Source organism: Lentzea alba, assembly GCF_011067745.1.
Classification (GTDB): domain Bacteria; phylum Actinomycetota; class Actinomycetes; order Mycobacteriales; family Pseudonocardiaceae; genus Lentzea; species Lentzea alba.
In genome coordinates this window covers 623207-679462 of the sequence record NZ_JAAMPJ010000002.1, presented here as the reverse complement: position 1 = coordinate 679462, position 56256 = coordinate 623207, and the positions used below count along the sequence as shown (strand labels likewise).

57 protein-coding genes and 1 tRNA gene (2 of these 58 only partly in view) are annotated in these 56256 nt (G+C 67.8%); 34 read left to right on the top strand and 24 right to left on the bottom strand.

Annotation, left to right across the window (positions count from 1 at the left end):
* The 3 genes in view from G7043_RS11630 to G7043_RS11620 are tightly spaced (at most 49 nt apart) and all read left to right on the top strand, a layout consistent with a single transcriptional unit that may run on beyond the window.
* On the top strand, window positions 1–1962 hold the 3' portion of the coding sequence (locus tag G7043_RS11630) for a bifunctional MFS transporter/dTMP kinase (RefSeq protein ID WP_166045559.1). It extends 75 nt beyond the left edge of the window; only the last 1962 of its 2037 coding nucleotides appear in the window; its start codon lies beyond the left edge, outside the window; it ends in the stop codon at window positions 1960–1962.
* A gap of 24 nt (window positions 1963–1986) precedes the next feature.
* Entirely contained in the window at window positions 1987–3183 is a 1197-nt protein-coding gene (locus G7043_RS11625) for a DNA polymerase III subunit delta' (protein ID WP_166045558.1), read from the top strand.
* Between the two features lie 49 nt (window positions 3184–3232).
* Complete coding sequence (locus G7043_RS11620; protein ID WP_166045557.1) at window positions 3233–4153, top strand: toll/interleukin-1 receptor domain-containing protein; 921 nt, start codon at window positions 3233–3235, stop codon at window positions 4151–4153.
* A gap of 22 nt (window positions 4154–4175) precedes the next feature.
* Here the strand turns inward: G7043_RS11620 and G7043_RS11615 are convergent, their stop codons facing one another.
* The 3 genes from G7043_RS11615 to G7043_RS48225 are packed head-to-tail and all read right to left on the bottom strand — an operon-like array spanning window position 4176 to window position 5850.
* On the bottom strand, window positions 4176–4913 hold the full coding sequence (locus G7043_RS11615; protein WP_166045556.1) for an IclR family transcriptional regulator: 738 nt from the start codon (window positions 4911–4913) through the stop codon (window positions 4176–4178).
* Window positions 4910–5635, bottom strand: coding sequence for an SDR family oxidoreductase (locus G7043_RS11610; RefSeq protein WP_313887811.1), 726 nt, complete (start codon window positions 5633–5635; stop codon window positions 4910–4912). The genes G7043_RS11615 and G7043_RS11610 overlap by 4 nt, the downstream gene beginning before the upstream one ends.
* Entirely contained in the window at window positions 5632–5850 is a 219-nt protein-coding gene (locus G7043_RS48225) for a hypothetical protein (protein WP_242642105.1), read from the bottom strand. Before G7043_RS48225 ends, G7043_RS11610 begins: the two co-directional genes overlap by 4 nt.
* 138 nt (window positions 5851–5988) lie before the next feature.
* Here G7043_RS48225 and G7043_RS11605 point away from each other — a divergent pair, with 138 nt between their 5' ends.
* Window positions 5989–7197, top strand: coding sequence for a glycoside hydrolase family 88 protein (locus G7043_RS11605; protein ID WP_313887810.1), 1209 nt, complete (start codon window positions 5989–5991; stop codon window positions 7195–7197).
* Here G7043_RS11605 and G7043_RS11600 read toward each other — a convergent pair.
* Window positions 7151–8527 (bottom strand): hypothetical protein, encoded by a 1377-nt coding sequence (locus tag G7043_RS11600; protein WP_166045554.1) that lies wholly within the window; start codon window positions 8525–8527, stop codon window positions 7151–7153. The two genes, G7043_RS11605 and G7043_RS11600, sit on opposite strands and share 47 nt — an antisense overlap.
* Window positions 8528–8636: 109 nt before the next feature.
* Here G7043_RS11600 and G7043_RS11595 point away from each other — a divergent pair.
* Window positions 8637–8710, top strand: a tRNA-Thr gene (locus tag G7043_RS11595).
* A 19-nt stretch (window positions 8711–8729) separates the two neighbouring features.
* On the opposite strand, the gene G7043_RS11590 is transcribed toward G7043_RS11595, so the two are convergent.
* Window positions 8730–10322, bottom strand: a complete 1593-nt coding sequence (locus tag G7043_RS11590; RefSeq protein ID WP_166045553.1) for a site-specific integrase — start codon at window positions 10320–10322, stop codon at window positions 8730–8732.
* A complete protein-coding gene (locus G7043_RS11585; RefSeq protein WP_166045552.1) occupies window positions 10319–11128 on the bottom strand; it encodes a helix-turn-helix domain-containing protein in 810 nt (269 codons plus the stop codon). The genes G7043_RS11590 and G7043_RS11585 overlap by 4 nt, the downstream gene beginning before the upstream one ends.
* Window positions 11129–11209: 81 nt before the next feature.
* Between G7043_RS11585 and G7043_RS11580 the strand changes: the two genes are divergently transcribed.
* The 3 genes from G7043_RS11580 (at window position 11210) to G7043_RS11570 (ending at window position 12815) form a co-directional block, all read left to right on the top strand.
* Entirely contained in the window at window positions 11210–11371 is a 162-nt protein-coding gene (locus G7043_RS11580) for a hypothetical protein (RefSeq protein WP_242642104.1), read from the top strand.
* Complete coding sequence (locus tag G7043_RS11575; protein WP_166045550.1) at window positions 11368–11745, top strand: hypothetical protein; 378 nt, start codon at window positions 11368–11370, stop codon at window positions 11743–11745. The genes G7043_RS11580 and G7043_RS11575 overlap by 4 nt, the downstream gene beginning before the upstream one ends.
* Window positions 11746–11825: 80 nt before the next feature.
* Window positions 11826–12815, top strand: coding sequence for an AAA family ATPase (locus tag G7043_RS11570; protein WP_207310941.1), 990 nt, complete (start codon window positions 11826–11828; stop codon window positions 12813–12815).
* Between the two features lie 142 nt (window positions 12816–12957).
* Here the strand turns inward: G7043_RS11570 and G7043_RS11565 are convergent, their stop codons facing one another.
* The 4 genes from G7043_RS11565 to G7043_RS11550 form a co-directional block, all read right to left on the bottom strand.
* Complete coding sequence (locus tag G7043_RS11565; RefSeq protein ID WP_207310940.1) at window positions 12958–13506, bottom strand: hypothetical protein; 549 nt, start codon at window positions 13504–13506, stop codon at window positions 12958–12960.
* A 122-nt stretch (window positions 13507–13628) separates the two neighbouring features.
* On the bottom strand, window positions 13629–14354 hold the full coding sequence (locus tag G7043_RS11560) for a hypothetical protein (RefSeq protein ID WP_166045547.1): 726 nt from the start codon (window positions 14352–14354) through the stop codon (window positions 13629–13631).
* Window positions 14355–14624: 270 nt separating this feature from the next.
* Window positions 14625–15764, bottom strand: coding sequence for a helix-turn-helix transcriptional regulator (locus G7043_RS11555; RefSeq protein ID WP_242642103.1), 1140 nt, complete (start codon window positions 15762–15764; stop codon window positions 14625–14627).
* Window positions 15765–15890: 126 nt separating this feature from the next.
* Window positions 15891–16304, bottom strand: coding sequence for an NUDIX hydrolase (locus G7043_RS11550; RefSeq protein WP_166045545.1), 414 nt, complete (start codon window positions 16302–16304; stop codon window positions 15891–15893).
* Window positions 16305–16466: 162 nt separating this feature from the next.
* Here G7043_RS11550 and G7043_RS11545 point away from each other — a divergent pair, with 162 nt between their 5' ends.
* The 3 genes from G7043_RS11545 to G7043_RS11535 all read left to right on the top strand — a co-directional run bounded on the left by G7043_RS11545 (window position 16467) and on the right by G7043_RS11535 (window position 19482).
* Window positions 16467–17210: a TauD/TfdA family dioxygenase gene (locus G7043_RS11545; protein WP_166045544.1), complete on the top strand. Its 744-nt coding sequence runs from the start codon at window positions 16467–16469 to the stop codon at window positions 17208–17210.
* Window positions 17207–17551, top strand: coding sequence for a hypothetical protein (locus tag G7043_RS11540; protein WP_166045543.1), 345 nt, complete (start codon window positions 17207–17209; stop codon window positions 17549–17551). The genes G7043_RS11545 and G7043_RS11540 overlap by 4 nt, the downstream gene beginning before the upstream one ends.
* 575 nt (window positions 17552–18126) lie before the next feature.
* Window positions 18127–19482 carry a hypothetical protein gene (locus G7043_RS11535; protein WP_166045542.1) on the top strand — a complete coding sequence of 452 codons (1356 nt, stop codon included), beginning with the start codon at window positions 18127–18129 and terminating at the stop codon, window positions 19480–19482.
* Window position 19483: 1 nt separating this feature from the next.
* Here G7043_RS11535 and G7043_RS11530 read toward each other — a convergent pair whose 3' ends face one another.
* Window positions 19484–20158 carry an HNH endonuclease family protein gene (locus tag G7043_RS11530; RefSeq protein WP_166045541.1) on the bottom strand — a complete coding sequence of 225 codons (675 nt, stop codon included), beginning with the start codon at window positions 20156–20158 and terminating at the stop codon, window positions 19484–19486.
* Window positions 20159–20222: 64 nt separating this feature from the next.
* On the opposite strand from G7043_RS11530, the gene G7043_RS11525 reads away from it, so the two are divergent.
* Complete coding sequence (locus G7043_RS11525; RefSeq protein ID WP_166045540.1) at window positions 20223–23216, top strand: DUF885 domain-containing protein; 2994 nt, start codon at window positions 20223–20225, stop codon at window positions 23214–23216.
* On the opposite strand, the gene dctA is transcribed toward G7043_RS11525, so the two are convergent.
* From dctA to G7043_RS11510, 3 genes are read right to left on the bottom strand one after another with little or no spacing between them, the layout of a single operon-like run.
* On the bottom strand, window positions 23106–24440 hold the full coding sequence (dctA, locus tag G7043_RS11520; RefSeq protein WP_313887809.1) for a C4-dicarboxylate transporter DctA: 1335 nt from the start codon (window positions 24438–24440) through the stop codon (window positions 23106–23108). The genes G7043_RS11525 and dctA overlap by 111 nt on opposite strands.
* Window positions 24441–24487: 47 nt before the next feature.
* Window positions 24488–25219 carry an SRPBCC family protein gene (locus tag G7043_RS11515; RefSeq protein WP_166045538.1) on the bottom strand — a complete coding sequence of 244 codons (732 nt, stop codon included), beginning with the start codon at window positions 25217–25219 and terminating at the stop codon, window positions 24488–24490.
* A complete protein-coding gene (locus G7043_RS11510; RefSeq protein ID WP_207310939.1) occupies window positions 25216–25812 on the bottom strand; it encodes an ArsR/SmtB family transcription factor in 597 nt (198 codons plus the stop codon). The genes G7043_RS11515 and G7043_RS11510 overlap by 4 nt, the downstream gene beginning before the upstream one ends.
* 144 nt (window positions 25813–25956) lie before the next feature.
* On the opposite strand from G7043_RS11510, the gene G7043_RS11505 reads away from it, so the two are divergent.
* Window positions 25957–26130, top strand: coding sequence for a hypothetical protein (locus G7043_RS11505; RefSeq protein ID WP_166045537.1), 174 nt, complete (start codon window positions 25957–25959; stop codon window positions 26128–26130).
* Here G7043_RS11505 and G7043_RS11500 read toward each other — a convergent pair.
* From G7043_RS11500 to G7043_RS11490, 3 genes are all read right to left on the bottom strand, one after another.
* Entirely contained in the window at window positions 26112–27074 is a 963-nt protein-coding gene (locus G7043_RS11500; protein WP_166045536.1) for a TIGR03617 family F420-dependent LLM class oxidoreductase, read from the bottom strand. The two genes, G7043_RS11505 and G7043_RS11500, sit on opposite strands and share 19 nt — an antisense overlap.
* An 18-nt stretch (window positions 27075–27092) precedes the next feature.
* Window positions 27093–27785, bottom strand: a complete 693-nt coding sequence (locus G7043_RS49840; protein WP_166045535.1) for an excalibur calcium-binding domain-containing protein — start codon at window positions 27783–27785, stop codon at window positions 27093–27095.
* Window positions 27786–27903: 118 nt separating this feature from the next.
* On the bottom strand, window positions 27904–28356 hold the full coding sequence (locus G7043_RS11490; RefSeq protein ID WP_166045534.1) for a DUF4442 domain-containing protein: 453 nt from the start codon (window positions 28354–28356) through the stop codon (window positions 27904–27906).
* Window positions 28357–28530: 174 nt separating this feature from the next.
* On the opposite strand from G7043_RS11490, the gene G7043_RS11485 reads away from it, so the two are divergent.
* Window positions 28531–29046 carry a MarR family winged helix-turn-helix transcriptional regulator gene (locus tag G7043_RS11485; RefSeq protein WP_166045533.1) on the top strand — a complete coding sequence of 172 codons (516 nt, stop codon included), beginning with the start codon at window positions 28531–28533 and terminating at the stop codon, window positions 29044–29046.
* 2 nt (window positions 29047–29048) lie between these two features.
* A complete protein-coding gene (locus tag G7043_RS11480; RefSeq protein ID WP_166045532.1) occupies window positions 29049–30689 on the top strand; it encodes an MDR family MFS transporter in 1641 nt (546 codons plus the stop codon).
* A 73-nt stretch (window positions 30690–30762) separates the two neighbouring features.
* Here G7043_RS11480 and G7043_RS11475 read toward each other — a convergent pair whose 3' ends face one another.
* Complete coding sequence (locus G7043_RS11475) at window positions 30763–31269, bottom strand: inorganic diphosphatase (protein WP_166045531.1); 507 nt, start codon at window positions 31267–31269, stop codon at window positions 30763–30765.
* A gap of 444 nt (window positions 31270–31713) precedes the next feature.
* Here G7043_RS11475 and dacB point away from each other — a divergent pair, with 444 nt between their 5' ends.
* From dacB to hpt, 4 genes are read left to right on the top strand one after another with little or no spacing between them, the layout of a single operon-like run.
* Complete coding sequence (gene dacB, locus G7043_RS11470; protein ID WP_166045530.1) at window positions 31714–33474, top strand: D-alanyl-D-alanine carboxypeptidase/D-alanyl-D-alanine endopeptidase; 1761 nt, start codon at window positions 31714–31716, stop codon at window positions 33472–33474.
* 28 nt (window positions 33475–33502) lie between these two features.
* A complete protein-coding gene (locus G7043_RS11465; RefSeq protein ID WP_166045529.1) occupies window positions 33503–34546 on the top strand; it encodes a zinc-dependent metalloprotease in 1044 nt (347 codons plus the stop codon).
* Window positions 34543–35454: a tRNA lysidine(34) synthetase TilS gene (gene tilS / locus G7043_RS11460; RefSeq protein ID WP_166045528.1), complete on the top strand. Its 912-nt coding sequence runs from the start codon at window positions 34543–34545 to the stop codon at window positions 35452–35454. The genes G7043_RS11465 and tilS overlap by 4 nt, the downstream gene beginning before the upstream one ends.
* Before the next feature lie 17 nt (window positions 35455–35471).
* On the top strand, window positions 35472–36020 hold the full coding sequence (hpt, locus tag G7043_RS11455) for a hypoxanthine phosphoribosyltransferase (protein ID WP_166045527.1): 549 nt from the start codon (window positions 35472–35474) through the stop codon (window positions 36018–36020).
* Window positions 36021–36080: 60 nt separating this feature from the next.
* Here hpt and G7043_RS11450 read toward each other — a convergent pair whose 3' ends face one another.
* A complete protein-coding gene (locus G7043_RS11450) occupies window positions 36081–37742 on the bottom strand; it encodes a substrate-binding domain-containing protein (RefSeq protein WP_313887808.1) in 1662 nt (553 codons plus the stop codon).
* A 366-nt stretch (window positions 37743–38108) separates the two neighbouring features.
* Between G7043_RS11450 and ftsH the strand changes: the two genes are divergently transcribed.
* From ftsH to G7043_RS11415, 7 genes are read left to right on the top strand one after another with little or no spacing between them, the layout of a single operon-like run.
* A complete protein-coding gene (ftsH, locus tag G7043_RS11445) occupies window positions 38109–40295 on the top strand; it encodes an ATP-dependent zinc metalloprotease FtsH (protein ID WP_166045525.1) in 2187 nt (728 codons plus the stop codon).
* On the top strand, window positions 40292–40939 hold the full coding sequence (gene folE, locus G7043_RS11440) for a GTP cyclohydrolase I FolE (RefSeq protein ID WP_390827109.1): 648 nt from the start codon (window positions 40292–40294) through the stop codon (window positions 40937–40939). Before ftsH ends, folE begins: the two co-directional genes overlap by 4 nt.
* Before the next feature lie 32 nt (window positions 40940–40971).
* Window positions 40972–41757, top strand: coding sequence for a dihydropteroate synthase (gene folP, locus G7043_RS11435; RefSeq protein WP_166045751.1), 786 nt, complete (start codon window positions 40972–40974; stop codon window positions 41755–41757).
* Window positions 41750–42142: a dihydroneopterin aldolase gene (folB, locus tag G7043_RS11430; protein WP_166045524.1), complete on the top strand. Its 393-nt coding sequence runs from the start codon at window positions 41750–41752 to the stop codon at window positions 42140–42142. Before folP ends, folB begins: the two co-directional genes overlap by 8 nt.
* Complete coding sequence (gene folK, locus G7043_RS11425) at window positions 42139–42636, top strand: 2-amino-4-hydroxy-6-hydroxymethyldihydropteridine diphosphokinase (protein WP_166045523.1); 498 nt, start codon at window positions 42139–42141, stop codon at window positions 42634–42636. The genes folB and folK overlap by 4 nt, the downstream gene beginning before the upstream one ends.
* Window positions 42633–43085, top strand: a complete 453-nt coding sequence (locus tag G7043_RS11420) for a DUF3180 domain-containing protein (RefSeq protein WP_166045522.1) — start codon at window positions 42633–42635, stop codon at window positions 43083–43085. The genes folK and G7043_RS11420 overlap by 4 nt, the downstream gene beginning before the upstream one ends.
* A gap of 50 nt (window positions 43086–43135) precedes the next feature.
* A complete protein-coding gene (locus tag G7043_RS11415) occupies window positions 43136–44653 on the top strand; it encodes a DUF6779 domain-containing protein (RefSeq protein ID WP_166045521.1) in 1518 nt (505 codons plus the stop codon).
* A 641-nt stretch (window positions 44654–45294) separates the two neighbouring features.
* Here the strand turns inward: G7043_RS11415 and G7043_RS11410 are convergent.
* Genes G7043_RS11410 through G7043_RS11400 form a run of 3 tightly spaced genes read right to left on the bottom strand, consistent with a single transcriptional unit; the run spans window position 45295 to window position 47768 of the window.
* Window positions 45295–46380 carry an NADH-quinone oxidoreductase subunit D gene (locus G7043_RS11410; RefSeq protein WP_166045520.1) on the bottom strand — a complete coding sequence of 362 codons (1086 nt, stop codon included), beginning with the start codon at window positions 46378–46380 and terminating at the stop codon, window positions 45295–45297.
* A gap of 33 nt (window positions 46381–46413) precedes the next feature.
* On the bottom strand, window positions 46414–46836 hold the full coding sequence (locus G7043_RS11405; RefSeq protein ID WP_166045519.1) for a DUF1203 domain-containing protein: 423 nt from the start codon (window positions 46834–46836) through the stop codon (window positions 46414–46416).
* A gap of 17 nt (window positions 46837–46853) precedes the next feature.
* The gene (locus G7043_RS11400) at window positions 46854–47768 is read right to left on the bottom strand and encodes an SAM-dependent methyltransferase (RefSeq protein ID WP_313887807.1); all 915 of its coding nucleotides are present in this window, start codon (window positions 47766–47768) and stop codon (window positions 46854–46856) included.
* Window positions 47769–47798: 30 nt separating this feature from the next.
* Between G7043_RS11400 and G7043_RS11395 the strand changes: the two genes are divergently transcribed.
* From G7043_RS11395 to G7043_RS11375, 5 genes are all read left to right on the top strand, one after another.
* The gene (locus G7043_RS11395; protein ID WP_166045517.1) at window positions 47799–48944 is read left to right on the top strand and encodes a PrsW family intramembrane metalloprotease; all 1146 of its coding nucleotides are present in this window, start codon (window positions 47799–47801) and stop codon (window positions 48942–48944) included.
* 102 nt (window positions 48945–49046) lie between these two features.
* Window positions 49047–49937, top strand: a complete 891-nt coding sequence (locus G7043_RS11390) for a Rossmann-like and DUF2520 domain-containing protein (RefSeq protein ID WP_166045516.1) — start codon at window positions 49047–49049, stop codon at window positions 49935–49937.
* Between the two features lies 1 nt (window position 49938).
* Complete coding sequence (gene panC / locus G7043_RS11385) at window positions 49939–50829, top strand: pantoate--beta-alanine ligase (RefSeq protein ID WP_166045515.1); 891 nt, start codon at window positions 49939–49941, stop codon at window positions 50827–50829.
* 10 nt (window positions 50830–50839) lie between these two features.
* Entirely contained in the window at window positions 50840–51322 is a 483-nt protein-coding gene (panD, locus tag G7043_RS11380; protein ID WP_166045514.1) for an aspartate 1-decarboxylase, read from the top strand.
* A 10-nt stretch (window positions 51323–51332) separates the two neighbouring features.
* Complete coding sequence (locus tag G7043_RS11375) at window positions 51333–52124, top strand: type III pantothenate kinase (RefSeq protein ID WP_166045513.1); 792 nt, start codon at window positions 51333–51335, stop codon at window positions 52122–52124.
* Here G7043_RS11375 and G7043_RS11370 read toward each other — a convergent pair.
* The gene (locus G7043_RS11370) at window positions 52114–52869 is read right to left on the bottom strand and encodes a class I SAM-dependent methyltransferase (RefSeq protein ID WP_166045512.1); all 756 of its coding nucleotides are present in this window, start codon (window positions 52867–52869) and stop codon (window positions 52114–52116) included. The genes G7043_RS11375 and G7043_RS11370 overlap by 11 nt on opposite strands.
* 136 nt (window positions 52870–53005) lie before the next feature.
* Between G7043_RS11370 and lysS the strand changes: the two genes are divergently transcribed.
* Window positions 53006–54460 (top strand): lysine--tRNA ligase, encoded by a 1455-nt coding sequence (gene lysS, locus G7043_RS11365; RefSeq protein ID WP_166045749.1) that lies wholly within the window; start codon window positions 53006–53008, stop codon window positions 54458–54460.
* A gap of 114 nt (window positions 54461–54574) precedes the next feature.
* On the top strand, window positions 54575–54922 hold the full coding sequence (locus tag G7043_RS11360; RefSeq protein WP_030471050.1) for a histone-like nucleoid-structuring protein Lsr2: 348 nt from the start codon (window positions 54575–54577) through the stop codon (window positions 54920–54922).
* A 70-nt stretch (window positions 54923–54992) separates the two neighbouring features.
* Here the strand turns inward: G7043_RS11360 and G7043_RS11355 are convergent, their stop codons facing one another.
* The gene (locus tag G7043_RS11355; RefSeq protein ID WP_166045511.1) at window positions 54993–55961 is read right to left on the bottom strand and encodes an ABC transporter substrate-binding protein; all 969 of its coding nucleotides are present in this window, start codon (window positions 55959–55961) and stop codon (window positions 54993–54995) included.
* 74 nt (window positions 55962–56035) lie between these two features.
* On the opposite strand from G7043_RS11355, the gene G7043_RS11350 reads away from it, so the two are divergent.
* Window positions 56036–56256 carry the 5' portion of a FecCD family ABC transporter permease gene (locus G7043_RS11350; RefSeq protein WP_242642102.1) on the top strand. The gene runs 775 nt beyond the window's last position, so 221 of the gene's 996 nt are visible here — the first part of the coding sequence; it begins with the start codon at window positions 56036–56038; the stop codon falls past the right edge of the window.

Below are 56256 nucleotides of genomic sequence, written 5' to 3'. Positions count from 1 at the left end.
ACGGTCCACCGGCTGCGCTCGGTGCTGGCCATCCGGCCGTTCCGCCGGCTGTGGCTCGTCACCTACCTGTGCAGCGTTGGTGACTGGCTGTCACTGCTCGCGTTGACCGGTCTGGTCTCCGAGATGATGAACAGCTACCAGTGGCAGTCGTTCGCGCTGTCGCTGGTCGTGCTCACCCAGCTGCTGCCGGGCATCCTGTTCGCGCCCATCGGTGGCGTGCTCGCGGACAAGTTCGACCGCCGCAAGGTGATGGTCGTCTGCGACGTCCTGCGCGGCTCGCTGTTCATCTCGATCGCGCTGATCGGGTCGCCGATCTGGCTCTTCGTCGCGAACTTTCTGGTCGGCTGCTGCGCGATGCTGTGGATCCCGGCCAAGGAGTCGGCGGTCCCGAACCTGCTGCGCCGCCCGGACCAGGTGGAGTCGGCGAACCAGCTCGGCCTGGTGATGACCTACGGCATCTCCACGATCAGCGGTTTCGGCCTGTACTCGCTGATCGCGGGCATCCCCGCCTACCTGAACCTGCAGGGCGGGAACCTCGAGTTCAACATCGCGACCATCGCGGTGATCATCAACGGCCTGCTGTACTTCACCTCCGCGATCCTGATCGCGACCCGCCTGCCGGAGCTGTCCGGCCGGGTCGCGGCCAAGAAGAAGGAGGTCGACGCCGACAAGCCGGGCTTCGTCGCGATGTTCCGCGACGGCATCCGGTTCGCCGCCGCGACGCCGCTGGTCCGCGGCCTGGTGATCGGCATGATCGGCGCGTTCGCCGCGGCCGGTGTCGTGATCGCGACGGCGAAGCTCTACGCGCAGTCGTTGCTGGGCGGCGCCTCGACGTTCGGCCTGCTGTTCGTGGCCGTGTTCGTCGGCCTGGCGATCGGCATGGCGACCGCGCCGCGGCTGGCCCGGCGGCTCGCCTACAACCGGCTGTTCGGCGTCACGATCGTGGGTGCCGGCGTCACGCTGGTGATGGTCGCGCTGGCTCCACACCTGTGGATCGCGCTGCTCACGGTGGCGCTGGTCGGCACGTGCGCCGGCGTTGCGTTCCTGACCGGCCTGACGATCGTGGGGTCGCAGGTCGAGGACGAGATGCGCGGCCGCACGGTCGCGCTCATCCAGTCGTTGCTCAAGATCGTGCTGTTCGGTGCTTCCGCCGGTGCGCCGTTGCTGGTCGCGTTGCTGCAGAAGCGCACGGTCAGCGTCTTCGGCCACCCGATGGAGGTCGACGCGACCCGTCCGGTCATGCTCGGTGGCGCGGCGATCGCGATCGTCCTCGGTCTGGTCGCGTACCGGCAGATGGACGACCGCCGCGAGGAGCCGGTGCTGTCGTCGCTGTTCGCGGCGATCCGCGGCCGCCGGGCCACCAAGGGCCTGCTGATCGCGGTCGAGGGCGACACCCGCGAGGACACGTCCGTGCAGGCCCGCCGCCTGGCCGCCGCGTTGCGTGCCGAGGGCGTCGAGGTGCTGCTGGCCGCCGACCCCGAGCACGACGAACGCCGCCTGCGCACGATGCTGTCCTCCGTCGAATTGGCCGGCGTGCGTGCACAGGCTCTCGTAGCCGCCGCCGTCCGCGCCGATGTCGTCGAACGGCAGGTGCGCCCCGCTCTGGACGAGGGTTCCGTCGTCGTGATGGAGCGCTACGTCGACTCGCCGCTGGCGCACTTCACCGCGACCAGTTCGCTGGAACACCAGGAACTCGAAGGGCTGGTCGACTGGGCCACCGGCCGGTTGCGGCCCGACCTGACGATCCTGCTGGACCGCCCGGTCGCCGACGGCAAGGCGATCGGCCTGGAACACCACTGGCGCGTCCAGCGGCTGCTGAGCGAGATGGCCGCCGCCGACCCGGACCGCTACGTCGTGGTCGAGGCCGACGGTGACGCCGACGTCGTGGCCGACCGAGTCCGCTCCGCCATCCTGCCGCTGCTCGCGACCCGCAGGCGCGCGGTCCCCCAAGCCGCGGTCTGACCGTTCGCTGGAAGACTGCTACCCATGAGCGTGTGGGACGAGGTCGTCGGCCAGCCTGACGCGGTGGCCACGCTGTCGGCGGCCGCGGAGGCGGCGGCCATGATCGTTGCGGGCGGCACTCCCGCGCCCGGCGTGATGACCCACGCCTGGCTCTTCACCGGCCCGCCCGGCTCCGGCCGTTCGTCCACCGCGCGTGCGTTCGCCGGGGCTTTGCAGTGCGTGGTGACGGACGACCGTCCCGGCTGCGGCGAGTGCACCGGATGCCGGACGTCGTTGCACGGCACCCACGCCGACGTGCGGGTCGTGGCGCCCGAGGGGTTGTCGATCTCGGTCGCCGAGATGCGGTCGCTGGTCCAGATCTCCGCTCGCCGGCCTACCTCGGGGCGGTGGCAGGTGGTGATCATCGAGGACGCCGACCGGTTGACCGAGGGCGCAGCCAACGCTCTGCTGAAGGCTGTCGAGGAGCCGCCGGAGCGGACGGTGTTCCTGCTGTGCGCGCCTTCTGACCACCCGGACGACGTGTCGGTGACCATCCGTTCGCGCTGCCGGCTCGTGTCGCTGGGCTCGCCCCGGCCCGCTGCGATCGCGTCGGCCCTGGAGACGGTCGACGGGATCGCGCCGGAGATGGCCCAGTGGGCGGCTTCCGTCTGCGGCGGGCACGTCGGGCGGGCGCGGCGGTTGGCCGTGGACGAGCAGGTTCGTGGACGTCGTGAGGCCGTGCTGCGGATTCCGTTGGCGTTGCGGAAGCCCGCTGACGTCTTCACGTGTGCCGATGAGCTGATCAAGGCCGCGGAAGAGGACGCCTCCACGGCCAACGAGGCTCGCAACGAGGCTGAGCGGGAGGCCCTGGAAACCGCGATGGGGGCAGGGGGCACCGGCAAGGGGACTGCCGCCGCCACCCGTGGGGCCAAGGGGGCTTTGAAGGATCTGGAGAAGCGGCAGAAGTCCCGGGCCACCCGGACTCAGCGCGACTCGCTCGACACGGCTTTGGTGGACCTCGCCGGGTTCTACCGGGATGCACTGGTCGTGCACACGGGGTCCGAGGCCGCGTTGATGCATCCGGATCGGGCTTCGGACTCGCGGACCGCGGCTGCCCAGTGGTCGCGGGAGTCGATCCTGCGGCGGTTGGAGGCGGTGCTGGCCTGCCGGGAGGCGATCGAGGTCAACGTGAAGCCGCGCATCGCGATCGAGGCGATGGTCACGACGCTCCATCGGGGCTGAGCCACGCGCCGTGCTGATGTGAACGGGTCGTCCTCTACCCTCAGGCGGCATGGCATCGGATGGCCTGGACGACATCGAACTGTTCATTTCGCACGCGTCCGAGGACAAGGAAGGCTTGGTGCGCCCGCTCGCGCATTACTTGCGGCGCGCGAAGGTCAGGGTGTGGTACGACGAGTTCGAGCTGACCGCAGGTGACAGTCTTTCGCGCTCCATCGACAAGGGGCTCGCGATCGCGCGATACGGCCTGGTGGTCATCAGTCCGCACTTCGTCGTCAAACGCTGGCCCGAGTACGAGTTGCGCGGCCTGACCGCCAAGGAGATGGCCGGTTCGAACAAGGTCATCATTCCGCTGCTGCACGACATGTCGTCTGAGGATCTCCTCGGGTACTCGCCGACGCTGGCCGACAAGATCGCCATCTTCACGGCCGGAAAGTCGGTGCCGGAGGTTGCGGAGTCGATTCTGAAGGTGATCCGCCCCGAGCTGGCGGATCGCCTGTCGATGTTGCGAACGTTGTTGCACGGCAGCGAAGACGACGAACGCGAAGTGGTGCAGGCGAGGTTGGGGGATCTCCGGCCGTTGCGACCTGTGCCCGAACGGCTCCAGGTCGAGGGGCACCTCGTCATCCGGGTGAAGAACGTCGTGAACACCATGGGCGCGGCCGCACCAGGCGTCGTCGGCGATCTGACGACCTTCCTGATCAACCTCCACCAGGACTTCGATCCGGAACCGGAGCTGCGGATCTGGGAAGTCATGCAGTCGGTGTACCTGGAGACCTGTGCGCATTTCGAACTGGATGCCCGCGAAAAAGAGACACTGGTCAGGTTCTTGTTGGCGTGTTCACTCGGCTCGACTCCCTGGATGGAAAGTGAAGCGGAGAACCTTCCCGACGCTGCGGCGAGTCATGCCACGAGATGTTGGGATCGGTACCTGCGCATCGCGTCGACCGAGAACATCGTGTTGACACCCTGAGGCGAGTTCGCTGAGCCGCCGGTCAGACCCAGCCGAGTGCCGCTGACACCTCGTCCGCCGCCCGCAGCACCCGCGGCCCGAGCGCGATCATCTCGGGCAGCGAGTGTTCCAGCGCGAGCGCCGACGCCGACAGCCCGCCGATCACCGTTCCCGCGTGGTCCCGGATCGCGGCGCCCACGCAGCGCACGCCGACCTCGTTCTCCTCGTCGTCCAGCGCGAACCGCGACCGCCGAACCCGTGCCAGCTGTGACTTCAGCCGTGAGGACGAGGTGATCGTGCGCGGCGTGCGGCCCGGCAGGCCCACCCGCGTGATGTACGCGTCCAGTTCGGACGGGGAGAACGAGGCCAGCACGGCCTTGCCGATGGCGGTGCCGTGGGCCGGCAGCGACATGCCCAGGCGAGACGCCATGCGGTACGGCTTGTTGGCCTCGATCTTGTCCACGTAGACCAGTTCGTCGCCGAACAGCACGGCCAGGTGCACGGTGCACCCCGTGGATTCCTGCAGCGAGCGCAGGAACGGCCGTGCTCGCTCCACTGTGTCCAGAGGACGCAGCACCTTGCCGGCCAGGGCCAGTACCCGCGGGCCGGTCAGGTAGCCGTCCGAGCCCAAGGTGGCGAAGCCGCGGTCCACCATCGCCTGGAGCAGACGGTGGACCGTGGACTTCGGCAGGCCGGTGACGCGCGCGATGTCGGTGATGCGCGTGTGGTCGGCCAGGGCCTCCAGCACGGCGAGCGTTTTTTCGACGGCGGTATCGGTCATCTCGCCAGCCAGCCTCCATCGACCACCAGTACGTGTCCGGTCACATAATCGGACGCGCTGGACGAAAGGAACACCGCCGGGCCCACCAGATCCTCCGGGGTGCCCCAGCGGCCGGCCGGGATGCGGCCCCGGATGGCTGGTTCGCGGTCGGGGTCGGCGCGGAGCGGGGCCGTGTTGTTCGTTTCGACGTACCCCGGTGCGATGGCGTTGACCTGCACGTTCGATGCGGCCCACTCGTTGGCCAACAGCTTCGTCATGCCGACGAGCGCGTGCTTCGAGGCGGTGTAGGCCGAGACGAGGATTCCGCCCTGAAAGGACAGCAGCGACGCGATGTTGACGACCTTGCCGCCGCCGTTCGCGATCATCTGAGCTCCGCAGAGCTTCGAGATCTCGAACGCCGAGTCGAGGTTCACGGCCATCACCCGCTGCCAGTCCGCCAGCGAGACGTCCACGGCGGCGCCTCGGTGGATCGTGCCGGCGTTGTTGACGAGCACGTCCACGCGGTGTTCGGCGAGGACCGGTGCCAGCGCGGGTTCGATCGAGGCCGGGTCGGCGAGGTCGACGGAGACCGTGGCCAGAGCCGGAGCGACGTCGGCCAGGTCGCCGCGGCCCACCAGGATCAGCTGGGCACCCGCGTCGTGCAGGCCGCGGGCGATGGCTCGGCCGATGCCCGTGCGAGCGCCGGTCACCACGGCCGTCTTGCCTTCGAGGGAGAAGCTCACCGCAGCTCCGTCACGGCGACCGGGTCCGTGTCGTCGTAGGCCTGGTTCTCGCCGCCCATGGCCCAGACGAACGAGTACGAGTGCGTACCCGCTCCACTGTGGACGAACCACGACGGGGAGATCACGGCTTCTTCGTTGCGCATCAGCGGTGTGCCCGGTGACGGAGTCGCGCCACCGATGACGATGCGGTCTCCGTGCGAGTGCCTGATTTGCATCTGGGATGCCTTCCGATCGGGGCGACGGAGTGACACGATGTGCGCCGACCAACATGGAACTACGTTCCGTGGACTGGAACAAGCCTCCCGTCTCCACGCCGCCGGAGACGTGTTCAGGCTTATGAAAGGCGGCCTTTGGTGTACAAGCAGAACCCGGACCTCATGGCGTTCAGCCGCAGAACCCTGCTCGGTGCGGCCGCGGCGACCCCACTGTTGGCCGGAGAAGCGTCGGCTTCTTCCGGACGGCTTTTCCGCGAGTCGCTGGACTTCGCGTTGAAACGGCTGCGCCAGGTCGCGCCGAACGTCACCTCGTTCCCCGAGGAGACGAAGTTCGAGAAGTGGATCTACGTCAGTTCCGGCGGCTGGGTCGGCGGTTTCTGGCCGGGCATGCACTGGCTCGCGTACCTCGACAGCGGCGACGAGCAGTTCAAGACGTGGGCGGTGGAGTCGGCGCTGCGGTTGTCGCCGCGCCGCACCGACACGTCGATCCACGACCTGGGCTTCCTCTTCTACCCGTCGTGGGTGACCGCCTTCCGGCTCACCGGCGACGTCTCGTGGCGGGACGGCGCGGTGCAGGCCGCGTCGTCGTTGATCCAGCGCTACAACGACAAAGGCCGCTTCATCAGGGCGTGGGGAGCGCTCGGCACACCGGCGAACGCCGGCCGAGCGATCATGGACACGATGATGAACCTGGACCTGCTGACGTTCGCGTCGGAGCAGACCGGGGACCCGCGCTTCCTGGACGTGGCGGTCGCGCACGCCCTGACCACGCGCTCGAAGTTCATCCGCCCGGACGGGTCCACGCCGCACGTCTTCGACTTCAACCCGGACACGGGCGAGGACATCGGTCCCAACACGAACCAGGGCTACAGCCCGACGTCGTGCTGGTCGCGCGGACAGGCGTGGGGCATCTACGGTTTCACGACGATGTACCGGCGTACTCGCCGTCCCGAGTTCCTCGACGCAGCACGAAAACTCGCGGACTTCGCACTGGACGCCCTTACCCCCGACCACATTCCGGTGTGGGACTACCGCTCACCGTTGGCGCCCAACGACGTCAAGGACTCGTCGGCGGGCGCCATCATGGCGTGCGGGCTGATCGACCTGTCTCGCGCGTCGGGCCGTGCCTCCTACTACGTGGCTGCGTTGCGCATCCTGGAAGCGTTGTGCCGCACGTGTTTGACGACTCGTTCCGAACGACATGAGGCCATCCTGGCGCGCGGCACCCGCAACCGCCGCATCGAGACCGGCATCGAGGTCTCCCTGCCCTACGGCGACTACTACCTGATGGAGGCGTTGCTCAGGGTTCTGAAACCTCAGCGGATTTCGCGCGCGATCGGCCTCTGACCGGCAGCGCCGCGAAGATCACCACACCCGCGAGCAGCAGTCCCGTGCCGGTCCAGAACAGCGGAATCGACTGGTACGCGGCGTTGGTGTAGGCGAGCGGCGGCGCCTTCTGGGCAGGAGGCGCCGCCGGACCGCCCGGTTGCTCCGGCGGCTGGCTGGTCCCGCAGACCACGCCACCCTGCGGCGCCGCGGCCCGCACGATCTGCTCACCGAGCGAGACCTGCGCGAGCGCCGTCGGCAGGTTCGGCAACTTCAGCTTGTCCGTCGGCAACAGCTGCACGTCGAGCATCCGAGCCGTGGCCCCGAGCTGGAACCCGCTGAACCCGTTGCCGGTGAAGCCGGCCTTCTTCTCGTTGAGGCCGGCGATCTGCAGCTTGACGACGACCAGGTCGAGCAGCAGCGGGATGTCCAACGTCGGATGCGCGGCATCCAGCGTCCCGAGCTCCTTGCCGTTCTGGCTGACCTTGAGCACCGGCGCCGTGTAACTGATCTTCGACGTCTTCTCGTCCCCGGTAGCCGTGGCCGTGAGCGTCGGCGGGCTCACGACATCGATCTTGATACCGCCCGCGATCTCGACGCTGACCGCCCGCATCGTCGAGGTCGACTCGACCGCCTTGTTCTTGCTGCCCGGCAGGTCGACGAGCTTCACGTTCGAGCTCGCCTCGAACGCGTCCGGAACGCTGATGAGGCTTTTGGACGGCAACGGCACCTCAGCCGGCAACGCGCTCAGCACCTCAAGCCCGGCCAACGAGGTCCTGGCGGTGGCCAGCGGACTGACGCACGGCCCCAGCTTCTCGTCCCACCGCGCATGCACGCTGCCGTTGAGCACCTTGAGCTTGCCGAGCGGAGTCTCGGGAATCGGCAGCCCACCATCGGTCGGCTGCGGGTTGTCCGGAATCGCCGTCTGCACGAGCGTCCCCGGCGACTGCGGCGACCGCCCCGCCACCGCGAACCCGAACGGGTTGGCCTGCGTGACAACCCGCTCGGTGCTCAGAAACGCCTCGGTGTTGACCTGAGCACTGGCCAGCCCGAACCCGAACTCGGTGACCGACTGCTTGGGCAACTGCTCACCGAGCCCCGGCAGGATCGTGTTCGTAGGCACCCCCTGCGGCCCGAGCCGGACCATCGCCAGCCCGGTACCGGCATCCCCAACAGCATGCGCAAGCGGTTGCGGCCCGTTCGGCGCCGACGCGGGCGGCTGGTTCGGGTCACGTGGCCCAGGCACCGGCGTGGTGGGAGGCTGCGCGAGCGCGGGTGCCGCCACGAGCGCCGGCGCGGAGACGAGCGCGAGCAGCAACCCGGCCAGCGGCGCGGACAACGAACGGCGCATGAACCCACTCCTCGGCGGTTAGGAGACGGTGACGTCGGTCACGGTCCGTACAACGAAGGCGACCCCCGTGAGTGACGGGTCTTCGGGTCAGCTATAGTTATCGCGTCTCGCCGCCTTAGCTCAGTCGGCCAGAGCGGCTCACTCGTAATGAGCAGGTCATCGGTTCGATTCCGATAGGCGGCTCGGTGAGATAAGACCCAGGTCAGGCTTCCTGACCTGGGTCTTTCTTTTGCCCCAGGTTCGTGACGAGTTGTAGAGCAGCGCTGCTCTGGGCCTCGTGTGTGCCCGAAGTGTGCCCATCGGTCCCGGTGGACCTGCGTGGGACGAGTTTGGCCGCTGCTTCGGCGGCCCGATGAGCGACCTCGGGGAGAACGCTCGTGTAGATGTCCGACGTGATCGTGATGGAGGAGTGGCCGAGCATTTCCTGCACGGTCTTCATGCCCGCACCACCCGCAAGCGTGAGCGTTGCCGCACCGTGCCGCAGGTCGTGCAGTCTGATCGGTGGGAGGCTCGACGTCCGCACGATCTTCTCGAATGCTTCGGACACCTTGCCGGGGTGTAGCAGCGTCCCGTTGGCTTCGGTGAACACGCGGCCCGTGTTGATCCAGGCCTCGCCCCACTCCAACCGCTCGGCTGCCTGCTGCGCCTTGTGCGTCCGCAGGACCTTGACCGTCTCGGCGTCCAGTGCGACGACTCGCGCGCCGCTGGACGTCTTCGGGTCTCCCTCCTCGACGTCCCAGCCGTCGAGGACGAGCTGAGTCGCGACCGTCGCCGTCTTCGCGTCGAGGTCGACGTCTGACCAGCGCAGCCCGCACCCCTCTCCCCGACGCAGGCCCCGGAACGCGATCAGGTGGTACAGCCCGTACAGCCTGTCCTCGTGCACCAGGTCGAGGAACTCGCCCGTCTGTTCTGGAGTCCAGACCATGACCGGTGATGGCTTCTCTCCGGTCCGCTGCCACTGCTCGACGCGCTCGGCGGTCCACACCAGCGCCTTGGGGCGCTTGCCTGGCTCGACCTCGACGTGAGCAGCCGGGTTGAACGTGATGATCTGCTGCGCGATCGCGTCGTTCAGCGCTGCTCGCAGCGTCGCCCGGAGCTTGAGCTGTGCCGCAGGTCCGGTCGTCCTGCGAAACGGCGGCATCTCCCGAAGCTGTGCCCGAAACGCGCGCTGCTCGGCTCGTTTCGTGGCCTGCTTGCGCGCGTCGTCGACTGCCCGGCGTGCCGCGTTGGCCGCGACGATCTCGTCGTTGTTCTCCTCGATCTTCGCGAACATCTCGTTCAGGTGGCTGACCCGAAGCCTCGTCACCGGGATGTGCCCGATGAGCGGCCTGAGGTGCACCCTGATCGCCGACTCGTAGTGCCTGCGACTCGTCTTGCGGATGCGCTTGCCCGGCAACCACTCGTCGAGCCATTCCCCGACCGTCATCTTGCTGACGAGGCTCTGCCCGGTCCTGAGTCGACGCTTCGTCTCGTCGTAGTCCGGGATCGGCTGCTTGTTGTCCGCCGCAACCTGTGCGAGCAGTGCGGCGACTGCCTCACGGCCCTCTTCGTCGTCCTTCTCCGGGATGGCGAGGAGCGCGCGAACCTTGTCGAGATCGGCCTGCGCTGCCTCGGCGGTCGCGTACCCAGAACGGCGGAACAGTCGACGTTCACCGTCCGCTGTAGACGGGAGTTCCTGACGGATTGCGACTGTCCCGTGCCCCTTCTTCCTGGCGTTGGGGCAGAACTTGCCGTACTGCTTGCCCGTCTCGGGATCGCGGCAAGCGCAACGTCGTGTGACGCTTCCTGCTTTCACTGATTGGTGCCCTTCCTATCGAGTTGGTCGAGTTCTTCGTTGGTCGGTGGGGTGATCCCGAGCCTGCGGATCGCGCGACGCACATTGATCAGGTCACGCTCGATGACCTGCGCGCGGTAGAGGTCTTCGCCGTCTGCCTCGATCAATCGCGCTTGGCGCGACTCGGGAGACTGCGCGAGTTCGGCGAACCTGTGCGCGTTGATCGCTCGCTGCTCGGACTCAACCCAAGCCCTGGTCAGCCGTTCGTGGTTGCGCAGGAGATCGAGCTGTTCGTGGTTGTCCTTGGGTTCCTCCTCGTACCACTCGTAGAGACCGGTCGCGGGGTCGTATTCGCCGCCGCCCTTGGGCTTCACCGGCTGACGACCTTCGCCGCTGAACCACCGGATCGCGTACCAGGGGTGTGCCTTCTCGGCGGGGGACCAGGTCACGTCGGTTTCGTTGCGTACCGGGAAGAGCAGCACGACCGGGGGCACCAGGAGCGCCCTCGCGATCACTGCCAACTCATCCACGGTGACGCCGCGCCGACGTCGGCCGTTCTCGTCCAGTCGGCCGGTCTCGATGCTGGTGATGGCCGCGAAGGTCAGCCAGTCCGCGCCGAGTTCCTGGCACCGTTCGGCGAGCTGCTTGCGAGTCCACCCGTGGCGATTGCGGTGCCACTGCATCTCGCGTGCCACCGTGTCGCTCATCTCGTGCACTGCGCCCTCCACGTTCATCTGCTTGCACTCTTCAGGCAAGATCGGTAGCGTCCGATCTTGCCTGACAGGCCAATACTGACACAACCAAAGTGCAATCTGCAACATCGGCATTGCGAACGGAGTTCTTGAGTGACTGCTTCTGGGGGCATGAGTAGGCGTGAGCTTCTGGAGTTGCCGCCGTCTGTCGACCTGGTGACCGCTGGCCGAGCGCTCGGCATCGGCCGCACAAAGGCCTACGAACTGGCACGCGCGGAGGACTTCCCGGCGCGTGTGCTCCGACTCGGCAACACCTACCGCGTCGTGACCGCCGATCTACTGCGCCTGCTCGGCGTGGAGGAGGACAACGCGGCGTGACCTACACGAGCAAGGGCGGCGACTCCCCGGCAGGAGTCACCGCCCAGCACAACAACGCAACTGCTCCCAAGCGTACTTCGACCGTCTACGGCGTACTGGCACTACACATCAGCGACCTGTCCATGTCTCCTGCGATCCCAACGGGGGTGCGCGTGCGGGTCCACCTGGGCCGTGAGCGCTGGTTCGACGCCTCGACCCTGCAACGGCTCGCTCACCTGACATGGCCTGCGCGCTTCGTCGAGGTCGAGGGCGACGACACGAACGCGATTCGTGAGGTCGTGCAGTATCTCGACCGGGCACGAGCACGCCAGGAGGCCGCCGAGGCTGCGCACGTCGAGCACATGGCCCGATGGGGCCTCGGCGGTGTCGCTTGACGCTGACAGCACACCCGCCTGAAGTAGGGAATCCCGTGCCTGACAGGCAGATCCGCCTCACGCCTGCGTCTGGAATCCGGATGCGAGCAGTGCGGTGGACCTGGCAGGACCGGGTGCCAGCGGGCTCGCTCTCGCTGGTGCCAGGTCGTGAGGGCATCGGTAAGAGCCAGTTCGCGTGCTGGCTCGCTGCACAGGTCACCAACGGCACCTTGCCTGGTTCCATGCATGGTCAGCGCCGGCCGGTGATCTACGCGGCCACCGAGGACTCGTGGGCGCACACAGTTGCGCCGCGGCTGTCCGCAGCAGGTGCCGACCTCGATGCGGTGTACCGCGCCGAAGTGATCGCGGATGGCTTGCTCACCGGGCTCACGTTGCCGCGCGACTGCGACGCGCTCGGCGACGAGATCACAGCCCGAGGCGTCGGCCTGCTCGTGCTCGATCCGCTGTTGTCGGCTATCGCCTCGGGGATCGACACGCACCGGGATCGTGAGCTGCGGTTGGCGCTAGAACCGTTGGTGCGCATGGCAGATCGCACCGGATGCGCAGTGGTCGGGCTCGCTCACTTCAACAAGTCGGCGAGCCCGGACCCGCTGAACCTGATCACCGGTAGTCGGGCGTTCTCTGCCGTCGCCCGCGCTGTGCTCGCCGTCGCACGTGACGATGACAGCGAGGACGGCTCGTGCGTGATCAGCCAGGCGAAGAACAACCTCGGGCGTCTCGACCTGCCTTCTCTCGGGTACCGGATCGAGTCCCGCGAGATCGAGACCGACGATGGTCCCGCCGAGGTCGGGCGACTGGTGATGGTCGGCGAGACCGAGCGCAACGTGCGCGACATCCTCGCCGAGTCTGGCGGAGATCCTGAGGCCCGATCGGAACGCGACGAGGCCGCGTCGTGGCTGCGGGAGTACCTGATTCAGCAGGGCGGTAGCGCGAAGGCCTCCGACATCGTCAAGGCCGCCCGCGCCGACGGGATCGCAGAGGCGACGCTCAAGCGTGCTCGCAAGCGCGCGGGCATCGCGACCACCCGGCAGGGCTTTGGGCAGGGCTCGGTGTGGACGCTCGACTTGTAGCCCTCGCCATCCGGATCACCATTCAGACCGTTCAGACCACGTCCCGGAAGCTGATCTGAATGAGCTGAATGGTGATCCGGATGGGATCGTCTCGACCGGCCGGCAGCGGTCCCGCGCGCGCAAGGGGAAGCTGTGTGCAGGGCTACTTGTCCTGCTGCTCACCGAGTGCGCCCTGCTTGGATCGAACCCACTTGGTGGACGCTGCATCCAGAAATCTGACTTCCTTGGGGCCGGACACGCTGTCCTGCGCCGAGACTGTTGGATCAAGCCAGTAGATCCGGAACGACGCTCCCGGCAGCAGAACGCTTCGATCGAGTTCGCAGATCGTTGTCTGATGGCCAATCTTTGCCTTGACGTCATATACCGGGCCATCGCTGCTGTTCGTCACGCACGTGGTGAAAATGATGCCGGTCTTGCGTCCGGAGAGGACGGCCTGCTGTGTGACTGCTGGAAGGTCGTCTGGCTCCCTTTCTAGCTCTGACCATGCCCTCTTGGCCTCTGGGTTCGTTTCAGGGAGCAGGGTGAAGCGTTCGAAGGCTGTCCATGCGTACACCTTGGACGCCTGAGTCTTCTTCCGTTCTGTGTCTCGATCTCTGTCACGCCCGAACTCTCGAAGCAAGAGGAAGAAGGTCGCAACGAACGCTCCTACAGTGCCGACCGCCTCCATGATGTCTGCCCAGTTCGGCCCCATCATGCAACCTCCGGAGTATCAGGCCGTACTACAGTTTCTGGTCCCCTGGGGGATGCCCCGCTGGGGTGATGTTGGCGGCACCAGTACGTCATAGCAACTCGCGGCGTGTACGAAACTCGGAGTTATTTGACCAGCTGCCACTTGCCGCATCGCTGAGTGGTGAAGCTTCCGTCTGTTGGTGCGATCGTCACCGTGATCGACTGAGCGTGTGTGGCGAAGTTGTTGTCGATGATCTCGCCGTCAGGGCGTGTCCGCTCCCAGTAGCAGTCATCAACGCTGAACAGCGTGCGGTACTTACCGGGCTTGATCTTCCCTTTCCCGGTACCGATCTCGTAGGTTCCGCTACCGAAGGGAACGTTGCCTTCGAGAACTTCGTTCAGTGCGCCCTGGTGCTCGGTGCACAGCAGCGGTATGCCGATCTTGAAAATCTCTAGTCTCTTCGCGTCCTCGTTGATCTGCCCCTGGAGGAACTCCGACGCGGTCACGTACTGAGCCGGTGTGGTCATGCTCTTGCACACGTCGAGCACCCATGCGGATGCCGTGCGGTACGTGGTGCCTACGGCCGAGTTGAGTCCTGCTGTCTGTACAGCCTCATCGACCTTCTCCGCTGGAGTGAGTTCTCCAGGCTTGACCCACACGGTCGCAGTCGAGGAGTAGGTGCTGCGGTTGGCCTCGATCGAACTCACGACCCACTTGTTCAGGGACTCGGGGAGCGTCCCAGTAGTCGAAATCTGGAAGAGGTTCGACTTCTTCGTCGCATGCGTCACGTAGACGTAGTAGCCGAGTTTTTGGATCTGGGCGACCGCTGTGTTCGCAGTGACGCCTACGTACTTGGCGGTGTCGATCACTGGTGGAAGCGGTGCAGCGGAGGTCGTCGTGGTCGTTACCGCCGTTGATGATCGGGACGGTTCAGACGAAGGACTTGCAGCGCCGCAGGCGGACAGAGCGGCTACTGCGCCTAGCGCGATGAAGGGCAGCGTGAATCGGCGCATGCGGAACTCTTTTCGCAGTCGCAAGTGGTGTCACATCTGGCTGCCAGGCATGCCCTGTATCGGTGTGAGACCAGCAACGCGTTACTGACCGTGGTCGTCCGCTGAGATCGACTCAGCCGAAGCTCATCAGCCCGGTGTCAGAAGGGCGTTGAGGCGTTGTAGTGCCAGTTGCCCACTCGTGCTGATTTCGATGAGTCCACCATCGTCGGCAGCGCGGATTGTTCGCTGTATCTGGTGCGGCAGGCGGTGGGTCTCAGCGGCAAGGAGCGCGGTGCGCAAGGCGTCTTCTGCGCCGTCTCGCTGTCGGGCTGCAAGCAGAACCTGCCCGGCGGTGACTCGCTCGATGATGTGCCATTGCGGGGCGACTGGTGCTGCATCCGGCATATGCGTCTGCATGATCCGGACCGCGTTGGCGGCTCTGCCAGTTGCGACCAGTCCGCGTAGCTCGATCTCCCGGAAGGTGAACGGGTTGAACAACATGCTTCGGCCGCCACCGTCGTCGAGCCGTTCGCGGTAGCCGTTGATTGCGAGGTCGAACAGGTCTGGGTCGCCGTGCTCGCCTGCGGCACGAGCGAGTAGCGCGAACGCGGCTCCCTGTCCTTCGCGATCCTCGGACACGGCAACAGCTCGGCTAAGTCGAGCGATGGCTGCGCCGACGTGGTCAGCCTTGCGCAGCTCGTTCCCGTGCATCCGCAGCGCGTGAGCGAGGAACGCTCGGTCACCGAGGCGCTCGGCGACCGCCAGCGCCTTGCCCGTCCAGCGGGCAGCGGCCGTCAGCCGTTCCTCAGGCAGCACCGTGCCGAGCGAGACGCCGAGCGCGGCGCGGCCCTGACCGAGCAGGATCATCGTGTCCCGTTCGGCCCGTCCCTCGGCGGCTCGCGCCTCAAGTCGAGCGACCAGCGGCCACAACTCGTTGACCGCATCGACGACCCTGCCGGACTGGCGCGCGATCTCGGCAAGGCGGATGGTCGAGTCACCGAACTGGATCATCGCGGCGAAGTCGGCATCGTCGTTGTCGGTAACACCGAGCGCGTGCATCGGCAGCCCGAGCGTCCGCGCGATGTGCCGCCGAGTGGCCACGTCGCTGATGTTCCGGCGACCGGTCTCGATCATCGACACGTAGGTCTTGTCGTAACCGAGCAGCGCGGCGAGCCGTTCCTGACTCAGCTTGTTCAATCTGCGGTACACGCGCAGGATCGTTGCCAGATTACGACTTCTGAGTGCGGCCGTCGCTTCAGGTGCCGACCACAACCACACCGCGGGCATGAGCTGACGAGCGGGAACAACCGGTGCGACGTGGCGCGCGCTTGCGTGACAGGTTGGGCAGATCGGTTCGACGGCGAGCCGACTCAACCCGGCTCCGCACGCATCGCACCGCCTGCTCGTCATGGCTTACCTGACCGCGTCCGCGCGCAAGCGTTCGAACCACGTCGCGATCGAGCGCTTGTAGCCGTCGGGCATGTTCAAGCCGGGTACCTCGTCCTCGGCGAACAGCCCGATTTCCTTGTGCTCGTGGGAAAGCACGGGCTCGCTGGTGCCGTCCGGATGGCAGCCGTAGGTCACGATGAACACGTTCTTCTTGGCAACGTTGATGTAGTACATCCACGTGTCGAGGATCGGCCCGGTCGTCACCTTCCACTGCGTCTCTTCGGTGATCTCGCGCGCAACGCACTCCTCAGGGGTCTCACCGGGTTCGATCCGGCCGCCCGGCAGCTCCCACTCCTCGCGCTCGTTCTTCAGCAGCAACACCTTGCCGTCGCGGACCACCACGCCCTTGATCGAGACGGGGTAGGCAAGCTGGCTCATCGAGGTGTCCTCCGTGATTCGCGGGCAGGCTGCTCAACGGCAAAGTAGCACCGGAACCCACCATGCCGAGGCGACGCGGTGTTGACAACCTGTCACTGGACGTGGTGGACAGAACAGCGTTCTGCTGATCCCGTAGACGAGTCGTTTCGGGAGGTAGACGCCATGATCGAGCCGTATCGCGTCAACGCGGACTCCGCCAACCTGGTCGAGCTGATCGCCGAGCAGGGACTCGCTGTAGTCGACGGTCTCGACGGCCCCCAGGACCTGCTCAGGCTCGCGCAGTCGATCGCCATCGTCGTGCCGCACCGGGACAGCGGACCTGATGGCGTCACCACGATCGCTGACCTTGGTGAGTCGATCGTGCGCAGCGGATTCGCAGGCTTCAGCGCTTGTGCGCTTAACCCGCACACCGATCGCTCAGGCGTTCCGCATCCGCCTGCGCTGCTGATGATGAGCTGCTCGCAGGCTGCGACGGCCGGCGGCGAGTGCGTGCTCATCGACGGCCAGGCCGTGTACGACGATCTCGCCGAGTCGGAGCCTGAAGCGCTCACCGCCTTGAGTACTCCACGCTCCGTCTTGTTCGGCGGCGCGGCCGGGTACCTCAGCTCGATCTTCAGCGACAACGGCGGCGGCCGGATCGCTGTCAGACTTCGGCTCGACGAGCTTGCTCAGTTCGCGCCCGAGGTCGACCGCTGGATTCCAGTGCTGCGCGCGGCGATCGACCGTCACGCGTTCGAGTTCAGGCTTACTGCCGGGCAGGGCTACGTCCTGGACAACCACCGCTGGTTGCACGGTCGACGAGCGTTCACCGGGCAGCGTGTCGTCCACCGCGTGAACGGCGATCCGCTGCCCGAACTCGTTGTCGGGACTGGCGTTCGCGTCCGGGCGTCGAGCGATGCGGCATGAGCGACGCGGCAGCGATCCGCGCGTTTCCTGGACTCGCCGCGCTCATCGCGATCAGGGACGCGGGCTGGACGTTCGTGCATCGAGACGCGGTAGCGGGTGTGCCGACACAGGTCGACGGCTACAGAGCCTGGCCAGGCGGATGGATTGACGCTGTCCGCGTTCGCGATGAAGACGACGCGATGGCACTGCGCACGGACGGGGATGAGCCGCCCGGCATCGTGTGGGAGCGCACGGGCTCGCTCGCGCATCTGGTCGAGGACCTGCTGAGCCTGCCTGCCCCTGGAGATCGGCTCGCACCTCGGCTCGTGAAGGCGACCGGGCCAAGACTGTGGACGCCGTAGTCAGACCCGCAGTCGGGGCTTTCCGGCCGTTGCTGCACGCGGTCGCGACGCAAGAGCGGTCGATCTGCTTCCGGGGAATCGACCTTTGGTTCGCTGTCTGTGGAGCAGCATCCGTGCTGGTCAGCAGGGATGAAGTGGGGGCTCGCAAAGTGTGCCCATTGTGTGCCCGAACGCTCCGAAACGAGCTGATCGACAACGGCACCGAACGGCAGCCGCACCGGTCTGACCAGGATCAATCAGACCGGTGCGGTACTACCCGTCAGCACTCAACACGAACACCAGGGAACTCGTAATGAGCAGGTCATCGGTTCGATTCCGATAGGCGGCTCGGTGAGATGACCGGCGGGTCCTCCTCGGAGGGCCCGCCGGTTTCTGTTTCGGCCTCGTAACGTTGTGATCCGGGTCACGACGTACTGGTTGTGCTGCGGATGCGAGGCCTCACCTCCCCGGAACGCAAGCTCGTCCTGGCGGCTGGGCGTGGACAACGTCTCCGGTGTTGTGGACCTCAGAGCATTCGTGCTGAGGTCATTCGCGATCTTCTGCTTGGCCGTCATGGGGCTGTGGGTCCGAGGGGTGTGCAACTGGCCGGTGCGCGGATCGAAGGTGCGCTGGACTTGGAGGGCGTGCTCAGCACTGCTGGCCTGAATTTGACCAACTGCCGGATGTCGGATCCGGTGGTTTTGCGAGACGCACAGTTCCCCTGGCTTGAGCTTGAAGGCTGTCACGTGCCTGGAGTGTCAGCAGACAAGCTTCGGGTGGCGGGGAGCCTGTTCTTGCGAAAGGGCTTCACTGCCGTCAGTGTGGACGGCAGAGCGGTCAGGCTGCCTGGTGCTCGCATCGACGGAAATTTCGAATGCGATGGAGCGACGCTGTCCGGCGCGAATGGGTCCGCGCTGCACGCCGAGGACATTCGGATTGAAGGAAATCTCTTTCTGCGCGATGGATTTTCCGCAACGGCCGATTCATGCCAAGGTGCTGTGGTGCTGAACGGAGCCTTTGTCGGCGGTCTTGTCACCTTTGCTGATTCGACGTTGAAGAACTTGTCTGGCCCTGCGCTCAGTGCGCGTGGGATCAGAGTCGGCGGAGAACTGGTGTTAGGTTGTAGCTCCTCTTTTCAGGGGCGAAGCCGCCATGTCATCGTTGATCTGTTCGGTGCGAACCTAGGGGCCGTTCGCTGGAGCCCGTTCGAGATGAAGAACTCTGAAGTTGGCGGCGCGCTGGTTAGCATGGAGCACGTTTCAGCAGGCTGGGTAGGTATCAGTGGCGATGTCCTGTGTGATGCTGACATCAGCAGAGACTGTGCTGCTGGAGATTTGACGATCAGTGGGCTCACCTACCGATCTCTGGCGGTAGCGGGCGCTGACTGGCGGAAGTGGCTGCATTGGATCCGTTCGCACACTCGTGGTTACACGGCCCAGTCCTATTGGCAGTTGGCCGGTGTCGAGCGCGCCGCCGGCAACGATGTGGCAGTTCGGCGCATTTTGATCGCCCAGCAGGATGATCTGAGGATTCGAGGAGAGTTCGACAGTCTGTGGTCGAGGTTGAGGCACCGTCTTTGGGGGCTTCTGGCGGGCTATGGCTACCGCATTGGCCGAACAGTTGTCACGACACTGGTGGTCCTCGTGGTGGCGGGACTTCTGGGACTTTGGGCTGGACACACTCCGATCCGAGACGGTCGGTATGCCGCAGGCCACACAAGTCGTTCCGAACAGCCGTTCACACCATGCTCGACGTTTGAACAGATCGGCCTTGGAATCGACCGAGGACTTCCCCTCGCGGTGACCGGCGTGCGCGAAAGGTGTGACCTCGACACGATCAGTCGTCGTGGTCAGGCCTTCGCGATGGCGATTTGGCTGCTGCAGGTAGCCGTGTGGATTCTCGCAACGCTCGTTGTCGTGGGCTACTCCAGCCTGATTCGCCGAACTGACTGAATCATGTCGCAGGCGGTGTGTCACAGGTGGTGAGTGCCTGCTCCAGCGCCGACCGTTCCGCCGGAGCCACGCTCAACCCGTAAGCCGCCTTCACCGTCACGTAGATCCGCCCGTACGAACACGCGTATCCCGCGTTGGGCGGCATCCACTCGTCCGGCGTCTTGTCGCTCTTCGACTGGTTGACCTTCCCCGAGACCGCCACGAGGTTGCGCAGGTCGTTGGCCGCCGCCACCCGCCGCTCCTGGGGCCACGTGGCCGCGCCGCTGCGCCACATCTCGGCCAGCGGCACCACGTGGTCGATCTGGATCTTCGACACGCTGTTGATCTGTGAGGCCGTGTAGGGGTCGTCGAGTGTGCCGGACTGGACGCTGCAACGGCCTGGTTTGCGTTCCACGGCCGTTAGGTCGCGGGCCAGCACTTGGCTGCGTTGGTCGCAGCCGTCGCCGTCGGTGTCGAACCAGGGTTGGCCGAACACGCAGGCTTTGTCGCTGTCGCAGTCGCGCACGTAGCCGTCCAGGCGGCCCGGTGCGCTCAACGGCAGGGCTGCGAGAGAGGTGCGTGCCGTTGCGGCGTCGAGGGTTCCGGCAGGCACGCGATCCACTTGAGGACCGCCCGAAGAGGCCAAGGGGAACGCGGAACAGCCGGTCAGCAGGACGATCAGCAGCAACCAGCGCATGGGAAGGGCTTACCCGGGAAACTGGGTGGTGATGGCCGCTCAACGGCGTAACTCTGGGGGACGGATGTCCGAAGTCAACGCGCTCGCCGATCGCCTCTTCGACACGATTCTCGACCGCTTTCCGGTCGATGCCAGCCTGATGGGCTTCGACCTCGATCACGAAAGTCTCGTCGACCACAGCGAGGAGGCCGATCAGCGCTACCAGGTCCGGTTGCGCGAGATTCGCGACGCCGCCGAGCGGCTCGAGCCGCGGAACCTGTCCGAGCGCATCACGCTGGGGATCGTGCTGCACGACGTGCGCACCCAGTCGGACGACATCGAGGGGCTGCAGATCGAGTCCGGCATCAGCGCGAACATCCGCACGGTGGTCCCCGGCACGCTGTCGGTCCTGCCGCGGCTGCCCGTCGACAACCCGGAGCGCCGGGCCGGTTACCTGCAGCGGATGCGAGGGCTCGACGGGTTCTTCGACACGATGATCACGCGGCACAGCAAGGGTTTTGCGAACGGTCGCACGCCGGTGAGGCACCTGGTGGAGCAGGCTGTCGCGTTGATGGACGGTCACCTCGCCAACCTCGGCACGTTCGACGTCGTGGAGGGGGCGAGCGAGATCGTCCGGCCGGCCATCCAGAAGTACCGCGACTTCCTGCGCAACGATGCGCTGCCGTTGGGCCGGGACACCGAACACGGCGGCCTTTGCTGGCTGGACAACGGCGACGCGGTCTACCGAATGGCGATTCGCGCGCACACCACGGAGGATCTCGACCCGGACGAGCTACATGCCACCGGGATCAGGCTGATCGAGGAGCTCAAGAACGAGTTCGCGCAGTACGGCGACGGCGTGTTCGACCGCATTCGCCACGATCCGGCGTTCCGGCACACCAACGCCGAGGAGATGCTCGAGGCCGCGCGGGCGGCTGTTGCGAAGGCCGAAGCCGCGGCGCCGCAGTGGTTTCGCACCGTGCCGGACGCCAGGTGCGTGGTCAGGGCGACGCCGCCGGCGGTGCCCGCGCACGTGCCGCCGCACTACTTCCCCTCCTCGGAGGACGGCAGCCGGCCCGGCACGTACTTCGTCAACACCAAGGAACCGCGGAACCGCCTCAAGATCGAGGACGAGGCCACGGCCTACCACGAGGCCGTGCCGGGGCATCACTTCGAGTACGCCAGGATGGCGGCGTTGAAGGACCTGCCTGTGGTCCGCCGCAAGGCGCCGATCAGCGCGTTCGGTGAGGGCTGGGGGCTCTACTGCGAACGCCTCGCCGACGAGATGGGTCTTTACGGCAGCGACGAGTCCAGGCTCGGCATGCTCACGATGGACGCCATGCGCGCGGGCCGGCTCGTCGTCGACACCGGCTTGCACGCCAAGGGGTGGAGTCGTCAGCAGGCCATCGACTACCTCGCCGAGAACACACCGATGAGCAGGACGCAGATCGGGTCCGAAGTGGACCGTTACCTCGGCGAACCGGGCCAGGCGCTCGCGTACGTGGTGGGGCGCCTGAAGTTCCAGGAACTTCGTGCCAGAGCCGAGGCTGCCGGCAAGGACGTCCGCGACTTCCACGAGGTCGTCCTCGGCCAGGGCAGGCTCACGCTCGCGCTGCTCGAAGAGGTCGTCGACGGTGGCTGGCCGATGCGTGACCTCGCGGAACGCCTGTGGAACCTGATGCTGGACCACCACGCGTTGCGGGCGAACCTGATGGGCCTGCGCGACGACGGCGCGTTGCAGGACCACAGCGAAGAGGCGGACCAGGACTACCTGCGGCGCTACCGGGCCATTGCCGAAGAAGCGGAACGGACGCCGGAAACCGATCCCGTCACGCACGGGCTCGTCCAGCATCTCGCCCAGGTGGAGTGCGACACCATCGAGTCGCGGACGATCGAGTTCGGTGTCAGCGGGTCCGTCCAGGACGCGGTGCCCGAGCTGCTCTACTTCCTGCCCGAGCTGAAGAGCCACCACGCCGTGCCGGGGTTTCTCGCCACGGTCGCCGAACGGCACCGCGCGGGCATCGCCGCGGGCCGGACGCCGGTCAAACACCTCGTGGAGCAGGCGATCGAACTGGTGGAGCGACACGACGCACCAGGGTTGCAGCACTACCTCGACGTGCTGAAGAACGACGTTCTCCCGCATGGCAGGGACACCGAACACGCCGGGTTGTGCTGGCTGCCCGACGGCGAAGAGCTGTACGGCAAGGCGATCCGCACGCACACGACGCTGGAGCTGGACCCGGACGAGCTGCACGCCACCGGACTCCGGCTCGTCGAGAATCTCGAACTGAGTGAGCATCGAGGACTCAAGTACACCAGCGCCGCAGAGATGATCGCGGACGCCGAAGCAGCCGTGCGCAGAGCCGAAGCCATTGCCCCGCAATGGTTCCGGACGATGCCGGACCAGCGGTGCGTGATCGCCGAGACCGGACCGCAAGTGCCCGCGAGCATGCCACCGCACTACGTCCCCGCCGCGCTCGACGGCAGCCGCCCCGGCACGTACTTCATCAACACCAAGGAACCGCACACCCGGCCGCGGAACATCGCGGAAGCCACGGCGTTCCACGAGGCCGTGCCGGGCCATCACTTCGAGAGCGCCAGGCTCATGTTGCTCCAGGACCTCCCGCTGTTGCGCCGCAAGGCCCGCGTCGCCGCCTTCAGCGAGGGCTGGGCGCTCTACTGCGAACGCCTTGCCGACGAGATGGGGCTGTACAGCGACGAAGAGGCGCGACGAGGCATGCTCACGATGGAGGCCAAGCGCGCGGGCCGGCTCGTCGCCGACACCGGCCTGCACGCGAAGGGCTGGAGCCGGCGGCAGGCCGTCGACTACCTGCGAGGAAACACCCCGATGTCGCGCGAGCTCGCCGAAGCCGAGGTCGACCGCTACCTCGCTCAGCCCGGCCAGGCGCTCGCGTACATGGTGGGGCGCCTGAAGTTCGACGAGCTGCGCGCGAAAGCGGAGAAAGCGCTAGGGCCGGCGTTCGACGTCCGCGACTTCCACGAGGTCGTCCTCGGCCACGGCAAGCTCACCCTCGGGCTGCTCGACGACGTGGTCACGGCGTGGATCGCCGAGCGTTGACCGCATCTGGTCGACATCGAGCATGCCCTCCCAGCGCGACACGACGAACGTCGCCACGCAGTTGCCCAGCAGGTTCGTGAAGACGCGCATCGAGTCCATGATCCGGTCGGCACCCAGCAGCAACGCCACCGCCGCGGCCGGGATCGAGCCGACCGCGGCGACCGTGGCGGACAGCGCCAGGAACGCCGAGCCGGGCACGCCCGCCATGCCCTTCGAGGTCAGCACGAGCACCAGCACGATCGTCAGCTGGTCGCCGAGGTCGAGCGGGATGTTCAACGCCTGCGCCAGGAACACGGTCGCCAGCGAGAGGTAGATCGACGCACCGTCCAGGTTGAACGAGTACCCGGTCGGCAGCACCAGCCCGACGGACGTGGGCGCGCAGCCGGCCCGCTGCAGCTTGGCCATCATCCGCGGCAGCACGGCTTCCGAGGACGCCGTGCCGAGCGCCAGCAGGAACTCCTCCTTGGCGTACCGCAGGAACCGCAGGATGTTGACCCGAGCGAACGCCCACGCGATCACACCCAGCAGCGCGCAGAACAGCAAAGCCGCGCCGTAAGAGGCGAGGATCAGCCACATGTACGTGCGCAACGACCCCAGCCCGTACTGCCCGACCAGGAACGCCATCGCGCCGAACGCCCCGAGCGGCGCCAGCTTCATCACGTAGCCCAGCACCGTGAAGAACGCCAGGTTGACCCGCTCCAGAAGGTCCACCACGGGTGTCGCGCGCTCGCCGAGCTGGGCCAGCGCACAGCCGAACAACACGGCGAACAGCAGCACCTGGAGCAGCGCGTTGCGGGCCAACGCGTCCACGATGCTCGAAGGGATGAGGTCGAGCAGGAACTGGACGACGCCGGGGAGGTGACCGCCCTGCGTCTTCGCCTCGACGGCGGAGGCGTCCAGGGTGGACGGATCGACGTTCATGCCCGCACCAGGCCGCACGACGTTGCCGACCAGCAGTCCGAACGCGAGCGCGGCCGTCGAGACCACCTCGAAGTAGATCAGGGCCTTCACGCCGATCCGGCCGACCGAGCGGAGGTCGCCGACCTTGGCGATGCCGGTCGCCACCACGCAGAAGATCAGTGGCGCGATCACCATCTTGATCAGCTTGATGAAGCCGTCCCCGATCGGCTTCAGGTCCGCTCCGAACGACCGGAAGAAGTGGCCGACGAGCACGCCGGCCACCACGGCGGCGAGGAGCTGCAAGAAGAGCGACCGAGTTTTCACATCCCGGAAGCTAAATCTCATTTGTAAGCGATGGAGTGCCCTGCGTGTTACGAGCTCCGCCCGACCGCCTGCGCCAGGAACTCCGTCCACTTCTCCTGCTGGCCCGTCGCGTCACCGAAGAGGTGGTGGCCGACAGCGCGGGTGCCGTGGAACCGGTACAGGCCATCGGTGCCGCGCACGCTGAGGAACACCCCTGGCAGGTCGTAGGCGAAGTCGACGACCCCTGTGATGCCGAACGGCTCCAGCGTGACCTCGTCGCCGACCTCGGGGTCGGCAGGCACGCCGAGTGCCGCGAGCAGTCGTGCCCACGCGTCGTCGGGCTGCTCCTGGGGCGCCTGGGCGAACACGTACGTGCCGCGGCGGCCGCTGAAGTGCTTGACGTACTGGCCCAGTGTGGCGAGGTACATGTCCCAGCCGTACGAGGTCTGGTCGAGGTACTCGTCGCTCCAGCCGTCGCCGAGGATGCCGCTGTGCACGAACCGGAGCACGGTCGAGCCGCCCTCCCGCGCCTCGATCAGGTACTCCATCGCGTGGATCGTGCCGTCCTCGGCCTTGTCACTTTCGTAGGCGAGGTGCTTGCCCGGCTCCCAGGTCGTGATCGTCGAGCCCTCCTGGAAGAAGCCCATGTCGAGCGACATGCGGCCGCCGAGGCGTCCGTCGACGGTGTGCGGGCCCATGAACCACGAGTCGATGCCCGGTCCGGTCGCGATGGCGTCCCAGATCTGCTCCGGGGTCCCGTCGACCTCGACTTCCTTCTTGATCTCGAACTCGCGAGTCACGACTCCTCCTCCTTGGCGGTCACGCTCGGGTGCAGGGCGACGACGACTCGGTGCGGACGCCCTCCTTCGGCCTGTTCGTCGTGGTACTTGGACACGAGCTGCGTCACGCACGAGGCGAGCTCCTCGGCGAACGCGGCGCGGTCCGCCGCGGTGGCGAAGCGGATCTCGCCGTCCAGCGCGAAGGTCGCGAGCCGCTTCTTCGCCTTGGTGGCGCCCGTGATCAACGTGCCGACGTCGCGCACCAGCCTCGCCGAGACCGCCAGCAGCCACCGGGCGGACAACCGGTCGGGTGACCGGGCCGGGTCGGGCTGCACGGCCGCGAGCGCCGTCGGGGAGATGACGTAGGACGCCGCCGTCGCCTGCAGCAGGCGTTCGTTGACGTTGCCCTTGCGCCGTTCCTCGACGAGCTCCACCAGGCCGTGCTGCTCCAGGGTGCGGAGGTGGTAGTTCACCTTCTGCCTGGGCAGACCGACCTTCGCGGCGAGCATCGTCGCCGATCCGGGCTCGGCCAGTTCCGCGAGCAGTCGCGCTCGCACGGGGTCCAGCGACACCTCGGCCGCGGACGGGTCTTCGATCACCGCCACTTCGAACATGGACCCAGCGTCACACCGAAAACAAAATTAGTCAAGAACTGAGTTGCTGTCGGTGACTTTGCTCCACCTGGGTGGCGTTCGAGCCGGTACCGTAAGCGCTGTCTCGATTGGTCGTTGCTTGTTCGCAACCCTTGAGGAGACAAGATGATCACGATGCTCTTCCTGACCCTGCTGGCTCTACCGTTCGCCCTGACCGCCGCCAACGTGGGCAGACGCCGCTGGATTCGCAAGAGGGGCGTCGCCAGAGTGCGTGCCGAGCTCGACGCTTTCCAGGCCGAGCTGGCACGTCAGGGGCTCAGTCACTTCTCCGGTCGGTGAAGCACGTTCGTCGACGGTGAGAGCCGGGTGACCACGTCGCCGTAGCGGTCCAGCAGCGCGGCCGTGACCGTCTCCGGGGAGCCGACGACGGCGAACTCGTGCAGCACCTCGTCGGAGATCAGCTCGCTCATCTCCGTCCACTGCTGCCGCCGGGACATCCGGTGCAGCTCCTCGTGCAGCGCACCCCAGCCGTGCAGGTCCAGCACCGCCTTGTAGGCAGGCGTCGACCCGTAGAACGCGATCTGCCGCTTGACGTCGGCGATCTCCTCGTCGTTCGTGGCGGCGAACACGGGCCCGCTGATCTCGAAGCCCTCCAACGTCTTTCCCGCCTTCACCCGGCCACGGGCCAGCGCCGGCAGCGTCACCTCGCGCAGGTACCGCTCGGTCGTGAAGTTGTGGCACAGGAAGCCGTCCGCGACCTCGCCCGCCACCTCGGTCATCAGCTCGCCGACGCCCGCGAGGTAGATCGGCGCGGTGCCGTGCGGGTTCGGGCCGGGATCGAAGAACGGCGTCATCAGCGTGTGCTTGTAGAACTCGCCGCGGAACGCCAGCCGCTCGCCCGTCTCCCACGCGTGCCAGATCGCGCGGATCGCCAGGACGAACTCGCGCATGCGCGCGGCCGGTTTGCTCCACGGCATCGAGAAGCGCTTGGTGATGTGCGCCTCGACCTGCGAGCCCAGCCCGAGGTTGAACCGGCCCGCGGACAACAGCTGCAGGTCGTTCGCCGTGGTCGCGATGGTCATCGGGTTGCGCGCGAACGCCACCGCGATCGCCGTGCCGAGCTCGATCCGCTCGGTCGCCGCGGCGGCACCGGCGAGCGCGAGGAACGGGTCGTGCTTGGTCTCGGCGAGCCAGAACCCGTCGTAGCCGCGGTCCTCCGCCCTCTTCGCGATGTCCCCGACGGTGGCCGGGGTGTAGTCGACGGCACTCCTGTCCAGCTTCATGCCGCTGAGGCTAGGAGCTCAGCGCCGCGGAGGCTCGCACGCGACGCCGTTGCGGTTGGCGTCCAGCTCGACCCGGTAGCCCGGCTGGCCCCAGTAGATCGGTGCCGCACCGGCCCGCCACGCGTCCTCGCACGTCGCGAAGAACGTCGGCTTCGGCTTGGGTGTCGTCGTGGTCGGCTTCGGGGCAGGAGCGGGAGGCGGAGGTGGCGGCGGGGGAGTGGTGGGCGTCTCGGTGGTGTCCTTGCCACCGCACGGCGCACCCCACAGCCCCATCGGAACCCGCTGTGCGGCGCCTTCGGCTTCCTTCTGCGCCGCGCTCGGCGTGCCCGTGGTGCGCCCGGCGCCGTTGCCCAGGGCGAGCAACGCGTAGTCCGTGCCGTCCGCGAGGCTGAGCGCGCCGGTGGCCCGGTCGTAGCGCACCTGCTGGTTGAGCAGCATGGCCTTGGCGAAGCCGGCCGCCGCTTCCGCCCAGCACGGACCTGGCTGGGCGAGGCCCGCGACCTCGGCTTTCGAGCCGTCGGACAGCATCACGGCGCGGCCGTCCACGATCGACGCCACGCTGATGCCCAGCTGAGCCGGCGGGACCGACGGCGTCGTCGAAGACGCCGTGATCGGCACGTCCTCGGCCGGCTTCTCCACGGCAACAGGCGTTGACTGGTGCGTCTGCACCGTGCAACCCGTGGTGAGCGCCACCAGCAAAAGGCCGCTCACAGTTCTCCACCCCGACATGACCTGGAATGGTGCACCTCAGCGGCGGTGTGGCCAAGGTTACGTATTTGGCTCGGATCGGTTCACAGGTAGTCCGAACTGAAATACGGAGACGCGCAGTTCAGCGTGCGGGCTTCAAGGTCCAGACCACGGTCATCTCGCCGGTGGTCACGCCGGCGGCGTCGGTGATCGTGATGGTGACCGGGAATTCGGGCCTCGTGCCGGACTCCAGTTCGGCCAGCACCTCGTCCGCGGAACGGCCCAGCACGGCCTCCGCGGACAGCGGGCCCATCGCGATCTTCTTGTACGCGATCTCCGCGCGGACGGCGAGCGGCGTGGCCTTGCCGAGGTGCGCGGCGAACGCGGCCATCACGACGGCGCCGGACGCGGACTCGCCGAGGCCGAACATCATCGCGGCGTGCGGCCCGCCGATGTGGTTGTGCAGCGTCTCGTCGTCCGGCAGCGTGGCGACGACCCGGCTCGCGGAGGCCTCCTCGAAGTCGATGCCCGTGGTCTTCACGTACGGCACGGCCTGCTTCATCGAGGCGGCGAGGTTCGACACGTCTTGGCTCATGAGACGGATGCTACCGACGAGTAACCCGAACTGCTACCGGTCGGTAACCGCCACTCGGCGTGCCCGTAGCACTCCACTCTGGAGTGAGACTCGGAACTCACTTGCATTACGTCGTGTCGGAATGGATGCTTGTACCGAGCAACTAGTTGGGTGATACAAGCAACGAGGTGTCAGATGGTCGATCCGGGCAGGTGCACGGGACACGATCCGGAGCACGAGCTCGCGGACCGGGTCGGGATGGCGATGGTGCGCCTGAACAAGATGCACGCCCAGGTCGCGCACCAGATGGCGAAGCAAGGCATGGACAAGTCCGCCTTCGTGCTCCTCGCGACGCTCTCCGGTCTCGGTGAGTGCCGTTCGAGCGCGCTCGCGGAGGCGGTGCTCTCCGACCCGTCCACGGTCAGCCGGCAGGTCGCCGGACTGGTGAAGGACGGACTCGTGGAGAGGCACGCGGACCCGGCTGACGGTCGAGCCAGCGTTCTGGCGGTCACCGAGGCGGGACGCAAGCTGATCATGGATCGGCGCCGGCAGCGCAACCAGGCCATCGAGGAGATGGTCTCGGAGTGGCCGGACGAGGACTTCAAGAATTTCGCGGAGCTGTTCGAGCGCTTCGTGCAGGACTACGAACGCACGGTTCCGGCGTACATGACCGACCGCGGGACGGGGACCCGCGCGGGAGGGGAAAAGTAGAGATGTCATCCACAACCGAGGCGACACCCACACCAGGGGCCTCCCTGACGCATCGCCAGATCATGACGGTGCTGTCCGGTCTGCTGCTGGGCATGTTCCTCGCGGCGCTGGACCAGATGATCGTCGCCAGCGCCATGAAGACCATCGCGGACCAGCTGCACGGACAGACGCTGCAGGCGTGGGCGACCACCGCCTACCTGATCACCGCGACCATCACGACCCCGTTGTACGGCAAGCTGTCGGACATCTACGGGCGCAAGCCGATGTACCTCGCGGCGATCTCGCTGTTCCTGGTCGGCTCGCTGCTGTCCGGCATCGCGACGTCGATGTACGAGCTGGCCGCGTTCCGCGCGGTGCAGGGGCTCGGCGCCGGCGGTCTGATGTCGCTGGCCTTCGCGATCATGGCCGACATCATCTCGCCGCGTGAGCGCAGCAAGTACTCGGCTTACTTCATGGCGGTGTTCGGTTCGGCGAGCGTGCTCGGGCCGGTCATCGGCGGTGTGTTCGCGGGTCTCGACTCGTTCGCCGGCATCACCGGCTGGCGCTGGGTGTTCCTGGTGAACGTCCCGATCGCGCTGCTCGCGCTGTTCGTCGTCGGCCGCGTGCTGAACATCCCGCACCAGCGGGTCGACCACCGCATCGACTACCTCGGCGCGCTGACGCTGACCGTCGGCCTGGTGCCGCTGCTGATCGTGGCCGAGCAGGGCCGCGAATGGGGCTGGGCGTCCGGCACCTCGATCGCGATGTACGTGACCGGTGTGCTCGGCCTGGTGGCGTTCGTGTGGGCCGAGATCCGCATGGGCGACGAGGCACTGCTGCCGATGCGGATGTTCCGCAACCACACGTTCGCGCTGGGCAACGCGACCAACTTCGTGCTCGGCATCGGCATGTTCGGCGGCATGGTCTCCATCCCGCTGTACCTGCAGATCGTGAAGGGCGTCTCGCCGACGGTCGCCGGTCTGATGCTGCTGCCGATGACGCTGGGCATCATTTCCGCCACCGCGATCTCCGGAAAGGTCACCTCGGCCACCGGGCGCTACAAGATCTTCCCGATCATCGGCGCCGGCTTGATGTCGATCGCGCTGTTCCTGTTCAGCACCATCGGCACGGACACGCCGAACTGGTTGACCATGATCTACATGTTCGTGATGGGTGCCGGTCTGGGCCAGTGCATGCAGACGCTGCTGCTGGCCATCCAGAACGACGCCGAGCCGCGTGACATGGGTGTGGCGACCGCTTCGGCGACGTTCTTCCGCCAGATCGGTGGCACGGTCGGTACCGCGGTGTTCCTGTCGATCCTGTTCAGCACGGTCGGCGACAAGATCGCCGAGGGCCTCCGGGCCGCCATGCAGACCGAGGCGTTCAAGTCGGCGCTGGCCCACAACCCGGAGTTCGCCAAGTCGCTGCAGGCCGGTGGCGGCAGCGGGGTGGACATCAACAACACCGAGTTCCTCAACCACCTCGACCCGGTGCTGGCGCGTCCGTTCCTGGACGGCTTCTCCAGCGCGATCGACACGGTCTTCATGACCGGCGGGATCGTGATGGTGGCGGCGTTCGTCCTCGTGTGGTTCCTGCGCGAGAAGCCGCTCTCCACCAGGTCGGGCCTGGAGCGCGTGGCAGACGCGGAGTCGCTCGCGGTCTGACCCACCGGCAAAGCCATGGGGGGCACATTCATGGACCTCAGGTCCATGAATGTGCCCCCCATGGCTTTCAAGCTCAGTGCAGCGTTTCGCCGTTCGCCTCGGCGTCCTTGAGACGCTGGTAGGAACGGACGATCTCGGCCTCGGCCTCGGTGCGGCCCACCCAGGTCGCGCCCTCGACGCTCTTGCCCGGCTCGAGGTCCTTGTAGACCTCGAAGAAGTGCTGGATCTCCAGGCGGTCGAACTCCGCCAGGTGGTGGATGTCGCGCAGGTGCTCGTGGCGCGGGTCGAAGGCCGGGACGCACAGAACCTTGTCGTCGCCGCCCTTCTCGTCGGTCATGCGGAACATGCCGATGGCACGGGCCGCGATCAGGCAGCCGGGGAACGTCGGCTCCTGGACGAGAACGAGGGCGTCCAGCGGGTCGCCGTCCTCACCCAGGGTGTTCTCGATGAACCCGTAGTCGGCCGGGTACTGCGTCGACGTGAACAACGTGCGGTCGAGGCGGATGCGACCAGACTTGTGGTCCACCTCGTACTTGTTGCGCACGCCCTTGGGGATCTCGATCAGGACGTCGAACTCCACTGGTCCTCGCTCATGTAGCCCATTCGTGACGCCACTAGTGTGGACCACGACGCCCTGTCAACCCTCATCGGAGCCGTGGCTGGAGGGTGTGAGATTGCCCGTACCGAGCTGACGGAGGCCCTCTTGCCGGACGAGCCCCAGTGGCCGACCGAGGACGACGACGCCGGCGCGGACTCCGCGCCCGCTGAGCCAACGGTGCAGGTCAGTCGCCCGTCCGTCGACCAGCCGACGATGCGGTTCCCGCTCGCCGCCGTGCTCAAGCCACCGTCCATTCAGGAGCCGCTGCGCTCGTCTCCGGTTCGTTCCGCGCCAAACGGTGTCGGTACCGGTTCAGGGGCTTCGAGCGGGTCTTCCGGGGGTTCCAGCGGGTCCGCGAATGGATCTTCGGGTGGGAAGTCTCACGGGGCGATTGGTCCGGATGGTGGCGAACCTCGGGCGCTCCCGGTGCGGATCGAGCCGAAGGGCGAGCAGAAGACGACCGAGCTGTCGGTCCCGAACGCCAAGACGGCGCGGGTCGACCAGCTGCCGCAGTCGGAACCGTCGTGGTTCGACCAGCCGGCCAGATCCGAGCCGGCCCGTCCGCAGCCGGCCCAACCAGCTCAACCGGCACAGCCACCGCGTCAGGAACCGCGGCAGCGCACCGAGATGTTGCGCGTCGACCAGCTCCAGGCCCAGCAGCCACCGCGGTCGCCGCAGCCCCCGCGCCCGGAGCAGCGTCCCGAACCACCGCGCGCCGAGCCGCCGCGTCAGGAACCACCGCGGCAGGACCCGCCCAAGCCCCTGGACCTCCCCGTCACCGGCTACGACGAGGAACCCGAGGACCGGCTCACCACCGACGAACCGAAGAAGGGCCGCAAGTCCCTCGTCGCGGTCATCGGCCTGCTGGTCGTCGCGGCGCTGACCGGCGCCACCGTCTACGCCGTCAAGGAGTTCGGCGGCCCCGAGGTGATCGAGACCAAGCCCCCGGCCGCACCCGCCGTCGTCCAGCCGCTGGTCAAGGCCGTCACCGCGGGCGCACCGGCCCCCACGCCGGCCGGTGTGCAGCAGGCCATCGCCGGTCCGGCGGGCAACAGCGCGCTCGGCACCGTCACCGGCAGCGTCATCGACCCCGCCAACGGCACCGCGCTGTGGCAGCAGGGCGACACCACGCCCGCGACCCCGGCGTCCAGCCTCAAGGTCCTCACGGCGGCCGCCGCGCTGCTCAGCCTGGAGAAGACCGACCAGCTCAGCACCAAGGTCGTGCAGGGCGCGGAGCCCGGCAGCGTGGTGATCGTCGGCGGTGGCGACCCGACCATCTCCGGCGTGCCCGGCCGGTCGGTCTACCCCGGCGCGGCGACGCTCGACGACCTGGTCAACCAGGTCAAGCAGAAGGGCGCGGTCACCAAGGTGCAGTTCGACCTGAGCCGCTACACGGGCGAGGCGCTCGGGCCGCAGTGGGAGCAGGCGGACATCGGCGGCGGCTCGGTCGCGCCGATCGTGCCGTTCATGCTCGACGGCGGACGGGTCGACCAGGCGAACGTCAACGGCGCGCGGACCGGCAGCCCGGCGCAGGCCGCGGCGGACGCGTTCGCGCAGCGGATCGGCGCTCCCGGAGCGACGGTGGGCACGGCTCCGCAGGGCGCGCAGGTGCTCGGCGAGATCAAGTCGGCGCCGATCGAGCAGCTCGTCGACAACATGATGCAGATCTCCGACAACGTCCTCACCGAGGCGATCGCGCGCGAGATCGCGATCAAGACGGGCAACGAGCCGTCGTTCGCGGGTGGCGTCAAGGCAGTGCGGGACGTGCTGACCAAGAACGGGTTCGACCTCACCGGCGCGACCTTCGTGGACGGCAGCGGTCTCTCCGCGACCAACAAGATCCCGGCCAAGCTGCTCACCGACGTCCTGTCCGCGGCGGCCAAGCCCACGCTCGACGACGCGCGCACCGCGAAGCTGCGGCCGTTGCTGACGGCGCTGCCGGTGGCGGGCGGCAGCGGCACGCTCGCCGGGCGCTACACGGGCAACTCGGCGAACGGCAAGGGCTGGGTGCGGGCCAAGACCGGCACGCTCACCGGGGTCAACGCACTCGCCGGCGTCGTCGTCGACGTGGACGGGCGGGTGCTCGTGTTCGCGTTCATGTCTGCCAGCAACCGCAACCCCGAGACCGAGGTGCGGCCCGCGCTGGACGTGATGGCCGCTGCGTTGCGGGGTTGTGGCTGTTCGTAGTGGGGCGTGCGCAGGTAGCGTCGGAAGCGTGAACGGCGTTTCGGAGGCAGAGCTCGGCCCGATCGACTGGGAGCTGGCGGTGTCGACCGCCGTGCGGCTCGTGCGACCAGGTCCGGTGATCGGGAAGGACGAGGCCGACCACGTCGTGGGCAGGCTTCGCGAGCTCGCGCCGCAGTCGGAGGTGCACGTCCGCGAGCTGACCGGCCTCGGCCAGGGCTTGCCGCTGCTGCCGGGCGAGGTCGTCGACCGTCCCGCGTGGGTCGCCGCCGCCTCGCAGGGTCTCGCCGCGCTGACCGCGCCCGCGATGCCGCGCCAGTCCGGCGCGATGGCGAGCATCCTCGCGAGCACCGCCGGGGTGCAGGCCGGTGTGGTGATGGCGTTCCTGTCGTCACGGGTGCTCGGCCAGTACGACCCGTTCAGCCCGAACGACCAGCTCGCCGGACGACTGCTGCTGGTCGCGCCGAACATCGTTGGCGCGCAACAGGCTCTGGACGTTCCCGCGGACGACTTCCGGATGTGGGTGTGCCTGCACGAGTGCACGCACCGCCTGCAGTTCACCGGTGTGCCGTGGCTGCGCCAGTACTTCTCCGACCAGGTCACCGCACTTCTGTCCTCAATGGACGAGGAACGGGCGCCGCTGCCGGAGGTCATCCGCGACTTCCGGCACAAGCTGCGCGCCGGCGACGGCCCGATCGGACTGATCGAGCTCATCCAGTCGCCGCAGCAGAAAGCCGTGCTGGACCGGCTGATCGCACTGTCCACTTTGCTCGAAGGTCACGCCGACCACGTGATGGACGCCGTCGGTCCCACCGTCGTGCCGTCCGTGTCGACGATCCGCACCCGCTTCAGCGCCCGCCGCAAGGGCGGTGGCCTGCTCGACCGGATCCTGCGCACCGCGTTCGGTGTGGACGCGAAGGTGCGCCAGTACGAAGAGGGCGCGGCGTTCACCGAGTACGTCGTGGAACGGGTCGGCATGGACGGCTTCAACGCGATCTGGACGTCCGCCGACACCCTGCCGACGCGCGCCGAGATCACCGAACCGATGACCTGGCTGCGCCGCGTGGCACCGTGAACGGCCCGGTCGCCGAGATCAGGACCGCGGTCCGCGGGTTCCTGGACTCGGTGTGCCCGGACGCGGTGACCGTGGCCGTCTCCGGCGGCGCGGACTCCCTGGCACTGGCCTGCTGCGTCGGCCGGCTGATGCCCGGCGCCGGTGCCGTGATCGTCGATCATCAGCTCCAGCCCGGTTCGGCCGACGTGGCCCTGCGCGCGGCCCGGCAGTGCGCGGAGTTCGGTCTGGTGTCGCGTGTGGAGACCGTTTCGGTGTCCGGGGGTGGCGGGCCCGAGGCAGCGGCCCGCCGAGCCCGGTACGCGGCTCTGAGGCCTGTTTCCGGTGTGGTGCTGCTCGGCCACACCCTGGACGACCAGGCGGAGACCGTGCTGCTCGGCCTGGGCCGCGGCTCCGGCCCGCGCTCGATCGCCGGTATGCGTTCCTACGACCCGCCGTGGGGACGCCCGTTGCTCGGCGTGTCGCGGGCTTCGACCCGTGCCTTTTGCGCGGAGCAGGGCATCGAGGTGTGGGAGGACCCGCACAACTCCGACCCGTCGTTCACGCGCGTGCGGTTGCGCACCGAGGTTTTGCCGTTGCTGGAGGACGTGCTGCAGGGCGGCGTCTCGTCGTCGTTGGCACGCACGGCCGCCCAGCTGCGGGAGGACTGTGACGCACTCGACTCGCTGGCCGCCGCGTTCGCGGGCGACTGCTGTGCCGTGGACGACATCAGCGAGTTGCCCGTCGCATTGCGACGCAGAGTGCTCAGAGCGTGGCTCATCGACGAGGGCGTGCCGGAACTGTCCGATTCGCACCTGCGACGTGTTGACGCACTGGTGAGTGAATGGCGCGGTCAGGGCGGTGTCTGGCTACCTGGCGGCTTTGTCGTGCGGCGCGCGCATGGCAGGCTCGCGGTGGAACCACAGTCTTAAGCAGAGGGGACCTGTCCGTGTACGACGGCGACATCGCATCCGTGCTCATCACCGAGCAGGAGATCAGCGACAAGGTCACCGAACTCGCCAAGCAGGTCGCGGATGATCACCCAGAAGGTGACTCGGACCTCGTGCTGATCACCGTGCTCAAGGGCGCTGTGATGTTCATGGCCGATCTTGCCCGCGCGCTGCCCGTTCCGGTGCAGCTCGAGTTCATGGCCGTTTCGTCCTACGGCTCCTCCACGTCCTCGTCGGGCGTGGTGCGGATCCTGAAGGACCTGGACCGCGACATCGCCGACCGCAACGTGGTGATCGTCGAGGACATCATCGACTCGGGGCTGACCCTGTCGTGGCTGCTGAAGAACCTGCAGTCGCGCAAGCCGCGGTCGTTGGAGGTGTGCACGCTGCTGCGCAAGCCCGACGCGGTGAAGGTCGAGGTGCCGGTGAAGTACGTCGGTTTCGACATTCCCAACGAGTTCGTCGTCGGTTACGGCCTCGACTACGCCGAGCGCTACCGCGACCTGCCCTACATCGGCACGCTGGACCCGAGGGTCTACTCGAGCTGAAAACCATGGGGGGCACATTCATGGACGTCAGGTCCATGAATGTGCCCCCCATGGTTTTGATCAGCAGTTCGGACGGCAGCGGCGCTGGGAGACGGCGTCCAGCAGCACGGCGCGGATGTCCTCCGGGTTCGGCGCCTGGTAGGCCTTGCCGCCGGTCGCGGAGGAGATGGCCCGCAGAGCGTCCATGTCGACCTCGTCCCCGAGCCCGACCATGATGATCGGCACCGGCTTGGCCGGGTCGGCCTCCCGCTTCAGGGTCTCGATCAACGTCGCGGTGTCGATCGACGAACCGGTGTCGTCGTTGCGGCCGTCGGTCATGAGCACCACGGAGTTGACCTTCGACGGGTCGTAGCCCGCCAGGACGTGGCGGAAGGCCGCCAGCGTCGTGTCGTTCAACGCCGTGCCACCACCCACGAGCCCCGGCAGCTGCGAGGCGCCGGCTTCGAGACGCTTGCGGCGCGTCACGCCCGCCAGCGGCTCGCCGAGAGGCCCTATCGCGACGAGCTCGATCCAGTCGTTCGGCGGCTTCTTCTCGGTGGAGAACGCCCACAGACCGATCTGCGTGGTGTCCGGCAGCATCGACAACGCGGTCATGGACGCCTGGGTGGCGGCCTCGATCCGGGTCTTGCCGTTGCCGCTCTTCTCGATCATCGAGCCGGAGACGTCGATGACGGTCAGCATGCGCATGTCGAGGCTGATGGCGCCCCACGTGCGCAGCAGTTCGGAGACCTGGTCGGCGTTCGGGGTCTCGATCAGCTTCACGTCGCCGGCCTGCACGCCTTCGACGTCGGTCGACCACTTGGCGGGCGCGGCGCCCTGCGCGGTGCGGAAGCCCGCCTCGCCGAAGCGCTTGACGGTCTCTGCCGAGCGCAGGACCCTCTCGAACTCGGCGGAGGCCTCGCCGATGCCCTCCGGCTCGTTCGGGCGGGAGACCCGGACCAGCGGGTAGTCGAACGAGAGCGTGCCTTCCTTGGGCGGGGCGCCCAGGACGGCGTTGTCCTTCGCCGAGCGGTTGTTGGCGACGACGGACTGCTCGGTCGCGGCGAACAGCGGTGCCTTCTCCGCGTCCGTGGTGACCTTGCCGTACGAGTCGCGGACCGACGGCACGGCGCTGCGGCCCACGCGCAGCAGGGTGCCGACCAGTTCGGGCTTCGGGGTGCCGTCCGCGTTGCCCAGCAAAGTGCGGATGACGAACAGCGAGGCGAGACCCTCCGAGGTCATCGTCGGGTCGCTCATCGCGACCTGGACCTTCGGGTCGAGGACCTTGGACCAGGAGACGGGGGAGACCGGGAAGCCGATCTTGGACATCGCGGACTCGGAGCCCGCCATGACCAGGGGGCTGGACGCCAGTGAGGGCTTGATGTCCAGCTTCGGGGCTTCCGGACCGGTCTCCGCGGCCTGGCGCTGGGCCTCGGCGGCCCACATCGAGGAGTCGGGGATCCAGAGGGAGTGGGGGTTGATCTGCGCGGTGGGGAGCTCGTTGGCCACGTCGGCCGCGTTGCGCGACTCGACCTGGATCTGCACGCACCGGTTGTTCACGACCGGTTGTGACCGCTGGTAGTCCTGGGCCGCCGCGTTCACCACGTCGAGCGCGGCGGGAGTGACGGCGACCTTCAACGGCAGTGAGCTGGAGCAGTCTGCGCCGCTGGTGACACGCAGTGCGACGACTGTGACGCCCGCCGCCGCGATCACGCCCAGCAGGGCGCCCACGGGGAGGGCCACCCGCCGGACCAAGCCGGGGGACGTGTGACGTGCTGACATACAGTTACATACCTTCGGTCACGTGTTCACTCTTTCGAGTGGCGGGGGAACACTCGGGGGATGCATGAGGATGACATGTGACCCCCAAACGTAATGAGATGGCGTGACCTGCGTCACTCGTCTGGACGGCCGTATTTGTTCCGGATGAACCGAACTGCGTGAACATGCGTGGCGGGGGTCACCGCCGGGAACCCGGAACCGCCCCCGACCGTTGGTTGCTCAGTACCCGACCAGCGGGCGGTAGGCTGGTCGGACGCGGTATGTGGGTCTTCCACTGCCCGACGCGCAAGTCAGGGAGGGTCGAGGCCGCCCGCCGGCCGTAAGTGCATGGACCGCAAGCGCCTGCTTCGCAACCCGCTGCTGTGGATCGCTGCGGTGTTGCTGCTCTACTTCGTCTTCACCGTGCTCTTTGACGACTCACGGGGTTATCACCAGGTCAAGACCTCCCAGGCACTGCAACAGGTGCGGGACGGCAAGGTCAAGGAAGCCACGATCGAGGACAAGGAGCAGCGTCTCCGACTCACCCTCACCGACGGCACGACCTTCGAGGGCAGCAACCGCCTGATCACGCAGTACCCGGCCAGTGCGACGGACGAGATCTTCAACGTCCTCGACCAGGCCGGCAACAAGCCGACCGTCGAGACCAAGGTCAGCCAGGAGTCCATCCTGATGCAGATCTTGATCTACCTCGTGCCGCTCGGCCTGCTGTTGCTGCTGCTCATGTGGATGATGAACAACGCTCAGGGCGGCGGTAACCGCGTTCTGAACTTCGGCAAGTCCAAGGCCAAGCAGCTGTCCAAGGACATGCCCAAGACGACGTTCGCCGACGTCGCCGGTGCCGAGGAAGCCGTCGAGGAGCTCGAGGAGATCAAGGACTTCCTCCAGAACCCCGGCCGCTACCAGGCGCTCGGCGCCAAGATCCCGAAGGGCGTGCTGCTGTACGGCCCGCCGGGAACTGGTAAGACGCTTCTCGCCCGAGCCGTCGCCGGTGAGGCGGGCGTGCCGTTCTACTCGATCTCCGGTTCGGACTTCGTCGAGATGTTCGTCGGTGTCGGTGCCTCGCGTGTGCGCGACCTGTTCGAACAGGCCAAGCAGAACGCGCCGTGCATCATCTTCGTCGACGAGATCGACGCGGTCGGTCGTCACCGCGGCGCCGGTCTCGGCGGCGGTCACGACGAGCGCGAGCAGACGCTGAACCAGCTGCTCGTCGAGATGGACGGCTTCGACTCGCGCGGCGGGATCATCCTGATCGCGGCGACGAACCGGCCGGACATCCTCGACCCGGCCCTGCTGCGTCCCGGCCGCTTCGACCGTCAGATCCCGGTGTCCGCACCGGACCTGAAGGGCCGCAAGCAGATCCTCCGGGTGCACTCGAAGGGCAAGCCGCTGGCCGCGGACGCGGACCTCGACGGCCTCGCGAAGCGCACCGTCGGGTTCTCCGGCGCCGACCTCGCGAACGTCATCAACGAGGCCGCGCTGCTCACGGCGCGGCAGAACGGCCACGTCATCACGGCCGGCGCGCTCGAGGAGTCGGTGGACCGCGTGATCGGCGGTCCGGCCCGCAAGAGCCGGATCATCTCCGAGAAGGAGAAGAAGATCACCGCGTACCACGAGGCCGGGCACGCCCTGGCCGCGTGGGCCATGCCGGACATCGACCCGGTCTACAAGGTCACGATCCTCGCCCGCGGCCGCACGGGTGGTCACACCCTCTCGGTGCCGGAAGAGGACAAGGACCTGATGACCAGGTCCGAGATGATCGCGCGACTGGTGTTCGCACTGGGTGGCCGCTCGGCCGAGGAGCTCGTCTTCCACGAGCCCACGACCGGCGCGTCCAACGACATCGAGCAGGCGACCAAGATCGCCCGCGCGATGGTCACCGAGTACGGCATGAGCGCGAAGCTCGGTGCGGTCAAGTACGGGCAGGAGCAGGGCGAGCCGTTCCTCGGTCGCTCGGCCGGTCGCCAGGCGGACTACTCGCTGGAGGTCGCGCACGAGATCGACGAGGAGGTGCGCAAGCTCATCGAGGCGGCGCACACCGAGGCGTACGAGGTGCTCGTCACCTACCGCGACGTCCTCGACGACCTCACCCTCGAACTGATCGAGAAGGAGACCCTGCACCAGAAGGAACTGGAGCGGATCTTCGCGCGGGTCGAGAAGCGGCCGCGGATCACCCAGTTCAACGACTTCGGTGACCGCACGCCGTCCGACATCCCGCCGATCAAGACGCCCGGTGAGCTCGCCAAGGAACGCGGCGAGCCGTGGCCGCCGGTGGTCGAGGACACCCTCGAGGAGGAGCTGCAGCAGGAGGAACCCACTGCCGCGGAGCCGACCGAGGAGCAGCCGTCGCCCAACGGGTCGAACGGCGTGCACCAGCCCGGTCAGCCGTCCGGCCAGTCGGGTCCGCCGAACTACGGCGCCCCTCCCGGATGGACCCCGGCGACCGTGCCCGGCGGCAAGCCGCACAACGTCTGGGAGCCGAAGAAGCCGCAGCCAGACCAGGACGAGCGGCAGTGACCGAGCCCAACCAGCTCGACGTGGACGCCGGCCTCACCCGAAACGGGGAGGCCGGCGTCTCCGCGCGGCGGGTCTTCGACCAGTCGCGCGCGGAGGCAGCGGTGCGCGAGCTGTTGATCGCGTGCGGTGAGGATCCGGAGCGCGAGGGCCTGCGCGAGACACCCGCACGGGTGGCGCGGGCTTACCGGGAGTTGTTCGCCGGTCTCTACACGGACGCGGACAGCGTGCTGGCCAAGACGTTCGACGAGAGCCACGAAGAGCTCGTCCTCGTCACGGACATCCCGATGTTCAGCTTCTGCGAGCACCACCTGCTGCCGTTCCACGGCGTCGCGCACGTCGGGTACATCCCGAACGAGGCAGGCCGGGTGACGGGCCTGTCGAAGCTCGCCCGGCTCGTCGACCTCTACTCGAAGCGGCCGCAGGTGCAGGAACGACTCACCTCGCAGGTCGCGGACGCGCTGGTGCGCAGGCTCGAACCGCGCGGCGTGATCGTCGTCGTCGAGGCCGAGCACCTCTGCATGGGCATGCGCGGCGTGCGCAAGCCCGGTTCGCGCACGACGACCTCCGCGGTGCGCGGGCTGCTGCGCACGTCCGCCTCGTCGAGGGCGGAGGCGATCGAGCTGATCAGGGGCCGGCTGCGGTGAGTGGTCTGCCGAAGCCGGGCCGGTGCGTCGTGATGGGCGTGCTGAACGTGACGCCCGATTCGTTCTCCGACGGCGGCCGGTACCTGGACCGGCAGGACGCCGTCGCGCACGGCGTGCGGATGCACGAGCGCGGTGCCGACCTGATCGACGTGGGCGGCGAGTCCACGCGTCCCGGTGCCGAGCGGGTCGAACCGGCCGAGGAGATCGCGCGGATCGTGCCGGTGATCCGCTCGTTGGTCGCCGCAGGTGTGCCGGTCAGCGTGGACACCATGCGTGCTGCCGTCGCTTCGGCCGCGCTGGAGGCGGGCGCGTCGATCGTGAACGACGTGTCCGGTGGTCTCGCCGACCCCGAGATGGCTGGTGTCGTTGCCGCTGCCGGTGTGCCTTACGTGTTGATGCACTGGCGTGGCCACAGCACCGAGATGGACTCTCTCGCGCAGTACGACGACGTGGTGTCGGACGTGCGCAGCGAGCTGCTGGAGCGCGTCGAGACGGCGATGGCGGCCGGTGTCGCCGAGTCGTCGATCGTGCTCGACCCCGGACTGGGTTTCGCCAAGCTCGGCGACCACAACTGGGAACTGCTGCAGCGCCTGGACGAACTGGTCGAGCTGGGCTTCCCGGTGCTGGTGGGAGCGTCGCGCAAACGCTTCCTCGGCACGTTGCTGGACAACCGTCCACCGGACGGCAGGGAAGACGCGACCGCCGCGGTGTCTGCTCTGGCCGCGTTCAACGGAGCGTGGGGAGTGCGGGTGCACGACGTCGACCGGACTTTGGACGCGGTCGCCGTCGCCGGTGCGTGGAGGCGGGGACATGGCTGATCGGATCGCGTTGACGGGCCTGCGGGTGCGCGGCAACCACGGCGTCTTCGAGCACGAGAAGCGGGACGGCCAGGAGTTCGTCGTCGACGTCACGCTGTGGCTGGACCTCAGCTCGGCGTCCAGGACGGACGATCTCAAGGAGACCTACCACTACGGCGAGCTCGCCGAGATGGCCGCCGCGATCATCGGCGGCGAACCGTGCGATCTCATCGAGACGGTCGCCGGGCGCATCGCCGACGCGGCCATGACGGACACGCGGCTGCACGCGGTCGAGGTGACGGTGCACAAGCCGTCCGCGCCGATCCCGCTGACGTTCGACGACGTGTCGGTCACGATCCGCCGGTCGCGCAGGCTCGCCGCACCACTGCCCAAGGAAGCCCGGTGACCCGCGCGGTCCTGTCGATCGGCTCGAACCTCGGCGACCGGTTCGCCTTCCTGCAGTCCGTCGTGGACGGCTTGCGGCCGTTGGTCGTCGCGGTGTCGCCCGTGTACGAAACGGCGGCGTGGGGCGTGGAGGACCAGCCGGACTTCTTGAACGCCATCGTGATCGTGAACGCGGACGACGTCGACGAGTGGGGCTGGCTGCGGCGCGGTCAGGCGTTGGAGAACGCCGCCGGGCGCGTGCGCGAGCAGCGCTGGGGACCGCGCACGTTGGACGTGGACGTGGTTTCGGTGGACGGAGTGACCTCGGACCACCCGGAGCTGCTTCTGCCGCATCCTGGGGCGTTTGAGCGCGCGACGGTCCTCATCCCGTGGCTCGACGTCGAACCGGACGCGGTGCTCGCTGGCCACGGACCCGTTGCCGCACTGCCGTTCTCGTCGGAAGGCGTGCGGCGGCGCGACGATCTCGTGCTGAATTCGGGTTGGATGGACTCGTGAAGTTCACCAGCCCCCGCGATCTGGCGGCCGTCGCGATCGTCGGCGGGCTCCTGGCTCATCTGCTGCTGCGACTCGCGTACGACTCGTTGCCGCCGTTGCCTCAGCTGGCAGGGTCGACGCTCTTGGTGATCGCGCTCGTGGAGGCCGTGCTCGCGTTCTCGTTGCGGGCCAGGATCCAGCGCCGTCCGGGAGCGCGGCCGGTGCAGCCGCTCACCGCGGCCCGCGCGGTGGCGTTGGCGAAGGCTTCCTCGGTGCTGGGCGCGCTGATGTTCGGTGCCTGGGCCGGGTTGCTGATCTACACGATCCCGGTGCGCGACTCGTTCCCCGCTGCCGGGAACGACCTGTTCGCGGCCGTGGTCGGGATGGTTTCGGCCGCTGTTCTGACGGCTGCGGCGCTGTGGCTGGAGCACTGCTGCAAAACGCCCAAAGAGAATTCCGGGACCGATTAGATACCCGGCCGTAGGTCTCGGTCGCATAACTACGCGGTACCGTAGTGCGCATGACCGGGCGACGCGCGTCGATCGACGACGAGCAGGAAGATCACGGTCGTGGCTCCGGGCGGTTGCTGTTAGTAGCGGCACTGGTCCTCGCTCTCATAGCCGCGGCAGTGCTCGTTGCGAGCGACAGCGCCCGCATGCTGCGCCTGGCCGTGGTGGCCGCGTTGTGGGCGGCCCTGGTCGGTGCCTTCCTCGCCGCCAGATACCGCAGACAGGTCACTGAGCGCGACGACGAGGTGGCCGACCTCCAGTCCGTCTACGAACTGGAGCTCGAACGCGAGGTGGCCGCTCGCCGCGAGTACGAGCTCGAGATCGAGTCCGAGACGCGCAAGCGCATCGAGGAGGAGTCGCGCGCGGACATCGAGGCCCTGCGCGCCGATCTGCACGCCCTGCGCGACAACCTCCAGGCGTTGCTGGGCGGCGACGTCCTGGTCGAACGCGTGGCGCTGCGCGCGGAGTCCACCCGCCTGCGCTCGCTGGCCTCCGAGGCGTCCCGGCTGTCCTCGCTGCCCGAGAACCGCATCATCAACGCCAAACCCGCGATCACCGCGTCGGTGACGTCCTCGATGTCGTCGATGGAGAAGCCGTCCGAGCGCACCGAACTGATCGAGCGCGTCGCGCACGACGCCAAGGTGCAGCCGCCGCGCCGTGAGCCGGCCAGGCCCGAGCCCGCGCGCCCGGAGCCGACCAGGAACTCGCCGCGCCCGCAGCCGGCCGTGGTGCGCCGCGACCCCGTGAAGACCCCGAAGCAGGAACCGGCCCGCCCCCAGCCCAGGCCAGCAGGTGGAGTGGCCGCCCGTCTCGGCGTCCCCGCCCCGCCCGCCCAGCCGCCGACGGTCAAGGCCCCGCCGGTGCAGCCGCAGCCCGTGCAAGCGCAGGTCCAACGGACCGAGCGAGTGCCGCGCCCGCAGCCGAACCGCACCGAGGCGCCGGCGCGTCCGGCAGAGCCCCCCAAGGCACCCGCCGCCGTGGCCAAGGCCGTGGAGACCCGCAAGCCCGAGGCACGCCCCCGCGTCGCCGAGCGCACCGAGATGATCAACCCGGCCGCACTGGAGTCGCGCGCGAAGCCGAGCAGCGGCCGCCGACGCGCCGACGACCGTCCGGCCACCCCGGCCGCTCCGGCCGCTCCGGTCCAGGACAGCGGTTCGTGGGAGACGTTGAAGCCCGGCAGCACGGACACTCCCAGCTCCTCCGGCTCCCGCGGCCGCCGGCGTGCCGACGACGCGCCGGAAGACTCACTGGTGTCGCTGCCGCCTTCGGGCCGCCGCGCCGCCGAGCAGTCGTCGGCTCGCCTGCCGGCGGTGTCCACCGGCCGCCGTTCCGCCGCGGACGAACCGCCAGTAGCCGGCCGTCGCGTGGCCGAGGACTCGTCCACCCGCCTGCCCGCGGTCTCGACCGGCCGCCGCGCGGCCCCGGAAGACCCGGCGGGCGCGCACGCGGACGGCAAGTCCGTGAGCGAGCTCCTGGCATCCCTGGGCGGAGGCGACGCACCTCGCCGCCGTCGCCGCCGAGACGACTAGCCCGGCGCCTCCCCGCTGATGGCACGCGGGGCCCTTTCGTGCGGTCAGAGCGAACGAAAGCTCCCCGCGTGCGTTTCGGTGGCGGCGTGTCGGGGTGCGACGCGCCGTGGCAGCGGAAGCGGCTCCGTCAGCGAGCTGCTGGCGTCTCTCGGCGGGGGTGATGCACGTCGCCGTCGCTGCCGCGACGACTGGCTCCGCGCCTGCGCGTTGATGGCACGCGGGGTCCTTTCGTGCGGTCTGAGCGAACGGAAGCTCCCCGCGTGCGTTTCGGTGGCGGTGTGTCGGGGTGTGACGCGCTGTGGCAGTGGAAGCGGCTCCGTCAGCGAGTTGCTTGCGTGTCTCGGTGGGGTGGTGTGCTTCGTTGCCGCGACGACTGGCTCCGCGCCTGCGCGTTGGTGGCACGCGGGGCGCTTTCGTGCGGTCTGAGTGAACGGAAGCTCCCTGCGTGCGTTTCGGTGGCGGCGTGTCGGGGCGTGACGCGCCGTGGCAGTGGAAGCGGCTTTGTCAGCGAGTTGCTGGCGTGTCTCGGCGGGCGACGCGCCGTCCCCGCCGGGCGCGCTCTCGGTGAGTGCACGCGGGGAGCTTTCGTTCGTTTGGAGCGCACGATGGGGCTCCGCGTGCGGCAGGCCGAGCAGGGGTGGTTACTTGTCGATGTCGCCGACGATCACGGCGAACGAGCTCAGCACGGTCGGCAGGTCGTCCACCTTCGTGCCCGGCAACAGTGCGGAGAGCGCCTGGACGTTGTTGAACGACGGCGTTCGCAGCTTCAACCGCCACGGAGTTTTCTCGCCGCGCGACGACAGGTGCACGCCCGAGGTGCCGAGTGGCGCCTCGACGCGCGTGTAGACCGAGCCCTCGGGAGCCTTGATCGCCTTGGGCAGCCGGACGTTCACCGGCCCTGACGGCAACTGCTCCAAGCATTGGCGCGCCAACGCCTTGGACAGCTCCACCTCACCCAGAAGGCACCGCACGCGCGCTGCGGCATCGCCCTCGGTCCTCAGCACCGGTGTGATGTCGAGCTGCTTGTAGGCGGGCAACGGGTCGTCGCGTCGCAGGTCGAAGTCCACGCCGCTGGCGCGCCCGATCGGTCCGGTGACGCCGTACTGCAACGCGTCGTCGTACCCCAGCACGCCGAGGCCTTCGAGCTTCGCGAAGTCGATCTCGAACCGTACAGAGTCCACAGTGGACAGGAAGTCGGCGACCCGCCCGGTCCAGCCGGCTGGGACGTCCTCGCGCAGGCCGCCGATCCGGTTGAACATGAAGTGGATGCGGCCGCCCGAGGCCTCCTCCATCAACGCCTGCACGCCCTCGCGGTACACGGCGGCGTTGGGGCACAACGGGGTCAGGAAGACCATGTGTGCCATTAGTCGGTTGAGCTCACACAGCAGTGCCCGCAGCCACTGTGCGCGGGCCGGGACGTCCATGCCCGTCATGCGTTCGACGGCCAGGGCCACGGCGAGTTCGTTGCAGAACGCGGAAAGCCAGTCGTGGCGGTTGGCGAGCGTGAGGACCTGGCGGTAGTCGCGGACCTCGAACAGCTTCTCGGCGCCGCGGTGCAGGTGGCCTACGAGGGGCTCGGCTGCGGTGATCGTCAGGTCCGGGGTGACGGTGAGGCGCAGGCGGTAGGCGCCGTGGGCCGACGGGTGCAGTGGGCCCAGGTCGATCACGCGGTCCACGCCCAGGTACTGGGCGCCTGCGCCTACGCCGACGGTGATCTGCTCGCTCACCGGAGCATGGTTTCACGCGTCCCCGGACGAGGCTCAGGCCCTCGTGATGCCGAAGTAGAAGCAACCGTGCGACAGGCTGCGGACCTGGAGTGACTCGATTGTGGGGTTGTTGAACGATTCTTCGATTGCACGATCGAACGATCCGGGCTCCACCACCTCGCCGTCGTGGATCTGACCTGCGGCGTTGTAGGAACGTAGGATCCGGGGATTGTTCAACAATTCGACAGGGAGACGATCCAACGAAGGCTCGTCCGGGCAGTCCACGTGCACGAAGATCGGGCCGACCTCGGAGTAAGGGCCCTTGCCGTTCGACGGCGAGTAGCGCATCAGCCAGACCGGCTCGTCCGGCAGCGACTTCCGCAGGCAGCACCGCACAGGTGCACCGGGCTCAGAAGCGCGGTACTCCCGGCCGGCGTCGGAGAAGGCCTCGGCAGGCGACACGTTGTGGATTCGCATACCGGCAACGATCGTCGTCAGACCCCCGAAAAGCTGGCGGGATTCGGACGCCAGGGCGGCAGCACGGGCAGCAACTCCGAGACCTCCACCCCGTTCCCGTGCAGCAACCAGCCGAACGACCCCAGCCCGGACGGATCCCGAAGTTCGGCGACCCGGCCGGCCCGAGCGGCAGACTCCAGCCAGTCCCAACCGGACCCGGAAACGTCTCCCGCCACACCCAAAGCGGCGAGCGCATCCCGCTGCGACACCAGCACCCAGTCCCCGCCGGCAGCCGCGGCACACGCGTCGAAAGCCACGTGCGCGGTGATGTCACAAGACCCGTCGAACACCGGCGGCACCTGACGCCCGGCGCGATACCCGGTGAGGGTGAACCGCCGCGACGACACCAGGTGCCCGTAGTCGATCGCAAGAGCCGCTCCGCGCACCGACGAGACCGCCGCCGCCCAGGCCGCATCCCGAGGAGCCCCCACCTCGGCCTGGGCGCCGTCCGCCAAAGAAGGCCACCACCGGGTGATCCACGGGTCAGAAGAAGGCCCGGTCACCACCGGGCAAGGGATCGAGTCGAGCCACTCGTGCCCGACCAGCAACCCGACGCAAGACGGCACCGAGGTCGTCCACCGAACCCCAGGCAGTGAGACTGGAGGCCCGAGCTCGACAGCGGTCACCCGCAACCGGGAGGCCAGCGACCCGGTGGCCAGCGAACGCACCGCGAAGGCCAGCTCACCACCGCCGGCGCCGACGTCCACGAAGTCCACGACCGGGGGAAATCCCAGCGCGGCGTCCACCCGCGACAACAGCTCCAGCAACGCCTCGGCCAGCTCCGGCCCCACCAGTGGCGAGGTCCGGAAGTGCGAAGAAGGCTTCTCACCGCGGGCGAAGAAGCCATCAGGGCCGTACAGGGCGGCGTGCCAAGCGGCTTCCCAGTCGAACACCGGACAAGTGTGCATCTAAGGTCATTTCCCGTGACCGACGCCGACCTCACGCCGACGCCGACGAAGAAGCGCATCGAGCAACGCCGCTGGACCGTCCTGTTCCCGGTCGTGGCGCTGATCGCGCTCGCCGCGGCCGGGCTCGTGCTGTTCGCACTGGGCACGTCGAGCATCGGCATCGAGCCGTTGCTGGTCGGTGCCGCGGCCGCGCTGATTCCCGTCGCGTTCGTGGTGAGCGCGTTCCTGTGGATCGACCGGTGGGAGCCGGAACCGGCGAAGATGCTGCTCTTCGCGTTCGTGTGGGGCTCCTGCGGGGCGACGATCAGCTCGCTCGCGTTCAACCAGACGAGCCGCGTGCTCGGAGACCTGCTCTACAACGACGGCACGACGTTCACCGCCGTGGTCGGTGCTCCGATCGTCGAGGAGGCCACGAAGGCGGCGTTCCTCATCGCGGTGTTCGTGCGGCGCAGGCACGAGTTCGACGGCGTCGTGGACGGCATGGTCTACGCGGGCATCACTGCCGCGGGCTTCGCGTTCACCGAGAACATCTGGTACTTCGGCCGGGTCTTCCTGGAGAACGGGCTCGGCGACATGAGCGGCGGCGTGATCGCGCTGTTCGTCCTGCGCGGGGTGCTGTCGCCGTTCGCGCATCCGCTGTTCACGGCCATGACCGGCATCGGCGTCGGCATCGCGGCCACCTCCAGCAACGCCGTGACCCGCGTCATCGCGCCGATCGGCGGGTACCTCACCGCGGTCGGCCTGCACTCGCTGTGGAACTTCTCCACCACCGTCGGCACCGGCTCGGACTTCATCAACCTGTACTTCCTGATCATGGTGCCGGTGTTCGCGGGCGCCGTCGCGATCGTGGTGTGGCAGCGGCGGCGGGAACAGCGGATCGTCGCCGGGCAGCTCGCCGCGATGGCGCAGAACCGGTGGATCGCCAACAGCGAGGTGGCCCTGCTGGCCAGCCTCAACGGCCGCAAGAACTGGCTCAGAGCGGTCAAGCGCAAGTCCGGTGACGAGTCGGCCAAGGCCGTGCGGAGCTACCAGATCGCGGTCACCGAGCTCGCCTTCCTGCGGCACCGCATCGAACAGGGCACGGCGGGACAGAGCGCCGAACACCGCCACGGCGTGCTGCTCGACACGCTGCACGCCGCCAGGGCCGCCGCCCGCCGGTGAGTCCTGTCACGACCAGGCACGGGCAAATCCGCGCGGGATTACCCTCGGCGGCGTCGTCTGGTACCCGCACTAGGGACTGGAACGTCTGAAGGAGTTAGTCGCATGGACGCGACCCCACGTCCGGCCAGGCTCGCCGTCGGTGTCATCTCGGCAGGTCGGGTCGGCTCGGTGCTGGGCGCCGCGCTGGCCAGGACGGGCCACGTGGTGGTCGGCACGACCGCCGTCTCCCAGGCCTCCCGCAACCGTGCGGACGAGCTGCTGCCCGGCGTTCCGATCGAGGACCCCACCGAGGTCGCCCAGCGAGCCGACCTGGTGTTGCTGGCCGTGCCGGACGACGAGCTCGCGGGCCTGGTCAAGGGCCTGATCGCCACGGACTCGCTGCGCGCGGGGCAGATCATCGTGCACACCAGCGGCGCGCAGGGCGTCAAGGTCCTCGAACCCGCTGCTCAGCTCGGTGCCCTCACGCTCGCGCTGCACCCCGTCATGACGTTCACCGGCCGTCCGGAGGACCTCCAGCGGATGAGCGCCGCGTGCGTCGGCGTCACCGCCGCGGACGGCGACGAGGTGGCCTGGAGCGTCGGCGAGGCGCTGGTCGTGGAGATGGACGCCGAACCGGTCCGGGTCCCCGAAGCCGTCCGCCCGCTCTACCACGCGGCCCTGGCACACGGCGCGAACCACCTGATCACGCTGGTCCGCGACGCCGCGGACCTGCTCACGAACGCCGGTGTCCCCAACGCGGAACGGCTGCTCGGCCCGCTGCTGTCCGCGGCGCTCGACAACGCGCTGCGCCACGGTGACCGTGCCCTCACCGGTCCGGTCGCCCGCGGCGACACGGGTACCTTGCGCAAGCACCTCGACGTGCTCGCCGAGCAGGCACCGGAGACCCTGCCCAGCTACCGCGTGCTCGCCCGCCGCACCGCCGACCGGGCCGAACACTCCGGGCTGCTCAAGCCCGACGCGGCCAACGACGTTCGCACCACTCTTGAGGACTGACGTGACCAAGCCACTCACCAAGGACGACTACCGCCCGGACGACGTCACGGTGCACCGCGACCCCGCCCGGCTCAACCGGGTCATCAGGGCACTGCGCAACGCCGGCCGCAACGTCGCCCTGGTGCCCACGATGGGCGCCCTGCACGCGGGCCACCGGCAGCTGATCCGCGAGGCGCAGGTCATGCAGAACACCGTGGTCGTGGTGTCGATCTTCGTGAACCCGTTGCAGTTCGGGCCGAACGAGGACCTCGCCAAGTACCCGCGGCAGTTCGAGTCCGATGTGGACATCTGCCGGGAGGAGCGCGTCGGCATCGTCTTCGCGCCGTCGGTCGAGGACATGTACCCGGCGGGCGCGCAGGTCACCGTGCACCCCGGACCGCTGGGCGACGAGCTCGAAGGCGCGGTCCGGCCCGGCCACTTCGCGGGCGTGCTGACCGTGGTGTCGAAGCTGTTCAACATCGTGCAGCCCACGTACGCGGTGTTCGGGCAGAAGGACTACCAACAGCTGCAGCTGATCCACACGATGGCGCGCGACCTGAACTTCCCGCTCGACGTCGTCGGCGTGCCGACCGTCCGCGAGCACGACGGCCTGGCGCTGTCGTCGCGCAACGCCTACCTGAACGAGGAGCAGCGCCACCAGGCCGTCACGCTGTCCGCCGCGCTCACCGCCGGCGCCCACGTGAGCTCGCAGGGCGCGGACGCGGTGCTCAAGGCCGCGCACGACGTGCTGGCGCAGACGCCCGAGATCGAACTGGACTACCTGGAGCTGCGCGGGGTCGACCTCGGTCCCGCGCCCGAGAACGGTGACGCCCGGCTGCTCGTGGCGGCCCGCGTCGGTTCCACCCGCCTGATCGACAACATCGCGGTGTTGCTCGGCGAAGGCGACGAGTAGGGGGAATGACATGTTCCGCACGATGCTGAAGTCCAAGATCCACCGCGCCACCGTGACGCAGGCAGACCTGCACTACGTGGGCTCGGTGACGGTGGACGAGGACCTGATGGAGGCCGCCGACCTGCTGGCGGGCGAACAGGTCGCCATCGTCGACGTCACCAACGGCGCGCGGCTGGAGACCTACGTCATCCCCGGCGAGCGCGGCACCGGCGTGCTGGGCATCAACGGCGCGGCGGCGCACCTCGTGCACCCCGGCGACATCGTGATCCTGATCGCCTACGGGCAGATGGACGACGCCGAGTCGCGCACCTACCAGCCGCGGGTCGTGTTCGTGGATGCCGACAACAAGGTCGTCGACCTCGGTGTGGACCCCGCGCACGCCCCGGAAGGCTCCGGGCTGGTGAACGGTTCCACGACCGCCCAGAATCCGGCGCCGTCTTCTGAGACCGTTGAGGCGACCGCGCTGGACGCGTTGATCCAGGCCGAGAACTGAGGAATCCACCGTGCTGCTCGCCATCGACGTCGGCAACACCAACATCGTGCTCGGTCTGTACGACGGGATGGGTGACTCCGCCCCGCTCGTGCGCGACTGGCGGATGCGCACCGACGCCAGGATGACCGCCGACGAGCTCGCGCTGACCATGCGCGGCCTGCTCGGCGAGTACGCCGACAAGATCACCGGCATCTCCGCGCTGTCGACCGTGCCCGCGGTGCTGCGCGAGCTTCGGGTGATGCTCGGCCGCTACTACGACGCCGTGCCGAAGGTGCTGGTCGAGCCGGGCGTGAAGACCGGCGTGCCGCTGCTCGTCGACAACCCGAAGGAGGTGGGCTCGGACCGCGTGATCAACACGCTGGCCGCGCACCACCTCTACTCGACCTCGTGCATCGTGGTCGACTTCGGCACGTCCACGAACCTCGACGTGATCTCGTCGCGCGGCGAGTTCCTCGGCGGTGCGCTGGCGCCGGGCATCGAGATCTCGGTCGACGCGCTGGCCGCCCGTGCCGCCCAGCTGCGCAAGGTCGAGCTGGTCAGGCCGCGCAACGTGATCGGCAAGAACACCGTGGAGTGCCTGCAGTCGGGCATCGTCTACGGGTTCGTCGGCCAGGTGGACGGGCTGGTGCGCAAGATCACCGAGGAGCTCCAGCAGACCGATCCCGGCCCCGTGACGGTGATTGCCACGGGCGGGCTCGCTCCACTGGTCGTCTCGGAGTCGTCGACGATCGCGCACCACGTGCCGGACCTGACCCTGCTGGGGTTGCGGCTCGTCTTCGAGCGCAACATGGCTACTCGCTGACGCGGACCATCCGGAAAGCCTCCACGACCATGGAGACGTCGAACGGCCCGTTCGACGTCTCCGGGCGTGCGCGGAGGAACGCGAGCATCTTGGCGTTGATCGAGGCCCGTTCCTCTTCGTCGACGACGAGCATGCGTGAATGGGTGTTCACCGTGGCGATGAGCGCCTCCGGCGAGTCGCGGCGATGCACGTGCGGGAACGTCTTCTCCTCCATCGCCCCGAACGACGGGTGCGCCATGACGTCCAGCGGGTTGTTCCGCTGCGACTCGACGCTGGACGCCGACGCGCGCTCGAACTCCGTGTACCACTCGAGGTCCGGGTCGGGCGAGATCCACAACGCCGCCAGCACGCCGCCGGGCCGCAGCACGCGGGCGATCTCCGGCAGCGCCTTCACCTGGTCGAACCAGTGGAACGCGGTGCCGACGAACACGGCGTCGACGGTCTGGTCGGGAACGGGGATGTGCTCGGCGTGACCGGGTAGCGCGCGCACGTCGTGAACACGGCGCACCAGCTCGGACAGCATCTGCTCGTTGGGCTCCACGGCGGTCACCCGGTGGCCTTCCGCGACCAGACCCGCGGTCAGCTTGCCGGTGCCGGCGGCGAGGTCGAGCACCTCCAACCGCTCGGACGTGTTCAGCGGCTCCAACGCCCACCGGATCGCCGCCACGGGATAGTCAGGCCGGTGTTCGGCGTAGGCCTCTGCCTGCGCGCCGAACGAGTCCGCTCGCCTCGCGTGTAGATCCATCCGTCCAACTTAGGGCGTCCCGGATCGGGCGGGGTATCCGGTTCGTCATGCCGGTGAGCCCTTCCGTACCCTTCTCCGCGTGAGTGAGCAGCCGAAGCAAAACCTCGTGACCAGCGAAGAAGACCTGCCAGAGCAGATGCGCGTGCGCCGGGAAAAGCGTGCGCGGCTGCTCGCTTCCGGCAAGGAGCCGTATCCCGTCGAAGTCGCGCGCACGCACACGTTGCGCGAGATTCGTGAGGCGCATCCCGAGCTCGAACCCGACACGCAGACCGGTCAGATCGTCGGCATCACCGGCCGGGTGATGTTCATGCGCAACACCGGAAAGTTGTGCTTCGCGACGTTGCGCGAAGGCGACGGCACCGAACTCCAGGCGATGCTGAGCCTCGCCGGTGTGGGTGAAGAAGCGCTTTCCGAGTGGAAGACCGACGTCGACCTCGGTGACCACGTTTTCGTGCACGGCGAGGTCATCAGCTCGCGCCGCGGTGAGCTTTCCGTGATGGCGGACGGGTGGCAGCTGACGTCGAAGTCGCTGCGTCCGCTGCCGGTCGCGCACAAGGAACTCGGCGAGGAAACCCGCATTCGTCAGCGATACGTCGACCTGATCCTGCGGCCGACGGCGCGGGACACTGTTCGGACCCGTGCGAACGTCGTTCGTTCTCTGCGCGACTCGTTCCACCGGCGCGGATTCCTCGAAGTCGAGACGCCGATGTTGCAGACGCTGCAGGGTGGCGCCTCCGCGCGTCCGTTCATCACGCACTCGAACGCGCTCGACATCGACCTGTTCCTGCGCATCGCGCCGGAGCTGTACTTGAAGCGCTGCGTGGTCGGCGGCATCGAGAAGGTCTTCGAGATCAACCGCAACTTCCGCAACGAGGGCGTGGACTCGTCTCATTCGCCCGAGTTTTCGATGCTGGAGTACTACGAGGCGTACGCCACGTACGACTCGAACGCGGTACTCACCCGTGAGCTGATCCAGGAAGCGGCGGAAGCCGTGACCGGTTCGCAGATCGTGACGTTGGCCGACGGCACCGAGTACGACCTGTCGGGTGAATGGACGACGCTCAGCATCTACGAGTCGTTGTCCGAAGCGGTTGGTGAGGAAATCACCCCCGAGACGCCCGCCGAGGTGCTGCGCAAGCTTTGTGACCGGCACGAACTCGAGGTCAACCCCAAGTTCGGGCACGGCAAGCTGGTCGAGGAGCTGTGGGAGCACCTGGTGTGCGACTCGCTGTACGCCCCGACGTTCGTGCGCGACTACCCGGTCGAGACGTCCCCGCTGACCAGGCAGCACCGCAGCAAGCCGGGCGTGGCCGAAAAGTGGGATCTGTACGTTCGCGGATTCGAACTCGGAACCGGTTACTCCGAACTGGTGGACCCGGTGATCGAGCGGGAACGCCTGGAAGCACAGGCGCGCCTTGCCGCGGCCGGTGACGTCGAGGCGATGCCGATCGACGAAGACTTTCTGCGATCACTGGAGTACGGAATGCCACCGAGTGGTGGCGTCGGAATGGGTATCGATCGGCTGCTGATGGCCCTCACGGGTCTGGGTATCCGGGAGACCATCTTGTTCCCGCTCGTTCGCCCTGAATGAGTAACTTTCCGGATGTCGATAGGTGCAATGCGGCACCCGTGCGCTAACCTGCCTCGCAAGAGGCTTTAGTTGGCGACGCGGGTGACCGCGCATTCGGGGTCCAGGAGGATACGCATGGCGCAGAAGGTCACGGTGACCCTCGTCGACGATCTGGACGGTTCCACTGCGGAGGAGACCGTCGAGTTCGGACTGGATGGTGTCAGCTACACGATCGACCTTTCCTCGGGCAATGCGGGCAAACTGCGGGACGCTCTTGCCGACTTCGTCGGTAGTGCTCGTCGTGCGGGTGGGCGCAAGCGCGTTGGTCCCGGTCGTCCGGCGGGTGTGAAGGCACGCCCCGCATCGGCGGATCGTGAGCAGAACCAGGCCATTCGCGAGTGGGCACGCAAGCAGGGCATGAAGGTGTCGGATCGCGGCCGCATCCCGGCCGAGGTGCTCGACGCCTACCACCAGCAGGGCTGAAATTCGGTAAAACACGAAGGGGGTTCCGGGATGATTCCCGGAACCCCCTTCATGTTATTTGGGTGACTGTTCAACTACGTGCTGGATCGACGCCGAAACCCTTCGCGAGATCGTCGAGCATCGCGTGTGCGCCCTGAAGGCTGACCGAAGAGACCCAAACGACATCCGAGACGTCGTGCTTCTCACCCTTTAGTTGACCCCACAACGGGTTGGCCGAATATTGATCCTTGATCTTCTGGGTCTCGCCCTTCGGATCGGCCCAGGCGGAGACGAAGATCCGCTCGGCGTCGAGCGACGAGATCTGCTCCTGGCTCAGGTCGACCGAGATCTTCTCCGAGGTCGGCTGCCCCTGCGGGCGGGCGAGTCCGGCGTCGGCGAACAGCACGCCGCCGGGGAACGACTTCTCCGTGTAGAGCCGGACGGTCTGCTCGCCGGCGACGAACCGCGCCAGTGAGATCGACGGGTTGTGACCGGCCTTGGCGCGGATGGCGTCGCCGACCTTCTTCGCGCGCGCCTCGTAGTCGGCGATCTTCTTGTTCGCCAGCTCCTCCTTGCCCAGCGCCTTGCCGAGCAGGCGGATGTTGTCCTTCCACGTCGGCCCGGTCGTCACGCTGAACACGGTGGGGCCGATCTTGGTCAGCTTGTCGTAGATCTGCTCGTGCCTGACCTTCGCCGACACGATCAGGTCCGGGGCGATGGTGGCGAGCTCCTCCAGGTTCGGGTTCGCCAGTTCACCCACCGCCTTGGCGTTCTTCGCGTACTTCGCCGCGTCCTCCGCCAGGTAGTCCGGCAGGCCGTCGGTGCGGTAGCGGGTGTACGCGACGACCTCGGTCTCCAGCGCGAGCGTGGCGTCCACGTAGCTGGAGTCGAGCGCGGCGACCTTCTTCGGCCGGTCCTTGATCTCGGTCTTGCCCATCGCGTGTTCGATGGTCACCGCCGTCCAACCCTGCTCGGCAGGCGCACTCGGGCTGGTCGTAGTCGCCTGACCACATGCGGTGAGCGCGAGTAGCGCCACACCGATCAGGGCTGTTCTTCGCATCGATGACTCCACGAATTCGGTTAGGCTTACCTGTCTTTCGCGGAGCATATGTCGGGCATTCGGAGGGGTGGGCGTTGGGCCGTAAGAGGTGGTTCGGCCTGCTCTTCCTGCTGATCGCGCTGGTCGCCGTGTGCCTGGCGAGCATCGCGATCGGCTCGAAGGAGATCCCGCTGTCCGGGGTCTGGCACGGCCTCTTCACGCCGACCGGTGCCGAGGACGACGTGGTGATCCGCGAGCTGCGGATCCCGCGGACGTTGATCGGCATCGCCGTGGGCATCGCGCTGGGGGTCGGCGG

Coding starts and splice junctions, on each gene's coding strand:
- G7043_RS11625 (WP_166045558.1), top strand. CDS start 1,987: ATGAGCGTGTGGGACGAGGTCGTCGGCCAGCCTGACGCGGTGGCCACG.
- G7043_RS11620 (WP_166045557.1), top strand. CDS start 3,233: ATGGCATCGGATGGCCTGGACGACATCGAACTGTTCATTTCGCACGCG.
- G7043_RS11615 (WP_166045556.1), bottom strand. CDS start 4,913: ATGACCGATACCGCCGTCGAAAAAACGCTCGCCGTGCTGGAGGCCCTG.
- G7043_RS48225 (WP_242642105.1), bottom strand. CDS start 5,850: ATGCAAATCAGGCACTCGCACGGAGACCGCATCGTCATCGGTGGCGCG.
- G7043_RS11600 (WP_166045554.1), bottom strand. CDS start 8,527: ATGCGCCGTTCGTTGTCCGCGCCGCTGGCCGGGTTGCTGCTCGCGCTC.
- G7043_RS11585 (WP_166045552.1), bottom strand. CDS start 11,128: ATGCCGATGTTGCAGATTGCACTTTGGTTGTGTCAGTATTGGCCTGTC.
- G7043_RS11570 (WP_207310941.1), top strand. CDS start 11,826: ATGCGAGCAGTGCGGTGGACCTGGCAGGACCGGGTGCCAGCGGGCTCG.
- G7043_RS11565 (WP_207310940.1), bottom strand. CDS start 13,506: ATGGGGCCGAACTGGGCAGACATCATGGAGGCGGTCGGCACTGTAGGA.
- G7043_RS11555 (WP_242642103.1), bottom strand. CDS start 15,764: ATGCCCGCGGTGTGGTTGTGGTCGGCACCTGAAGCGACGGCCGCACTC.
- G7043_RS11550 (WP_166045545.1), bottom strand. CDS start 16,304: ATGAGCCAGCTTGCCTACCCCGTCTCGATCAAGGGCGTGGTGGTCCGC.
- G7043_RS11545 (WP_166045544.1), top strand. CDS start 16,467: ATGATCGAGCCGTATCGCGTCAACGCGGACTCCGCCAACCTGGTCGAG.
- G7043_RS11540 (WP_166045543.1), top strand. CDS start 17,207: ATGAGCGACGCGGCAGCGATCCGCGCGTTTCCTGGACTCGCCGCGCTC.
- G7043_RS11530 (WP_166045541.1), bottom strand. CDS start 20,158: ATGCGCTGGTTGCTGCTGATCGTCCTGCTGACCGGCTGTTCCGCGTTC.
- G7043_RS11525 (WP_166045540.1), top strand. CDS start 20,223: ATGTCCGAAGTCAACGCGCTCGCCGATCGCCTCTTCGACACGATTCTC.
- G7043_RS11510 (WP_207310939.1), bottom strand. CDS start 25,812: ATGTTCGAAGTGGCGGTGATCGAAGACCCGTCCGCGGCCGAGGTGTCG.
- G7043_RS11505 (WP_166045537.1), top strand. CDS start 25,957: ATGATCACGATGCTCTTCCTGACCCTGCTGGCTCTACCGTTCGCCCTG.
- G7043_RS11500 (WP_166045536.1), bottom strand. CDS start 27,074: ATGAAGCTGGACAGGAGTGCCGTCGACTACACCCCGGCCACCGTCGGG.
- G7043_RS11490 (WP_166045534.1), bottom strand. CDS start 28,356: ATGAGCCAAGACGTGTCGAACCTCGCCGCCTCGATGAAGCAGGCCGTG.
- G7043_RS11485 (WP_166045533.1), top strand. CDS start 28,531: ATGGTCGATCCGGGCAGGTGCACGGGACACGATCCGGAGCACGAGCTC.
- G7043_RS11480 (WP_166045532.1), top strand. CDS start 29,049: ATGTCATCCACAACCGAGGCGACACCCACACCAGGGGCCTCCCTGACG.
- ftsH (WP_166045525.1), top strand. CDS start 38,109: ATGGACCGCAAGCGCCTGCTTCGCAACCCGCTGCTGTGGATCGCTGCG.
- folP (WP_166045751.1), top strand. CDS start 40,972: ATGGGCGTGCTGAACGTGACGCCCGATTCGTTCTCCGACGGCGGCCGG.
- folB (WP_166045524.1), top strand. CDS start 41,750: ATGGCTGATCGGATCGCGTTGACGGGCCTGCGGGTGCGCGGCAACCAC.
- G7043_RS11415 (WP_166045521.1), top strand. CDS start 43,136: ATGACCGGGCGACGCGCGTCGATCGACGACGAGCAGGAAGATCACGGT.
- G7043_RS11405 (WP_166045519.1), bottom strand. CDS start 46,836: ATGCGAATCCACAACGTGTCGCCTGCCGAGGCCTTCTCCGACGCCGGC.
- G7043_RS11390 (WP_166045516.1), top strand. CDS start 49,047: ATGGACGCGACCCCACGTCCGGCCAGGCTCGCCGTCGGTGTCATCTCG.
- panD (WP_166045514.1), top strand. CDS start 50,840: ATGTTCCGCACGATGCTGAAGTCCAAGATCCACCGCGCCACCGTGACG.
- G7043_RS11370 (WP_166045512.1), bottom strand. CDS start 52,869: ATGGATCTACACGCGAGGCGAGCGGACTCGTTCGGCGCGCAGGCAGAG.
- lysS (WP_166045749.1), top strand. CDS start 53,006: ATGCGCGTGCGCCGGGAAAAGCGTGCGCGGCTGCTCGCTTCCGGCAAG.
- G7043_RS11360 (WP_030471050.1), top strand. CDS start 54,575: ATGGCGCAGAAGGTCACGGTGACCCTCGTCGACGATCTGGACGGTTCC.
- G7043_RS11355 (WP_166045511.1), bottom strand. CDS start 55,961: ATGCGAAGAACAGCCCTGATCGGTGTGGCGCTACTCGCGCTCACCGCA.